This window comes from Methanolacinia paynteri (genome assembly GCF_000784355.1).
In the GTDB taxonomy this organism is placed as follows: Archaea; Halobacteriota; Methanomicrobia; order Methanomicrobiales; family Methanomicrobiaceae; genus Methanolacinia; species Methanolacinia paynteri.
The window spans coordinates 1-56,401 of record NZ_KN360926.1 but is presented as its reverse complement, the minus strand read 5'-3'; the positions used below and the strand labels follow the sequence as shown (position 1 = coordinate 56,401).

61 protein-coding genes and 1 tRNA gene (1 of these 62 cut by a window edge) are annotated in these 56,401 nt (G+C 46.4%); 29 read left to right on the top strand and 33 right to left on the bottom strand.

The annotated features are described in order from the left end of the window. Window positions 1-1,135, top strand: the 3' portion of a protein-coding gene (locus METPAY_RS14025; protein ID WP_157198973.1) for a serine/threonine protein kinase. Its footprint begins 587 nt before the window's first position; the window shows 1,135 of its 1,722 coding nt (coding positions 588-1,722); its start codon lies beyond the left edge, outside the window; the stop codon is at window positions 1,133-1,135. Between the two features lie 788 nt (window positions 1,136-1,923). Here the strand turns inward: METPAY_RS14025 and METPAY_RS02700 are convergent. Genes METPAY_RS02700 through METPAY_RS02690 form a run of 3 tightly spaced genes read right to left on the bottom strand, consistent with a single transcriptional unit; the run spans window position 1,924 to window position 5,400 of the window. Then, entirely contained in the window at window positions 1,924-3,369 is a 1,446-nt protein-coding gene (locus tag METPAY_RS02700) for an NEW3 domain-containing protein (protein ID WP_048148902.1), read from the bottom strand. A gap of 2 nt (window positions 3,370-3,371) precedes the next feature. Then, complete coding sequence (locus METPAY_RS02695) at window positions 3,372-4,478, bottom strand: ABC transporter permease (protein ID WP_048148900.1); 1,107 nt, start codon at window positions 4,476-4,478, stop codon at window positions 3,372-3,374. 1 nt (window position 4,479) lies between these two features. After that, entirely contained in the window at window positions 4,480-5,400 is a 921-nt protein-coding gene (locus METPAY_RS02690) for an ABC transporter ATP-binding protein (RefSeq protein ID WP_048148898.1), read from the bottom strand. A 490-nt stretch (window positions 5,401-5,890) separates the two neighbouring features. Between METPAY_RS02690 and METPAY_RS02685 the strand changes: the two genes are divergently transcribed. The 3 genes from METPAY_RS02685 to METPAY_RS02675 all read left to right on the top strand — a co-directional run bounded on the left by METPAY_RS02685 (window position 5,891) and on the right by METPAY_RS02675 (window position 8,403). Further along, window positions 5,891-7,381, top strand: a complete 1,491-nt coding sequence (locus METPAY_RS02685; protein ID WP_048148896.1) for a methanogenesis marker 14 protein — start codon at window positions 5,891-5,893, stop codon at window positions 7,379-7,381. A gap of 13 nt (window positions 7,382-7,394) precedes the next feature. After that, a complete protein-coding gene (locus METPAY_RS02680; RefSeq protein ID WP_048148894.1) occupies window positions 7,395-7,649 on the top strand; it encodes a hypothetical protein in 255 nt (84 codons plus the stop codon). A gap of 475 nt (window positions 7,650-8,124) precedes the next feature. Beyond that, window positions 8,125-8,403 (top strand): hypothetical protein, encoded by a 279-nt coding sequence (locus METPAY_RS02675; protein ID WP_048148892.1) that lies wholly within the window; start codon window positions 8,125-8,127, stop codon window positions 8,401-8,403. Here METPAY_RS02675 and argF read toward each other — a convergent pair. From argF to METPAY_RS02655, 4 genes are read right to left on the bottom strand one after another with little or no spacing between them, the layout of a single operon-like run. After that, window positions 8,384-9,319, bottom strand: coding sequence for an ornithine carbamoyltransferase (gene argF, locus METPAY_RS02670; protein ID WP_048148890.1), 936 nt, complete (start codon window positions 9,317-9,319; stop codon window positions 8,384-8,386). The genes METPAY_RS02675 and argF overlap by 20 nt on opposite strands. Further along, window positions 9,316-10,608, bottom strand: a complete 1,293-nt coding sequence (gene purD, locus METPAY_RS02665; protein WP_048148888.1) for a phosphoribosylamine--glycine ligase — start codon at window positions 10,606-10,608, stop codon at window positions 9,316-9,318. Before purD ends, argF begins: the two co-directional genes overlap by 4 nt. A gap of 25 nt (window positions 10,609-10,633) precedes the next feature. After that, window positions 10,634-11,152, bottom strand: a complete 519-nt coding sequence (gene pyrE, locus METPAY_RS02660) for an orotate phosphoribosyltransferase (protein WP_048148885.1) — start codon at window positions 11,150-11,152, stop codon at window positions 10,634-10,636. Beyond that, on the bottom strand, window positions 11,146-11,637 hold the full coding sequence (locus tag METPAY_RS02655; RefSeq protein ID WP_048149057.1) for a CDP-2,3-bis-(O-geranylgeranyl)-sn-glycerol synthase: 492 nt from the start codon (window positions 11,635-11,637) through the stop codon (window positions 11,146-11,148). Before METPAY_RS02655 ends, pyrE begins: the two co-directional genes overlap by 7 nt. Window positions 11,638-11,827: 190 nt before the next feature. Here METPAY_RS02655 and tes point away from each other — a divergent pair, with 190 nt between their 5' ends. Both tes and METPAY_RS02645 read left to right on the top strand, forming a co-directional pair. Then, window positions 11,828-13,318, top strand: a complete 1,491-nt coding sequence (tes, locus tag METPAY_RS02650) for a tetraether lipid synthase Tes (RefSeq protein ID WP_048148883.1) — start codon at window positions 11,828-11,830, stop codon at window positions 13,316-13,318. A 9-nt stretch (window positions 13,319-13,327) separates the two neighbouring features. Next, window positions 13,328-14,125 (top strand): ATP-grasp domain-containing protein, encoded by a 798-nt coding sequence (locus tag METPAY_RS02645; protein ID WP_048148880.1) that lies wholly within the window; start codon window positions 13,328-13,330, stop codon window positions 14,123-14,125. A gap of 1 nt (window position 14,126) precedes the next feature. Here METPAY_RS02645 and METPAY_RS02640 read toward each other — a convergent pair whose 3' ends face one another. From METPAY_RS02640 to METPAY_RS02600, 9 genes are all read right to left on the bottom strand, one after another. Beyond that, entirely contained in the window at window positions 14,127-14,423 is a 297-nt protein-coding gene (locus METPAY_RS02640) for a UPF0058 family protein (protein WP_048148878.1), read from the bottom strand. Between the two features lie 58 nt (window positions 14,424-14,481). Continuing rightward, entirely contained in the window at window positions 14,482-15,675 is a 1,194-nt protein-coding gene (gene dnaG, locus METPAY_RS02635) for a DNA primase DnaG (RefSeq protein WP_048148877.1), read from the bottom strand. Window positions 15,676-16,265: 590 nt separating this feature from the next. Then, on the bottom strand, window positions 16,266-16,583 hold the full coding sequence (locus METPAY_RS02630) for a DUF167 domain-containing protein (RefSeq protein ID WP_048148875.1): 318 nt from the start codon (window positions 16,581-16,583) through the stop codon (window positions 16,266-16,268). A gap of 207 nt (window positions 16,584-16,790) precedes the next feature. Then, window positions 16,791-18,056 carry a dihydroorotase gene (gene pyrC / locus METPAY_RS02625; RefSeq protein WP_048148873.1) on the bottom strand — a complete coding sequence of 422 codons (1,266 nt, stop codon included), beginning with the start codon at window positions 18,054-18,056 and terminating at the stop codon, window positions 16,791-16,793. Between the two features lie 55 nt (window positions 18,057-18,111). Next, window positions 18,112-19,113: a hydrogenase expression/formation protein HypE gene (gene hypE / locus METPAY_RS02620; RefSeq protein WP_048148871.1), complete on the bottom strand. Its 1,002-nt coding sequence runs from the start codon at window positions 19,111-19,113 to the stop codon at window positions 18,112-18,114. Beyond that, window positions 19,100-19,447, bottom strand: a complete 348-nt coding sequence (locus METPAY_RS02615; protein WP_048148869.1) for a hydrogenase maturation nickel metallochaperone HypA/HybF — start codon at window positions 19,445-19,447, stop codon at window positions 19,100-19,102. The genes hypE and METPAY_RS02615 overlap by 14 nt, the downstream gene beginning before the upstream one ends. Continuing rightward, on the bottom strand, window positions 19,447-19,671 hold the full coding sequence (locus METPAY_RS02610; RefSeq protein ID WP_013329239.1) for a HypC/HybG/HupF family hydrogenase formation chaperone: 225 nt from the start codon (window positions 19,669-19,671) through the stop codon (window positions 19,447-19,449). Before METPAY_RS02610 ends, METPAY_RS02615 begins: the two co-directional genes overlap by 1 nt. A 48-nt stretch (window positions 19,672-19,719) precedes the next feature. Then, window positions 19,720-19,803 (bottom strand) — tRNA-Ser (locus METPAY_RS02605). A gap of 39 nt (window positions 19,804-19,842) precedes the next feature. Then, window positions 19,843-20,949 (bottom strand): hypothetical protein, encoded by a 1,107-nt coding sequence (locus tag METPAY_RS02600; protein WP_048148867.1) that lies wholly within the window; start codon window positions 20,947-20,949, stop codon window positions 19,843-19,845. A 28-nt stretch (window positions 20,950-20,977) separates the two neighbouring features. On the opposite strand from METPAY_RS02600, the gene METPAY_RS02595 reads away from it, so the two are divergent. Then, window positions 20,978-21,970, top strand: coding sequence for an archaeosine biosynthesis radical SAM protein RaSEA (locus METPAY_RS02595; RefSeq protein ID WP_048148865.1), 993 nt, complete (start codon window positions 20,978-20,980; stop codon window positions 21,968-21,970). Between the two features lie 393 nt (window positions 21,971-22,363). Here METPAY_RS02595 and METPAY_RS02590 read toward each other — a convergent pair whose 3' ends face one another. From METPAY_RS02590 to METPAY_RS02580, 3 genes are read right to left on the bottom strand one after another with little or no spacing between them, the layout of a single operon-like run. Beyond that, entirely contained in the window at window positions 22,364-23,590 is a 1,227-nt protein-coding gene (locus METPAY_RS02590) for an ornithine cyclodeaminase (RefSeq protein WP_048148863.1), read from the bottom strand. A gap of 40 nt (window positions 23,591-23,630) precedes the next feature. After that, entirely contained in the window at window positions 23,631-24,191 is a 561-nt protein-coding gene (locus METPAY_RS02585; RefSeq protein ID WP_169743629.1) for an NTP transferase domain-containing protein, read from the bottom strand. A gap of 32 nt (window positions 24,192-24,223) precedes the next feature. Then, a complete protein-coding gene (locus tag METPAY_RS02580; protein ID WP_048148857.1) occupies window positions 24,224-25,180 on the bottom strand; it encodes a pyridoxal phosphate-dependent aminotransferase in 957 nt (318 codons plus the stop codon). A gap of 239 nt (window positions 25,181-25,419) precedes the next feature. Between METPAY_RS02580 and METPAY_RS02575 the strand changes: the two genes are divergently transcribed. The 4 genes from METPAY_RS02575 to METPAY_RS02560 all read left to right on the top strand — a co-directional run bounded on the left by METPAY_RS02575 (window position 25,420) and on the right by METPAY_RS02560 (window position 29,268). Beyond that, window positions 25,420-25,599: a ribbon-helix-helix domain-containing protein gene (locus tag METPAY_RS02575; RefSeq protein ID WP_048131031.1), complete on the top strand. Its 180-nt coding sequence runs from the start codon at window positions 25,420-25,422 to the stop codon at window positions 25,597-25,599. Window positions 25,600-25,653: 54 nt separating this feature from the next. Next, complete coding sequence (gene ftsZ / locus METPAY_RS02570; RefSeq protein ID WP_048148855.1) at window positions 25,654-26,823, top strand: cell division protein FtsZ; 1,170 nt, start codon at window positions 25,654-25,656, stop codon at window positions 26,821-26,823. Between the two features lie 366 nt (window positions 26,824-27,189). Then, window positions 27,190-28,053: a coiled-coil protein gene (locus METPAY_RS02565; RefSeq protein WP_048148853.1), complete on the top strand. Its 864-nt coding sequence runs from the start codon at window positions 27,190-27,192 to the stop codon at window positions 28,051-28,053. A 63-nt stretch (window positions 28,054-28,116) separates the two neighbouring features. After that, entirely contained in the window at window positions 28,117-29,268 is a 1,152-nt protein-coding gene (locus METPAY_RS02560) for a DUF373 family protein (protein ID WP_048148849.1), read from the top strand. Between the two features lie 423 nt (window positions 29,269-29,691). On the opposite strand, the gene METPAY_RS02555 is transcribed toward METPAY_RS02560, so the two are convergent. From METPAY_RS02555 to METPAY_RS02525, 8 genes are all read right to left on the bottom strand, one after another. Continuing rightward, a complete protein-coding gene (locus METPAY_RS02555) occupies window positions 29,692-30,147 on the bottom strand; it encodes a hypothetical protein (RefSeq protein WP_052418624.1) in 456 nt (151 codons plus the stop codon). 57 nt (window positions 30,148-30,204) lie between these two features. Then, entirely contained in the window at window positions 30,205-30,483 is a 279-nt protein-coding gene (albA, locus tag METPAY_RS02550) for a DNA-binding protein Alba (RefSeq protein ID WP_048131029.1), read from the bottom strand. A gap of 7 nt (window positions 30,484-30,490) precedes the next feature. Further along, entirely contained in the window at window positions 30,491-31,510 is a 1,020-nt protein-coding gene (gene asd, locus METPAY_RS02545) for an aspartate-semialdehyde dehydrogenase (protein ID WP_048148847.1), read from the bottom strand. A 51-nt stretch (window positions 31,511-31,561) separates the two neighbouring features. Continuing rightward, entirely contained in the window at window positions 31,562-31,735 is a 174-nt protein-coding gene (locus METPAY_RS14565) for an indolepyruvate ferredoxin oxidoreductase subunit alpha (RefSeq protein ID WP_084600658.1), read from the bottom strand. 81 nt (window positions 31,736-31,816) lie between these two features. After that, window positions 31,817-32,578, bottom strand: a complete 762-nt coding sequence (dapB, locus tag METPAY_RS02540) for a 4-hydroxy-tetrahydrodipicolinate reductase (protein WP_048148845.1) — start codon at window positions 32,576-32,578, stop codon at window positions 31,817-31,819. Next, the gene (gene dapA, locus METPAY_RS02535) at window positions 32,571-33,446 is read right to left on the bottom strand and encodes a 4-hydroxy-tetrahydrodipicolinate synthase (protein WP_048148843.1); all 876 of its coding nucleotides are present in this window, start codon (window positions 33,444-33,446) and stop codon (window positions 32,571-32,573) included. Before dapA ends, dapB begins: the two co-directional genes overlap by 8 nt. Window positions 33,447-33,452: 6 nt before the next feature. Further along, window positions 33,453-33,644, bottom strand: a complete 192-nt coding sequence (locus METPAY_RS02530) for a 30S ribosomal protein S17e (RefSeq protein WP_013329223.1) — start codon at window positions 33,642-33,644, stop codon at window positions 33,453-33,455. A 9-nt stretch (window positions 33,645-33,653) separates the two neighbouring features. Then, the gene (locus METPAY_RS02525; protein ID WP_048148842.1) at window positions 33,654-34,208 is read right to left on the bottom strand and encodes a thiamine-phosphate synthase family protein; all 555 of its coding nucleotides are present in this window, start codon (window positions 34,206-34,208) and stop codon (window positions 33,654-33,656) included. Between the two features lie 105 nt (window positions 34,209-34,313). On the opposite strand from METPAY_RS02525, the gene METPAY_RS14560 reads away from it, so the two are divergent. Beyond that, a complete protein-coding gene (locus METPAY_RS14560; RefSeq protein ID WP_013329221.1) occupies window positions 34,314-34,496 on the top strand; it encodes a hypothetical protein in 183 nt (60 codons plus the stop codon). Between the two features lie 4 nt (window positions 34,497-34,500). Here METPAY_RS14560 and METPAY_RS02515 read toward each other — a convergent pair whose 3' ends face one another. Continuing rightward, a complete protein-coding gene (locus METPAY_RS02515; protein ID WP_048148838.1) occupies window positions 34,501-35,544 on the bottom strand; it encodes a DNA primase large subunit PriL in 1,044 nt (347 codons plus the stop codon). A gap of 2 nt (window positions 35,545-35,546) precedes the next feature. Then, window positions 35,547-36,290 (bottom strand): DNA polymerase sliding clamp, encoded by a 744-nt coding sequence (locus METPAY_RS02510; RefSeq protein WP_013329219.1) that lies wholly within the window; start codon window positions 36,288-36,290, stop codon window positions 35,547-35,549. A 248-nt stretch (window positions 36,291-36,538) separates the two neighbouring features. Between METPAY_RS02510 and METPAY_RS02505 the strand changes: the two genes are divergently transcribed. From METPAY_RS02505 to METPAY_RS02445, 13 genes are all read left to right on the top strand, one after another. Further along, complete coding sequence (locus METPAY_RS02505) at window positions 36,539-37,138, top strand: RlmE family RNA methyltransferase (protein WP_048148836.1); 600 nt, start codon at window positions 36,539-36,541, stop codon at window positions 37,136-37,138. Next, window positions 37,122-38,006, top strand: coding sequence for a GTP 3',8-cyclase MoaA (moaA, locus tag METPAY_RS02500; RefSeq protein WP_048148834.1), 885 nt, complete (start codon window positions 37,122-37,124; stop codon window positions 38,004-38,006). The genes METPAY_RS02505 and moaA overlap by 17 nt, the downstream gene beginning before the upstream one ends. 48 nt (window positions 38,007-38,054) lie before the next feature. Next, a complete protein-coding gene (locus METPAY_RS02495) occupies window positions 38,055-38,564 on the top strand; it encodes a hypothetical protein (RefSeq protein ID WP_048148832.1) in 510 nt (169 codons plus the stop codon). Further along, window positions 38,561-39,745, top strand: a complete 1,185-nt coding sequence (locus METPAY_RS02490) for an ArgE/DapE family deacylase (protein WP_048148830.1) — start codon at window positions 38,561-38,563, stop codon at window positions 39,743-39,745. Before METPAY_RS02495 ends, METPAY_RS02490 begins: the two co-directional genes overlap by 4 nt. Window positions 39,746-39,850: 105 nt before the next feature. Further along, window positions 39,851-40,120, top strand: coding sequence for a MarR family transcriptional regulator (locus METPAY_RS02485; RefSeq protein ID WP_048148828.1), 270 nt, complete (start codon window positions 39,851-39,853; stop codon window positions 40,118-40,120). Beyond that, window positions 40,117-40,446, top strand: a complete 330-nt coding sequence (locus METPAY_RS02480; RefSeq protein WP_048148827.1) for a transcriptional regulator — start codon at window positions 40,117-40,119, stop codon at window positions 40,444-40,446. Before METPAY_RS02485 ends, METPAY_RS02480 begins: the two co-directional genes overlap by 4 nt. Before the next feature lie 239 nt (window positions 40,447-40,685). Beyond that, the gene (locus METPAY_RS02475) at window positions 40,686-41,579 is read left to right on the top strand and encodes an Mrp/NBP35 family ATP-binding protein (RefSeq protein WP_048148825.1); all 894 of its coding nucleotides are present in this window, start codon (window positions 40,686-40,688) and stop codon (window positions 41,577-41,579) included. A 117-nt stretch (window positions 41,580-41,696) separates the two neighbouring features. Beyond that, the gene (gene npdG, locus METPAY_RS02470) at window positions 41,697-42,347 is read left to right on the top strand and encodes an NADPH-dependent F420 reductase (protein WP_048148823.1); all 651 of its coding nucleotides are present in this window, start codon (window positions 41,697-41,699) and stop codon (window positions 42,345-42,347) included. A gap of 254 nt (window positions 42,348-42,601) precedes the next feature. Continuing rightward, the gene (locus METPAY_RS02465; RefSeq protein ID WP_048148822.1) at window positions 42,602-44,194 is read left to right on the top strand and encodes an FMN-binding glutamate synthase family protein; all 1,593 of its coding nucleotides are present in this window, start codon (window positions 42,602-42,604) and stop codon (window positions 44,192-44,194) included. A 76-nt stretch (window positions 44,195-44,270) separates the two neighbouring features. Then, window positions 44,271-45,965, top strand: a complete 1,695-nt coding sequence (locus tag METPAY_RS02460; protein ID WP_048148820.1) for a YgiQ family radical SAM protein — start codon at window positions 44,271-44,273, stop codon at window positions 45,963-45,965. Window positions 45,966-45,995: 30 nt separating this feature from the next. Next, a complete protein-coding gene (gene budA, locus METPAY_RS02455; RefSeq protein WP_048148819.1) occupies window positions 45,996-46,745 on the top strand; it encodes an acetolactate decarboxylase in 750 nt (249 codons plus the stop codon). A gap of 3 nt (window positions 46,746-46,748) precedes the next feature. Continuing rightward, window positions 46,749-47,429 carry a diphthine--ammonia ligase gene (locus METPAY_RS02450; RefSeq protein WP_048148817.1) on the top strand — a complete coding sequence of 227 codons (681 nt, stop codon included), beginning with the start codon at window positions 46,749-46,751 and terminating at the stop codon, window positions 47,427-47,429. Continuing rightward, window positions 47,426-47,986, top strand: coding sequence for a glutamine amidotransferase-related protein (locus METPAY_RS02445; protein ID WP_048148815.1), 561 nt, complete (start codon window positions 47,426-47,428; stop codon window positions 47,984-47,986). The genes METPAY_RS02450 and METPAY_RS02445 overlap by 4 nt, the downstream gene beginning before the upstream one ends. Here the strand turns inward: METPAY_RS02445 and METPAY_RS02440 are convergent. From METPAY_RS02440 to METPAY_RS02425, 4 genes are all read right to left on the bottom strand, one after another. Beyond that, window positions 47,967-48,749 (bottom strand): TIGR01458 family HAD-type hydrolase, encoded by a 783-nt coding sequence (locus tag METPAY_RS02440; protein WP_048148814.1) that lies wholly within the window; start codon window positions 48,747-48,749, stop codon window positions 47,967-47,969. The genes METPAY_RS02445 and METPAY_RS02440 overlap by 20 nt on opposite strands. Before the next feature lie 43 nt (window positions 48,750-48,792). Next, window positions 48,793-49,995 (bottom strand): ammonium transporter, encoded by a 1,203-nt coding sequence (locus METPAY_RS02435; RefSeq protein ID WP_084600666.1) that lies wholly within the window; start codon window positions 49,993-49,995, stop codon window positions 48,793-48,795. 141 nt (window positions 49,996-50,136) lie between these two features. Further along, entirely contained in the window at window positions 50,137-50,454 is a 318-nt protein-coding gene (locus METPAY_RS02430) for a P-II family nitrogen regulator (protein ID WP_048148813.1), read from the bottom strand. 14 nt (window positions 50,455-50,468) lie between these two features. Next, window positions 50,469-51,659 carry an ammonium transporter gene (locus METPAY_RS02425; protein WP_048148811.1) on the bottom strand — a complete coding sequence of 397 codons (1,191 nt, stop codon included), beginning with the start codon at window positions 51,657-51,659 and terminating at the stop codon, window positions 50,469-50,471. A gap of 555 nt (window positions 51,660-52,214) precedes the next feature. On the opposite strand from METPAY_RS02425, the gene METPAY_RS02420 reads away from it, so the two are divergent. From METPAY_RS02420 to METPAY_RS02405, 4 genes are all read left to right on the top strand, one after another. Further along, window positions 52,215-53,267, top strand: a complete 1,053-nt coding sequence (locus METPAY_RS02420) for a class II glutamine amidotransferase (RefSeq protein WP_048148810.1) — start codon at window positions 52,215-52,217, stop codon at window positions 53,265-53,267. Next, on the top strand, window positions 53,264-54,775 hold the full coding sequence (locus METPAY_RS02415; RefSeq protein ID WP_048148808.1) for a glutamate synthase-related protein: 1,512 nt from the start codon (window positions 53,264-53,266) through the stop codon (window positions 54,773-54,775). The genes METPAY_RS02420 and METPAY_RS02415 overlap by 4 nt, the downstream gene beginning before the upstream one ends. Window positions 54,776-54,777: 2 nt before the next feature. After that, complete coding sequence (locus tag METPAY_RS02410) at window positions 54,778-55,521, top strand: GltB/FmdC/FwdC-like GXGXG domain-containing protein (protein ID WP_048148807.1); 744 nt, start codon at window positions 54,778-54,780, stop codon at window positions 55,519-55,521. Window positions 55,522-55,527: 6 nt separating this feature from the next. After that, window positions 55,528-56,401, top strand: an 874-nt coding sequence (locus METPAY_RS02405; RefSeq protein ID WP_048148806.1) for a Coenzyme F420 hydrogenase/dehydrogenase, beta subunit C-terminal domain, incomplete at its 3' end; no start/stop codon positions are given.

Genomic DNA, 56,401 nt, shown 5'->3' with positions numbered 1-56,401 from the left:
GCTTATTGCATCGCTCGTCTATACCGGTGCATCGTCTCTCATGCTTTCGATTATAATCATAAAAAACGGGCGCAGGGGGTATACCGGTCAAGTGCACTGCATCGTGCTGTTAATCTCATTTTTATTTTATTTCGAGTGTATAATCTCCGGCAACCCGGGATTGTTCGGGATGAACGTCATATTCATACCGACGCTGCTGCTGCTGTCACTGGTGCTTATGGCAGTCTCCAGGCTATGGTCGTCCGGGACTCCGCCGGCTGAAAATAAAACTCCTGAAAATGAAAAGACCTTCTATTATAACGGGGAAGACCGGGACAGGCAGTATATTTCATTATTCCCACGTGAACTTTACGAGAAGTACGGAAATATTTCCATAGCAGGGACCGGCGGTGCAGCGATCGTTTTCAGGGCCAAAAGAGAAAGCGACGGGGAAATCGTTGCACTAAAAATCCCGATATCCAGGGATGAGGTTGCCGGAAAATCGTTCATCAGGGAGATCTCGGTATGGAAAACGCTGAAGCATGAAAATATCGTCGAGATCTATTCGGCAAATATCTTCCCTTCGCCGTACATCGAGATGGAATATCTCGACAGAAATCTCATGTCTCTCGCATTCCCTCTTCCGGTGGAAAAGACCATCTCCATCATCACAGGCATTGCCGAAGGCCTTGAGTATGCACATGCGATGGGAATCGTCCATCACGATATAAAACCCAACAACATACTTCTCGACGACAGGGATACCCCGAAGATCACGGACTGGGGCCTCAGCAAAACGATCGCGGACAACTTCGAGTCTTCGAATATAGGATTCTCACTCGTCTATGCAGCACCGGAACAGCTGTTCCCTTCAAGATTTGGAAAACCCGGAACCAGGACCGATATTTACCAGACCGGAGTGCTCTTTTACGAACTCCTTACCGGTGAAAAGCCCTTTAAGGGAGATTTAATCGAGGAGATGCTCTCGGGCGGGGATAAAGGCAGCATCGTTCCGGTCTCGGAGATCCTGGGCGATCCCTCTTATACCGATCTCGACAGGATTATTATGAGATGCCTTAGGAGAGACCCGGAACAAAGATATCCGGATATCGAAAGTTTCCTTAAGGATTTGAAAGAGATTTCTGGAAATCTTTGAAGAGGGATATACAGTTCCTCCATATTTTTCCCTGCGGCCGGTTCTTTTAATGATGGCCGGATTGTAAAGTAAAACTTAAATAAACCCTAAATCCTGCGAAAAACCTGATTTTCAAAATCCACACAGAAGCCCTGTGTTCCACGATCTCCTGCCTGCCGGGTATAAATATCGTCTGAAAAAAACAGGACAAATACGTGCCGCTATATCGATACGATCCGGCCTTTAAACAGCTAAATATCCACAAATTGGCGAGATTTATTTTAGACCCAGGAAACACGCATAAAAAAGAGCGGAATAAGCCCGGATTACGGGTTTTCAGGCATACATTCTGTTACAAAAAGTGATCATGATATACTGGGGGATCATATTCAAAAAACCTGTAATCCGGCTTTCATTAAAAAAATGAAAAAAAGATCAGCTCTTCGTTAATCTATGTGGGTATAAATGCAGGTCTCACTTCATTGCCAACCCCTCGCCGCGAGCCGCACAGCAGGCTCACGGATCGGCCCCGACCCCGGGGCCTCTCAATTGTGACAGGCCGCTCAGGGGATAGACAAGTATCCCCTGTGCGGCGAGATGCGGTAAATTCAAGGTGTTTACGGCACTTAATATGTTTAAAAAAACAAATTCAACAGCTTAGGGGACCCTTGCCGGTCCCCTAAGCGTGCCGTGAGAGAAATATCTTAAGGCAAGGCCCCTGGGCAGGGGCCGTCCGGCGGACCTGGCCGCCGGTGCCGGGGTTGCCCAGCTAATATTTGAAAAAAATACAGCAGTGCCATAGATCAATTCTATCTTCTCTCGTGTTTTCTGAAGTAATAATATACCCCGAAACATGCTCCCGCTAGAAGCAGCACGCCTAATATTCCGACGAGCGAACTCTCGCTCACTATAATCTTAATATCCTCGGTATCTTCTTCCTGGTCGGAGATGACCTTAACGGAGATCTTGTAATCCGAGGCGGCGATGTTTGCAGGCGGAGTGACCTTGAGATTGACGACCGCTTTTTGACCCGGCTGTATGGACGGGATCGTAGAAGGTGTCGTCCGGACATTCCATCCGTCAGGTGCCGAGACTTCGACTCTTACATTGGTCAGCGCTTCGCCGCTTCCCTTGTTCGATATCGACATCGAAATTTCCGCCGTGTCACCCTTTGTGATCTCATAACGGTATTTCTCGGAGAATACAACCATGTTGCTGCTGCCTGTAATCTTTGCCTCGAGCTTTTCTGTATAACTGTTATCCGACGAATTTACCGAGATATTGAAAGAGTAATCTCCCTTCTCCACGGAATACGGGGGAATGATCTCGAGGAAGACGGTTTTTTCAGAACCTGCGTCAATATAGAGACTCGATGCGCTTTCGTTCGAACTCGATGCAAGTTTAAATCTCCCGTACCATCCTGCAGGAAGACCCTCGACACCGAGATCGAATATATCGTCGCTTTTTCCGACATTAGACAACAGTATTTCATATACCGGCTTGTTTCCGATGGTTGCCGTCACAAGCGGGGATTTAACGTCTATGGTCAGCCCGTAGTTTTTCTTCTCGAGCATTATTGTTCCGGCGTCGGTGGTGTAGCCGCTTTTTATCGCTATATCGTCCTTTTGAGAACCGATATAACCGCTGCTTTCGATATTAAGAATATAATCCCCCTGATCGACTTCGGTCCGGATCTGCCCGTCTGCGGTTGTAAGGACCTCTTTTACGATGTTATGCATTCTGTCATCGACAACCTTCACCACTGCGCCTTTTATCTTTTCTCCCTGTTCGTCGACAACCGTAACCTTAAGGACGCCGGACTCTCCGGCATGTGTTTTTTCGATTTTGATATAAATCCACAGCCGTGCGTCGTCGATCCGGATTCTTACCGGATATGTATCTACAGGAGTGTCGCCTGCCGTATCTACTTCAAGGGTAACTGCTAACTCCTCGCCTTTTCCCATTAAAACACGGTCGATTTTATTTTCGCCGGAGTAAAAAGCAAACTTCCAGTCGTTCTCTCCTTTAAACGTATCCACATCGAGCATCTTTGGATATGTGCCGTAGTTGTTCTTTATTTTCAGGTCGAACTTTACCGTTTCACCGGCTTCAACGATCCTCCCGGGAAAACTGCATATAATCTCTACATTGGGGGTTGCATTGTCTGATGCAAAAACTCCCTGCGGTAAGAGAAGCAGGATTAAAAATGCCGATGCCAATAAACAGTTCAGCAATTTTTGATTAATTCCCGTCATTTTCACCTCACGTCAATCCTCATGAAACGGACATATGCCGCACCGAAGAATACTGCCGGAATTGCGATCAGGGCAACGAAGTTCCACAAGAGTTTCCCGAGAACATCCATAACACCGGCACTCTCTTTATCCGCAGGAGAATAAGAAGACCTCAGGAGGTCGTCAAAGCCGCTGCTCGAATATGTCAGCGTATTCATGATATCCTGGAAATTGTTGGTCGGCGAAAGAAGGCTGATGAAGCCCGACAACATCTCTCTTTTACCCCAATATTCTTCCATTTCATCCATGTATTTCTCCCAGGCCTCATCCTCCTCTTTTACATACGCATTTTCGGTTTTCGTCACTTCTCCGGTATCACTTACGGTCATCGTAACCGCTGCCCCGTTGAAACCGTAGTCAATATCGAAGTATCCTTCCGGGTATTCGGGTGCAGGTCCGATAATGAGGTCGGTCGTCGAACTCCAGACAAAAACCGGCAGGAGACTCGAAAGGAAGACGAAGAGGATAAGAGTATAAACAAGAGAATTGCCGCTGTCTTCTGCAACCGTTGACATGAACATGGAGATGGCGAAGTATGAAAAGATCATCAAAAACGCTGCAAGCCCGAAGAAGGCTATGTATATGAAATCTTCGCCCGAAGGAACTATCCCGAAGATCAGCATGATGCCTGCTGCAATAATAAAAGTTACGAATAAAGCTAGCAGCAATGCAAGAATTCCGCCCGCGGCTTTTCCGTTTATGACTTCATCGCGGTATATCGGGTGAGACAACAGGATTTTGAGCGATTTACTCTCTTTTTCCTTCGTAATCAGGTCGAATCCCATGGCGATTCCGAGTATGGCTCCCAGGGATGCAAGAAGAGCTCCCACACTATTGAAGATCGTCATTATCGACGGCTTGTACCAATACGAATCCGTCTCAGAATTCTCATCGACCACGCTGACCTGTTCGTTATAATCGTCGATCTGCTTGTTATAGTCCACAGATCCGGAAGCCATCCCTATGATCGTTACGACAAGGATGATCGAAAGGAACATCAGGAATTTTCTGCTGTGGGTATGATCCTGGAATTCCTTTTCTGTTATTGCAAAAAGTCCAACGGATTTCATATCAGCTGTTCACCTCGTTGTAGTACGAAAGAACGGCGTCTTCCATTGTTATGGCATCAAGTGCGATCTCCCTCGGAACGATCCTGTTCTCGATCAGGATTCTGCCTATGTCGGTCCTGATATCGCATGAAGCGATAATCTTCGCCTTGGTCATTCCCCCGGAATAATCAACCCTGATGATATCGTCATGAACAAGTTCGGGCATCCCGGACGCGGTCTCGACATTGATAATTATCTCGGGCAGACCTAAAAGATCCAGGTTTCTCGCAAGTTCGTCCCAGGACCCGTCTTTTATTATCCTTCCCTTCTGCATGATCCCGACCCTCGAACAGACTTTGCTGACCTCCGAGAGAATATGCGAAGATACGAGAACCGTCTTATCCGAGCCTGAAATATTCCTGATGATCTTGCGGTAATCGGAAACTCCCTGCGGATCGAGATTGGCCGTCGGTTCGTCAAGAATGACCACATCGGGATCATTGATCAGCGCCTTGGCAATCCCCAGCCGCTGGCGCATTCCCTTCGAGTACCCGCCGACCTTCTTCTCAACACCGGATAATCCTACGAGTTCAAGGAGTTCGTCTGTCCTTGTCCTTCTCTCCTTTTCGGGAATATTGTATAGCTTGGAGAAAAATTCCAGGTTCTGTTCGGCCGAAAGGTTGGGATAAAACCCGACATCTTCAGGCATATAGCCGATTCTTCTCTTTACTTCGATGGGATTTCTCGAGACTTCCGTCCCGTCGATATAGCATTCTCCCGAAGTCGGCTGAATAAGCCCGCACAGCATCAGGATAGTAGTACTTTTTCCCGCACCGTTCGGGCCAAGGAGACCAAATACCTCCCCTTTATCTATTTTTATGGAGAGATTGTCTACAGCGTTAATTTTACCGTAGGTTTTGACCAGATTTTTAAATTCTATCATTTTACATACCTTTGATTCTTAAGAATCCTGAAAATTGAATGAAGAATCTTCCAGGAAATATTATTGCGGTACTGCTGCCTGAAGCATTTTCCAATGGTGAAACGATGGTGTCTGTTTATTGGGGGATTGGGTCTGTTTTGATTGTGAGTCGTAAATTGAGACGATCACAGGCAGCAATACTCAGATAGTATTTCATGAATGTGGCATTTATATGAAATAATTAAAAAAAATCAGTCATTTAACCGGGAAGTTAATTCATATATATTGGTGTAAATAAAAAGAACAACATAAAAACATTAATTCAGGATTATTTTTGGTAAACAGGATTCGCACCTGTTCTTTTTTTTTAACCTGAAGTATCCTGCAGGAATATATCCATTACAGAGATCAGTATCTGCGAATTAACAAAACGTAGAATTTTTGAGAGGATAAATCTGAACAATTTAGAGAAAACAAAAGATTTAATCCTGAAAAAAATAATCGATTAGATATGTGTGCACTCTTTTCTTTCAAAAGGAAAACTCCCAATATCGTTGAAAGCCCCCCTCCCCCCGTGGTAGGGCAGGGGGCAGGGATGAGGGTTCCCGAATATCTCACGAAACCCTACTTTATTGTCGCATCCGTCGAAATGGGAAATACCACCACGAAATGCATACTGACCGGGACCAACCTCGAGACGGGCAGGACATATATTATCAATAAAACCGTCAGCATGAGCCGCGATGTCAGGCCCCCAAAACCCGGCGAAGAGGTATTCGGGGAGACACTCGTCGGAACTCCGATATCAAGGGAATCCGTAACCGAACTGGTCCGGGACACTCTTCTTCAGTGCCACAAGGAAGCAAAACTGTCCGTGAAGGAGGATCTCGACTTTGTCGTGAGAAGTACGGGTGTCGTTGCGGCGATGGACAAACCCGAACAGGTCGGCGATTTCGTCATCGCACTCGCAAACGGCTGCCTGGAGGCGGGCGTTCCCCCGAAGAAGATGACCCCCCCCATGAGCAAGGAGAACCTTCCGCCGAAACTCAGGGAGTTCAGTTTTGCGGACAAACTCACGTTCTGCGGAACTGTCGCCGGTGTTTCGCCCCCTATAGGCTCTTCGGGTGTAGAGATGGTCGCAAACGAGATGGAGGGCGAACTTGCAATGGCGGGCATCAAAGAAGGAGCCAAGTGGACGCCTGTCGATTTCAGGAATCCCTGTGTATCCATCGACTTCGGAACTACACTTGACGGAAGGATAACAAGCGACGTATCCCCTGACGATCCTTATCCATTTGCAAAGACAATCGGAAATTTCTGCGGCCTTGCAGGAGCAATTCCCGATGCGATCATAAGAGGTACAGGCAAGGTAAAGGAAGGAACAGGAACGGCTCTGGATCTCTTCGGGGACAAGAGCATCAAATCCTCATTATCGCTGAAGAAGACAAAGACGGTATCCGAATACGAAGAGAGGATCCACGATCTTATAGACATCAGGATCGTTCCTCCCGACAGGACGAGATTCGGTAAAGTCCCTGTATGCGCAGACCTTGCCATGGAATCGGGAATAGCGATGATCGGGTGCGACTGCGGTAAAGATTTTAGCGGAGAAGAGGATTTAAAGACAATCGGCGCAGAAATATATAAGAAACACGGCATCGGCATAATGACCCAGGTCATCGATCACGTATGTGCCGGCATGGCCCTTCGTCTTGTCGATGTCGCAAATGAAAAAGGCCTGATCCTCCCCAATACATCCATAGGTTTTACGGGAAGGGCGGCAATTTCCGGCTTCAAGCCGACATATATCATGAACGGCATCGAAGAGAGGGGATTTTTCGAAGATCCCTACAAGCACGTGATCTTTGTAGATGACGGTCTTGCAAGAGGCGCCGCTCTTATGGGCCGCTGCATGTGCTCTCTCGGAAAACCGAACGATCCGATCGGCGGTGTCAGGGGCGGGCCGTGCATCATGAGTCGCCGGATGAAGATAGGAAAGTAATGGAGTTATATTAATGAGCGAATCCGAAGCAAGTGAGAAATTATATGATGTAATCGTACCCCCGGGAGTCCCGAGATCAATTATTGTCGATATCTCGAATAAATTCGATGTCGAAGTCGTATCCCGCCAGCGTCCGTTAAAATATGCAAACATGGACGGGGATGTCCGTAATCTTCTTGCCTTCAGGTGCAAAAAGGATGTGGCGATTCAGGTCCAGGACTACATGATGGCCGAACTGAATAAATTTATCGGTGAAGACGAAAACTAAAAGATCAGAATAAAAAAATGTGTTCGGAGTCCGGAAATGCAAAGCATTTCCTCATCTTCACATAAGTTCGGATATTACATTCATAGCACTGCCATATTGCTTACATACCTTACTATACCTTACACGGGCGACCCCGGCACCGGCGGCTAAGCCGCCGGACGGCCCCTACCCAGGGGCCTTGCCTTAAGATAGCCATCTCACGGCACGCTCAGGGGACCGACGAGGGTCCCCTAAGCTGTTTTTGACATATTCAGTTCACACTATGGAGTTTACCGCATCTCGCCGCTCATGGGATACTTGTCTATCCCCTGTGCGGCCTGTCACAATTGAGAGGCCCCGAGGTCGGGGCCGATCCGCGAACCTGCTGTGCGGTTCGCGGCGAGGGGTTGCCAAAAGTAGTGAAACTTGCTTTTATACCCACGCAGATTAACGAAGAGCCAAAAAAAACATAATCCGAATTTACATAATATTAATCATGGTCTGGATAAAGTCTCTCGAAGGAAGCTACATCAACGTGGATAACATCCTCTCGATTACATTCGATAAAAAATGCAACTCCTTCGTTGCTGTTGTTGGATATAAAGATTCAAGACTGCAGCACAAGATATTCCAGATGCGTGCCCTTGAAAGCATACTCGCAGGGGACAAACCGAAATCAAATAATGAAATTATCGAGGAGATGATCCTTCATATTGAAGGATCAAGATCCGGAGACGGAGAAAAGATAATCGATTTTATGAAACTTCTTGACTGATATCGTCGCCCAACAATTTTGCGAGAAGAGCCTTTTGTGCATGAAGCCTGTTTTCCGCCTGGTCCCATACCCTGCTCATCGGGCCGTCGATAACATCGTCGGAGATCTCCTCCCCCCTGTGGGCAGGAAGGCAGTGGAGGACGATCGAATCCTTATCACATTCAGCCAGGAGAGATCCGTCCACCTTGTATCCTTTAAATGCATTAATGCGGGCCTCTTTTTCATTCTCACGACCCATCGAGATCCAGGTGTCGGTATAGATCACGTCCGCTCCGCTTACGGCGTCCCGCGGATTATCGAAAAATTTCACGTGTGCACCCACTTTTTCAGCGAGTCCGATGTACTTCTCCTTCGGCCCGTAAGCAGGCGGACTTGCTACATTTACCCTGTATCCTGTCAGGGCAGACGAGAGCATCAGGGAGTTGCAGACGTTATTTCCGTCCCCGATCCATGCGATCGTAAGATCCTCCAGGTTATTCCCGAAATTCTCCCGCATCGTCATTATGTCTGCGAGGATCTGGCAGGGGTGCTCCTCGTCCGAGAGGCCGTTGATGACAGGTATCGTCGAATGAAGGGCAAGTTCTTCAACAGTCCTGTGGCTGTACGATCTCATCATTATCGCCGAAAGATATCTTGACAGGACTTTTGCAGTATCGGAGATCGTCTCGCCTCTTCCGAGCTGCATGTCGTTCGGATTCAAAAACAGCGGGTGGCCGCCGAGTTCGAATATTCCGGTTTCAAATGAGATTCTCGTCCGGGTCGATGCCTTCTCGAATATCAGCCCGACGGATTTTTTGTACAGATACTCCGGGAAGATCCCGTTCTTTCTCTCGCCCTTAAGTTTATCCGCAAGGGCAAGTACTCCGGTAAGTTCTTCGCTGTTTAAATCCAGGATCGACAGGATGTCCTTTTTCATCTGATCTCCTTCATATGTGCGATTCTCTTTTGGAGGACTTCATCGGTCCCGATATCCTTCCTGTATCTTACGGCGCCCTTAACCGATCCGGCGGCCTTCTCTGCAATTGCTTCCGCCTCCTGCAGGGTTTCGGCCATCCCGACGAAGGCGAGAGTCCTTGAAGTCTGGGTGTACAGGCGTTCGTCCTCTTCAAGCACATTTGCATAATACAGGTAGGCGTCTCCCTGATCTTTAATGAAGAAAGGGTCCCCGGCAGTCGGGTTTTCGGGGTATCCTTCGGGAACGAGGTACTTGCATACCGTAGCCATCTTCCTGAATGTGACGTCGCATTCATCCAGCGTTCCGTTCACCACAGCTTCCACGATCTCCGTGAAATCGGATGACAGCAGTGTCAGGACGTTCATCGCTTCAGGGTCGCCGAATCTCGCATTGAATTCAATAACCTTGGGGCCTTCGGATGTATTCATGAACTGGCCGTATAAAATTCCCTTATATACATGCCCCTCTTCGGCCATCATCGCCACAGTGTCCTTCATTATCTCAAGAGCACGTTGATAGTCATCACCGGTTACGAACGGCAGCATATGATCGGGCATCGAATATGAGCCCATGCCGCCGGTATTGGGTCCGACATCACCATTGAATGCTCTCTTGTGATCCTGGACCAGGGGCATCGGAACAAGATTTATGCCGTCGACAAAGGCCATAAGGGTAAATTCTTCCCCTATAAGGCGCTCTTCAAGAACAACGCCCCCGGAAAGAGTTTTTATATATTCTACGGCTCCTTCCTTATCGAAATGCTCCCCCATTATCTTTACGCCCTTGCCTCCGGTCAGGCCGACGGGTTTAATGGCGAGATCGCCGTCATAATCCATGACGAAATCGCACGCATCATCCGTATTATTAAATATCCTGTAGTGGGGACAGCCGGCAACACCGTGCTTCTCCATCATCTCCCTGCAGAAGCCCTTGTCGGTTTCAAGACGTGCCGCCGCTCTTCCCGGCCCGAAACACCCGATCCCCTTCTCTTCAAGGGAATCCGCAATGCCTGCCTCAAGCGGCGCCTCGGGTCCGATTACCGCATACCGGGCCCCTACGGATTCGGCAAACCGGACTACGGACGAAACGTCCGTCTCTTTTGCGATCAAAATTCTTTCCGAAAGACTTTCGATACCCGGATTCCTCTTTGACATCACCGAATATATCTCTGCGTCGCTGTTGCGGGATAATGCCGATACTATTGCATGTTCTCTTCCGCCGCCACCCACGACAAGTATTTTCATAACCATCTGTATCACCGCAAAAACAAAAAACCTAAGATTCTATATCAACAATTTCGGATGCCCTTACAAGTGCCGACAAAATGACGCCGGCGGAATTAAGCCGCTCGAACGCACCCTGCTCACGATCAACCACAGTTACAACCTCACTTATATCCGCATCATTCTCCCGGAGGACATCGACTCCGAAGAGAACGCTGCCCCCCGAAGTCGTCACGTCTTCGACGAGAAGTACCTTTTTATTTATGACATCACCGATAAGTTTACCGGATTTTCCATGAGCCTTCTCCTCCTTCCTGATGATACAGTAGGGTTTCCCCGACGCAAGGGATACTGCAACGGCGATCGGAACTGCGCCGACCGCAACTCCGGCGACCACATCGAACTCATAATTCTCCGCAATCTCCTTACCGATAATCGCGAGAAGTTCCGGGTTTGTAGATGCAGTCTTCATATCGATATAGTAACTGCTTTTGGCACCGGAGGCCAGGGTGAAATCACCGAACTCTATCGCACCGTATTTAATGAGAATATCCGCAATTCTGTTTACCATGGAACATCCTTTACTCCAATCATATAACCGATTATGTTTACACCCCTGTGAAGTAGAGGAGTGATTATCAGAATACATATTAAAACTGCAATTGTTATATGCTGAACGGCCCAGCCGTAGTCGAAGACGAAAACGAGAAGCATGGAGCCTGCCACAAGATCATACTGATCGGCGATAAGCCATTCCTCACCGCGTTTTTTATCCAGCCTTCTTTTAAAGAAACTCTTGACGAGATCCCCCAGAAGTGCACCGAGCGAGAGGAGAATAACCGAAAGAAGAGTCTGGATCGACCAGCCGAAGGCATTTTCGATAACTATAAGCAGTATACCGAATATGATTCCCGACAAAACACCACCTATGAAGCCTCTCCATGTCTTTCCCTCCCCGAATATGCGTCTCCCGTCGCTCCAGTTTTCCCCTCCGTCGATAGGTCTTCCTCCTCCGAAGACTGCAGCAGCTGAGTTGGGTACATATGCAGGTATCATTATCCAGAATGCAAGAAGAAACGGATAAATTACACTCCATAAATCTAAATTGTCCGGCAACAATATGTCTAATAATTAAAGTATTAATAAAATATATAATGTATCAAAACAGTTGAAAAAATAACTTTAATGCATTATCAGTTCTCATAAATGAATTAAATAAGGATCAAGAAAAAATAAGTGAGTTACCATGGTGATCAAAAATACCAAAAGTCTCTGCCCGGAATGTGGTGCGGTTCTGCCGGCAGAAATTATTGAGGAAGACAATAAAATCTGGATCGTCAGGACATGTCCGGAACATGGGACTTATAAGGCATTATACTGGTCTGATGCCGAGATGTTCAGGCGATACGATCAGTACGACAGCCCGGGATCGGGCCTGGAAAATCCACAGGTAACGGCTTCCATAGAAGAATGCCCTACAGCCTGCGGAATTTGCAACAACCATAAATCCACAACCCTGCTGGCGAATATCGATCTTACAAACAGGTGCAACCTCAACTGCGAGTTCTGTTTTGCAAACGCAAGGGCATGCGGTTTTGTCTACGAACCTGACTTCGACCAGATTGTCGGGATGCTTAAGGTGCTCAGGGATGAAAGGCCATGCCCTGCACCGGCAGTACAGTTCTCCGGCGGAGAACCGACAATGCGCGACGATCTTATTGAAATCATAAAAAAAGCACGTGAAATGGGTTTCAATCAGGTCCAGATGGCGACGAACGGAATTAAACTTGCGCGTGATCCCGAATATGTAAAACAGCTCAAAGATGCGGGTCTTTCTACAGTATACCTGCATTTTGACGGCGTAACGAAGGAAACCAATCCATTCATAAAATTAAGCAAAAAAGCTATAGATAACTGCGCTGCGTGCGGCCAGGGAGTTGTTCTGGTTCCTACGGTAATAAACGGAAAGAACGATCACGAAGTCGGGGATATAATAAAATTCGCAGCCGAGCATAACGACGTCGTAAGGGGAATTAACTTCCAGCCGGTAGCATTTACAGGCGCTGCATCGGAAGACGATATCGAGAAGGAACGCGTCACAATTCCGGATCTCCTGGACAGAATAGAAGAACAGACCGACGGCGTGATGAAAAAGGAATATTTTTACCCGGTTCCGTCGGTTGTCCCGATCTCAGAGCTCATAGAAAAATATACAGGAAAACCGCAAATCACCTTCACGGCACACCAACACTGCGGTGCGGCGACATATGCCTTTGTAACGGATGAAGGCCTGGTTCCGATCAATAAGATGATCGACGTGGACACCTTCTTTGAAGTCATGAATAATATGTCGCAGAAGATCGATGATCCTTCGGTAATCAACAAGTACATGACACTGGCCGAGGGCCTTAAGGGAGTTCACTCCTCACTGAAGAAAGGGGAATATTCAAATTCCACGCAGTTCTGGAAGATGCTCTATCATGCACTTATAAAACATGATTTCGAGGCATTGAAGGAATTCCACTGGAACGCCCTGTTCATCGGCACAATGCACTTCATGGACAATTATAATTATGATGTGAGCCGCGTCCAGAGATGCTGCATCCATTATGCAACACCTGAAGGACGCCTGATTCCTTTCTGCACATATAACTCCGGCCCCGTATTCAGGGAAAAGGTCTGGAGAAAATACGGGAAAGACATAAAAGAACTTGATCCATTAGATAATTTAGAATAAACTTTTTTTATGATACATATAATTAAGAAACCGACGGATACGCCTGATGACAATTCTACGGGGATGGTCGTTTCCGCACTTGATAAGCGGAATGCTCCCTGGGAATACCTGGATCTTGATAAAATCAATCCTTTCAATCCGGGAATCGAAGGTGAGTTGATCTGGGCCTGCGGCATCCGCCAGGACGGTGTTCAGTTTGAAGCGTTGTCGGTCCTCGGACTATCGAACACTGTCGTCAACAGTCCTGAATCCATAGCGACTTGCGCAAGCAAGGTCCAGACAACCGCGAGACTTATCAAAGCGGGTGTTCCTACGCCCGAAACCATCTTCACCAATTCGCAGGAGCATGTAGAGACTTTTCTTGAGAAGCACGGAAAAGTGGTCTATAAACCGGTATACGGGTTCGACGGAAACGGAATATATCCGATGACAAATATCAGCGAACTTGGTGAGAGTCCGTATTACATCCAGGAATTCATTAAGAACAACTGCGATTACCGCGTGTTTGTCATCGACGGTGAAGCTGTCGGGGCCATAAGGAGAAGTTCGGATACATTTGCGCACAACATACACCAGGGAGGACTCGGAGAAGCGGTTGCCGAGATCCCCGATAACATGGCGGAGATCTCATCAAAAGCGGCAAATGCAGTGAATATAGATTACTGCGGAGTGGATCTCTTACCGTGGGAGGATTCGTATCTCGTGCTCGAGGTGAACGGAACGCCTAACTGGCACTGCATGAGTGCCCCGATTCCGGAATATATTGCAGAATATTTGGTTGAAAAAGAAAAATCACTTAAAGCCTGACTCAGTATTTTTCATCAGGCATTTCATCTATCTCTTTCTCTGTTCTCCGGGCAAGTTCACTCATACGTGCCGCGATTCTCTTTGAAGCGGAAGGTTCGACGTCCTTCATTGCATCCGCGATCTCCTCCCCGAGGACAAATATCGCATGTTTGTGCTCCATCTTGCTTTTGTGTACCTGGTTGGGATTTATCTTCAGGGAATTGTAGTGTTCAAAAGATAAATTCGGGTTCTCGCTTTCAAGGTTTTCCTTGATAGTAAACATAAACTGATGGAGGGCAATTAACTCTTCCTTATGCATAAAGACCACACTCTGACAACTGTTTAAAAAGTTATAGTATTATTGTCCCTCAAACCATTTAAGGTATCTTCAGCAGCCTGATATTCACCGGCTTTTTGATTATTCCCCGGAAATCGGGAGCAGCGATGAAGTTTATCTTTTTTGCGGAAGCCATGTCGATTATCACCTGGTTTACGGTCTGGTCCGTGATTAATCCGTATGTGGATGAATTTACTTTCTTCAGGCCGGCTTCGATATCCGAAAAAGGAACTTCTCCGGTTGTTTCATAATCATCCGAAAGGAACCTCACAAGATTTTCCCCGTGCAGCTCTTCCATATGCCTGAGGAGAGTTTTGTCAACAGCGACAGCTTCTGATTCCACATCTGACGCTTCGGGTTTTAAAGCCCCTTCTTCAACGGAATGTACGTAAGATTCGATATTGACAGTCCCTCCTGCATCGGTTATAAGTTCGGCAGGGACCTTGTTTCTCATGGATTTTATGATCTCTTTTCGGGACATATCTTCTACGCTTCTGCCCCTCGGGCAGATGGCGACGTAGTCGATCTCTGCGACCTGCAACAGTTCTTTTAAGATCATATCTCCGCCGCGATCGCCGTCGGGAAACGCAGTCGCGGTTTTCTGCTCGCATAAGCGGCTGATGATTCCCGGGACCTTCGTCCCCTCTACTGCGATGGCGTTCTTTATGCCATAACGGAGGAGATTGATGACGTCGGCCCTTCCTTCTACGATAATTATCGCATCGGAACTCTCGACATTCGGGCCGGCAGGAAGTTTTTCTTCCCCTATCTCGACGATTTTTTCTATACGTGCATATTCCCTGACCTGATCGAGTATCTCATTCGTGTCGATAATTCCTTCTTCAAAGGATTCGATCAATATCTCCTTGGCCCTTCCGACGATGTGTTTCCGTTTTGAGATCCTGATATCCTCTATCTTCTTTACATTAAAGCGCCCGCTGCACGGACCTACTCTTTCTATTGTCTCAAGAGAAGCGGCGAGCACTGCTGTTTCCGCCTTATCAAGCGAGGACGAGATAAGAATCTCACCCTTCGTTTCGCCCTTTTTACTCTCACTTGCTACATCGATTCTTCCGATTCTTCCTGATCTCTGGAGATCACGCAGGTCCAGGTCTTCGCCGAGAAGTCCTTCGGTTTGCCCGAATATGGCTCCGATTATATCGGACTTCTCGACCACCCCCTCGATAGCGAATCCAAGGTGAACCTGATATTTTGTTGTTTCAGGTATGTACAATAATAATTCCTCCTGTAATGCTGTAATGCTGTGAATATTCCAAATACGTGAAATGTTAAATTCATGAAGCAATTCACAAATATTACTTAAAATTATTTAAATTATCTTATGATCTGAAGGACAGTCCCCCTTTCGAAACCCAAGGGGCGACCTTTGGTCACCAGATTAAAAATAAGTTAGAATATTGAATGGTCGATGGATGGAAAGAAGGAGATTATCTCTTGTTCCCATCCAACGGAGCAAGAGTTTTGTCACCCGGCCGAGGCTACCCGGAGGGTAGCGTCCAGGCCGGGTTATCACGATTGCGAAAGTTCGCGAAGCGGACTGAGCATAGGGCTGCCCCGTCAGGGGCTTATGCCCTAATCAAATCAGTATTCAGAGAGGGGGATGTTTTCCCCCTCCCTGTGACCCTCCCCCTCGTTGCGATAGGTCGCCTCGGGATGGACGAGCATCCCTCCGGTTCCAAAAAATTGCAATTAATTACCCAAAATAGCAACTCTCCCTCCAGATAAAAAAGTAATGTAACCAAAATTATTAGATTATTGTGGTAATTTTAAAAAGATATCAGAATCAAAAAATCCAAAAACAAGTTATTCCCCAAGATCCACTGAAAGCTTCCCCAAAGCATCTTCCAAAGAGATCCCCGAGATCTTTATTTTCTTCTGGCCGGAAGTTGAACCGGAGACAATCGCCACATCGCTTTTTTTAACCGAAAAATAGTCTGCTATCGTCTTTATAATCTCGGCGTTCGCCTTTCCTTCGGTCGCCGGTGATTTAATTCTGCACTCGATCGCGTTTCGCCATTCATTGTACCCTGCTGGGAAGACGGTTTTTTTACTACCGGGAGAGACATCAAGACTGATCAGGACAGCATCGCCTGACTGTAAAAGAGCGTCCCTGTAATTCATATATCTATTTAAGAATGAGTATCGCCCGGCATTTAACAAAATCGGATCACAAGTGGCATCTCGCCGTTCTTCACCATTTAAACCCTAACGCCGGGCTTTGATGTCTGTAGCGATTCCGGGTTGTCCCATGGCTCACATTAGGGCTTTAGTCCTGTAATCACCCGGGGACCTATATGAATCGCAATTTTCGACAGTATATATTGAAGTTTATTCTATATATCCGTCTCCAGGAATCCACTTGGGATTACCCCTGAAGAATTCCCCATCCGAATAAACGACATCTCCGCCAAGAATTGTTTTCTCCGGGAACACACCTTCCATACCCTCGTAAGGAGTCCATCCTGCAAGACTGTGAAGTCTTTCCGGATCGATCAACTCCGGGGTCTTCGGGTATATGGCAAAGTCTCCACGCATTCCCGGTTCGAACCCGGCGCAATTCATATGAAGAATCCGTGCAGGATTGACGGTTGTTTTATCGATGAGCGACCGGAGAGAGATCTTCTTCCTGTATACAAGCGCAAGGAAGAGAGGGATCATCGTCTCGACACCCGGGATGCCGGACGGAGCACAGGAGAACTCAGCCGACTTTTCGGCGATTGTATGGGGGGCGTGATCAGATGCAAGGACATCTATCCGGTCCCAGTACTTCCAAAGTTCCTGTCTTGTCTCTTCATCCCTTACCGGGGGATTTACTTTTGCAAAGGTATCGTGATTATCAAACATCTCCGTCGAAAGCAGGAGGTGATGAGGCATTACCTCAAATGTATTCTTCCCCGATACAAGATTCACGGACTCAGGGCAGGAAAGATGACAGAAATGAAGTCTCAGGTTTTTGGGAGCCATTTCGATTACTTTTGAGACCGCAAGCGCCTCACCTTCAGGCGACCTCAGTCTGGTATGTGCGAAGAGCGAATCATCCAAACCTTCCGTAACTGTCTCGGCATGGACCGTCGCAAGGCCACCGATCTTCTCAAGCTCCAGAAACGCCTGCCCAAGGAATTCTTCAGGAATTCCCTCGCCGTAGCTTGACGGTGCTGCAAAGATCTCCCCGAAGGCCGCCGCACCGGCACGATGCATTCCGGGAAGGTCCGCACCCTCCATTACACCGCCATTGATGGAAAAATTACAGAATGCCTGTTCCTTCGCTTCGGCAAGTCTGGATTCAAATGACGGAACATCCTTTACCGGGGGAATGCAGTTCGGCTGGTCCACGACATGCGTAACGCCACCGGCAAGAGCGCTCTTCGTACCCGTCTCCCATGTCTCCTTCGAACTTTGCGCCATTCCCCCTCTCATATGGACATGCATATCTATTGCGCCCGGAAGTACACGCAGTCCTGTGCAATCAATGATCTCTTCAGCCCGTCCTGAGGACCCGGAATGGACTACAACACCATCTTTTATTGAAATATCGACTACAATACCCGACGGGGTAGAGACATTTTTCAGGATTAGATCGCAATAACCGGACATAAAACGAACTCAGAAGATAATATCCATTAATAAAAATAAAACTGGCGATCGGTCTTCAGCAGACCCTCGGGACCGGATCGCCTATAGGGGGTTCGATAAACCTCTCGCCGCCTATTGAAGTCTCCATAATGACCGAACTCCCTTCGACTACATAACCGATAATTGCGGCATCCTGTCCATACTTTGACATGCGGATCGCCGCAAGAATCTCTTCGGCATCATCCGCTGCAACGCCCATGATCACCTTTCCCTCGTTGGCGACATCAAGCGGATTTATGCCAAGGAGTTCGGATGCGCTTGCAACCGACCTTCTCACCGGGAGATCTTCTTCCCTGATTCTTACCTGGACACCCGATTTTTCAGCCATCTCATTGATCGCATTTGAAAAACCACCGCGTGTAGGATCCTTCATCGCATGCACATCGCCTGCAGCCATCGCATTCTCGACGATATTCCAAACAGGCGCAACATCGGAGTGTATCTGTTCGCCGAGATCGAAGCCTTCTCTTGCTGTAAGAATCGCAAGTCCGTGATCCCCCAGGGTTCCGCTCGATAGAATCACATCACCGGGTTTAAGGCCGCAATCCCTTACAGGTTTTTCCGCGACCCCGATTCCGGCGGTATTAATTGCAATGCCGTCAAGTGCTCCCTTTTCAAGAACCTTCGTATCCCCTGTAACGATGGACGCACCGCACTCCCCAAGGGCCTCATCCATCGATTTCACGATCCTTTCAAGCTGCGGGATCTCGAAGCCCTCTTCGATTATCATTGCGCATGTCAAAGCTATGGGCTTCGCACCCATCATTGCAAGATCATTGGCCGTTCCGCATACTGCGATCCTCCCGATGTCCCCTCCCGGGAAGAAAAGAGGCCTTACAACATGGGAATCTGTAGTAAGAACGATATTAGAACCGTTGATTGGGATAACCGCTCCGTCATCAAGAGCTTCGAGGCCAATACCTCCGGCATTATTGTGAGTATATGCAGTCAAAGTCTTTCCAAGGAGTTCGGCAAAGATCGCGCCGCCGGCTCCGTGCATCAGGTCAATCGTCTTCATCTTCAACCTCTATCTCGATATTTGTAACCAGAATCTCCATACCCTCTTTAACAACAGGAAGCTTCCCGCAATCAGGACATACAAATCTCTCGTTTCCGGAATACCCGCATTCGCATTCGCTTTTGACAGGAATACTCGTACATTCAATCTTACAGTCCTTAAAAAGAGATTCTTCCTCGCACATAGTCTCGAACAGGAAGATAACCTGTTCGGGATTTATCATCGTCAGTTCGCCCACACCGACGTGAACCTTCTTTACTTTAGTTGCAAAATTGTCTTCCGCTGCCCTTTTCGCGGTTGCATATATATCATATGCAATGGAGTACTCGTGCATTATTCCTCCATTGCAGCGTATACTTCCTTAAAGACCTGTCTTGTCTGTAAAGCCTCTTCACGGCTTAATTTTTGGATCGCGAAGCCCACGTGAACAAGGACGAATTCTCCAACCTCAACATCGACAAGATCAATGCGAACCTCCTGTTGAAGATCACCATAATCAACTAAAGCCACATTGCCATCCTTTATCTCCAGCACTTCTGCAGGTATAGCAATACACATAATAGAAATCCTCCTCTATGAGGAATAATTATTCTTATTCTGGCAAAACGCCGAGAGAGAGATTTGAACTCCCGAGGTGCAAACACCAGTGGCTTTCAAGGCCACCGCCTTCCCGGACTAGACTATCTCGGCCCTCATATTAATTAAATCTACGAATTAAAAAATGTGGCGTTATTGCCTTTTAATGGCAAAGCCCGCGACCGCAAATGCAATACATGCTGAAATTAAAGCTATCCACATTTCAGGGCCGCTCTGCGGGTTTTTCTCATTTTCCAGGTTGCTGAAAATTTCTTCTGCATCGCTTGACACCTTAATCGATGATGCTCCATCCGCATACAAGGTTACATACCCGCTTTCCGATTCGTCTGCAGGATAGACCTTTACATAAACCTTGCCGCCTTCAACAGGGATAGTGACTTTTTCAGCCGAATTATCATTATGCTGATCAACGGTAAATTCAGCGAGATCTTCTCCTACATAACATACAACCCAGTTCTTTCCCGCTGACGTGTATATTTCAAGAATTCCCGGTTCCGTTTCTACTGTAAAATATGCAGGAGAACTGAACGATGAAAATGCCTGCGCCTGCATTATTGATCCGGTTCCTGTCGAAGACGTATTTGATGAAGTCGTAGGCTGCGGCGTCATAACACCCGGGGTCACTTCAAAGGTTACCATCGCTATGAGGCCGTTGTTGTCATAGAATGATGCTTCAAAGGTTCCTTCGGTCTCGATAGGGACGGATTCACTAAAATATCCCGATGAATCAGTACTTATCCACTGTTTCGGGTATACTATTCCATACGGGCCCTCGACAAGCAGCTGGACACCTGCAGAGCCGCGTGTTGCGCATTTCCCTGATATTTTAAGATATCCGTTATACTGCTGTTCGGAAGATGAAGTTATCACGATCTCCGAAGAACGATCAACGATCTCAAACATCTGGTTATTAGTAGAACTGGAGCCGAGATCCCCTGAATATTCGGTAGGAACTCCTATCTTATACGTTCCTGCACTAAGATCCGATGTCTCAAAATATGTACTCCAGTATCCTCCGTCCTGGATTGTTAATGAATTCCTTTCTAATTCTTTAATTGTTCCTTTCTGCTGGTACAGAGCCAGCTGCATCGTAGTTCCGGCAGGTAAATTACTTGAACCTTCAATATAGATATCTTCACCTTTATATATTGTTGAAGGAACTTCAAATACGAAGCTGTAAGCCGACGCCGATGCTGTTAGTGCTGCAACGATTAGCAGAACAAAGGCGATCCTTTTCATATCTAAAAATCAATCACTATAGCATTAAATGATATTGGATCACCAGGAAAAACCACTTGCAAGCTGGACGGGAAAAGACCGGATCGACGGCAAAATTATCGATTGTCTGACAATTATCTTCAAAACGGGAGGATGTTCCTGGAACCGCTGCCTGATGTGCGGATATAAATTTGAAAGGCACGACCATAAAGATCCCCTGTTTCTGAAGAACAGCATTATAAGTCAGCTTAACTGGATCAGCAATAATTATGAGACAGGTAAATTCGGGCTGATCAAAATATTCACTTCAGGTAGTTTTCTCGATCCTGTTGAAGTCCCTGAAGACGCCAGGAATGAGATACTAGTCAGGTTCAGAGATAAGATCGTTATCTTCGAAACACGTCCGGAATATGTAAATGATGAAGTTCTTGACGAAGTCGCAAATTCAATGAAACAGGATGAATCCGGCAGAAATTTCTATATCTCGATGGGGCTTGAAACCACTAACGATAAAATAAGAGAGAAATGCATAGACAAAGGCAACACTTTTAATGATTTCAGAAATGCTGCAGAAATCACAAAAAAGTATGGGGCAGGAGTGAAGACATATCTCATGATGAAACCTCTTTTCCTGTCGGAAAGAGAGTCCATAGAGGATATGAAAAAGTCGATACATGAATCTGCATCGTATTCCGATTTGATCTCGATGAATGTGTGCACTGTCCAGAGCAAAACCGAAGTAGAATATTACTGGAAGAGAGGTGCATACAGGCCGGCATATTTATGGAGTGTCATTGATGTCCTTGTCAATACCGATTGCGGAATTCATATAACATGCGATCCTGTGGGCGGCGGAAAGAAACGCGGCCCTCATAACTGCGGAATATGCGATTATGACCTGGTGGATGCAATCAATAACTATTCATTAAATGCAGACAGGGAATACCTGAAGGCCCATTTCGAAACCGATTGCAAGTGCAAAAATGAATGGGAATTTATTCTTGAAAACGAGAGACCTTACGGGATGCCCCTTACCAGTTAATTTTTAAATTTTTGTTGATCAGCAAATATGCCAGTCATTAAAAATATTGATATAAAACGCCCATGATGTGCGATTTCATCATACAAAAACCGATGAAAATCTACAAAACTTGTTGGAATCAAAACGAGAGATCTAAAAGTCTCCGGATTTCCAAACAAAGCTAAATTAAACAGTTCAGAGGACCCTTGCCGGTCCCCTGAGCGTGCAATGAGATGGTTATCTTAAGGCAAGGCCCCCAGGTAGGGGCCGTCCACCGGCCTTTGGCCGTGGGTGCCCGGGGTCGCCGGAGAAAGATATGAGACAGCAAAAAGCCAAAAAGTTAGGGGTTAGGGCAAGGAAATCTAAAGGATCAGGATCCAGATTTTTATAGTAAATATTAACAAATTCATAAAATTATTTTTTAAGTTCTCTAAGTTTTTCCGCAAGCAGCGGGAGGAATGTTCCCGCGTCGCTTACTACGCCTATGGCCTGCGAAGATCCCCTGTCATTAAGTTTTGTAACTGATGCAGGATTGATATCCACGCATATTGTCTTTACATATGACGGCAGACAGTTGCCGACAGCGACCGAGTGAAGGAGTGTTCCTATCATCAGCACCATATCCAGATTCCGGATGTACTTCCTCATCTCCTCCTGAGCTTCGATCACGTCTGTAATTACATCAGGAAGCGGGCCGTCATCGCGTATCGACCCTGCGAGAACAAACGGGACATTATTCTTAATGCATTCATACATGATTCCTTTTTTGATTATGCCTTTATCTACTGCCTGCTTTATCGATCCTGCCCTGATAACCTCGCTTATTGCGTAGATATGGTTTTTATGTCCACCTGTTGTAAGTTTTCCCGAATCAAGCTCCATACCCAGCGATGTCCCGAAGAGATTGTATTCGATATCGTGCGTGGCAAGAGCGTTGCCCGCGAACAAAACATCGATATAGCCCTCCCTGATGATCTCCGCCAGAGCAGGTGCTGCTCTGGTGTGGATGATCGCCGGACCTCCGACAAGTCCGATCTTTGAGCCTTTCTCTTTCATGTCGATCATCTGGGCAGCTATTTTGGAGATAATTGTTTCACTAGGCCGCTCTGAAGACACCGTATTCTGCATAAATTCGAATATATTGACCTTACGGGGCCTTTCAGGCGGTACAATACGTACCCCCTTTTCTCCAATGACCACGTAGTCGCCTTTCTTAAGATTTGAAAGAGGCGTACAAAAAGCCCTGCGGCTATCTCTATCAAGGACTATAAGGCAGTCCATCTCTATGTTTTCGACTTCAATCCATTTGCCGTTGTAATTCACAAATGTCGGATGATTCGTCGTCGAGTAAAATCCCTTCGGGACGATCTTATCTCCTTCGGCAGGTTCGCATACAAGCGATTCAACCTCCGGCATCTTCGCACCCAGGCGATGGAGTGCACTAAGAATCTCATCAAGCTGAATCTGGTCAGGGGCGGAGATCAACAGTCTTGCATAACTTACATCCTGCTTTTTCTTGCCGATTTCGAAGTTCATCACTTCAAAATTTCCGCCCATGTCGAGAACTTTATCAAAAACCCGGGTCATTATTCCGGAATCGATAATATGACCTTCAAGTTCTATTTCCCTGGACGTCTCCATATCGTTATTTGTTGGGCTTCCAATGACATTATATTTTGCATTACAGCCCTAATTTATCTCTTTCAATAAATTTGAGGAAAGATTCAAAATCTTTTTTGCAATTTACATTATAAGCAAGTTCAGGTTTTCTAAAAAGAAAACGGTACTCATCCTGGGCATCGTCCGCCATCGAAGCATCGATGATATTCAGACCGACAGGGCATGCAGGACAACTCTCAACATCTTCAACATAAGATGGAGTGCACCCGGCTTCAATAAAATATTCTTCCGGAACCCAAACGGAAAATGCCGGTTTTCCTTTTGACCGGTATGTTTCAAAAACCTCGCTGATTATATCGGCAGTTATTCCCGGAAGATCGGATACGCAGGAAAATACAGGACCTTTCAGAGAGGTTTCTCTTATACATTCAAAGAGATCTTCGACATATCCCGTGCCGGAAGCATTATAGGTATCATAACCCATCGCCCTGCACCAGTTCTTTGTCATAGGTACGAGATGCGAAGTAATTATAAGGATATCACAGCCTGCACCTATGAAAGCTTCTGCGACATACTGCAGCATAGGTTTTCCTGAAACTTTAACCAAAGGCTTTTCGCCCATATCAAGCCTTGACCCCGCACCGCCGGCCATGATTAAAGCAAGCAGGACTCAATCGCCTCCACAAGCTGTTGATTTTCGTCTCTTTTTCTGACTGCTACCCGGATACAGTCCGGAAGGCCGAACGAAGTGCAGTCCCTGACAAAGATATCATGATTCAATAGTGCCGCAGTAAAATCAGATGCAGGAACCGGGCATTTCAGGAGAATATAATTTGTACCTGAAAGAAGATATTCGAGACCTAGATCTTCAAATTTACCATAAAGCCACTTCTTTTCAGAAATTATCTTAATCCTGGAATCTTCAAGTTCGCCGTAATGCTTCATTGCCTCGATACAATAGGCAGCCGCAAATGAATTCACGGTCCATGGAGTTCTTACGATCTCAATATTTTCTATAAGTTCAGGTTCTCCCACCCCGAATCCGAACCGGATACCGGGAACCGCGAATGATTTTGTAATAGACCGGCTGATGAATGTCCCCGGTTTCCTGTAGCCAATAAGTGTTTCATCTGTATCCGAGAGATCCATAAATGCCTCGTCGATGAACAGTAGCCGCCCTTTTTCATATTCTTCCCCGGCGATCTCAAGCATCTCATCTTTCCGGATTAAAGAGCCTGTAGGGTTGTTAGGGTTGCAGATTACCCTTGCCGAATAAGGAGAATTTAAATCTACGCATGAACCGCCTGCAAGAGTCACAGAGAGCTGATATTCGCCGAATGTGTGCTTATCGAGGGCAACTTTTTCCCCGGGATTGAGAACTGTATGGAAATATGCTCTAATGATTTCAATCGAACCGTTGCCTACACATATCTCTTCAGTATCGCATCGGAAATTGCGGGCAATTGATTCTTTCAGTTCGTAATAGGAATCGTCCGGATATTCGGCTATCGAAATCGAAGAAGGGTCCCAGTCAATTTCCGGGGGATAAGGATTCAGGCTGGCGCTGAAATCAAGGAGATCCTTAGAGGGGTTTTTATTTTTAATCTGCATGGCCCCCCCGTGCTTTACTTTGGACAAACTTCCTGATTTCAGACTAATATTCCTCCTTTTTAGAAATAATTGGGTTTTCAGGGATAAAATTGTTTGTCGGCAGACGGTGTATTAAACCGATTAGTATTTATATAATGGATGTATATTCTATCAATGTCAGATTAAGTCTGACAAATGAACGACAAATGTCAGACAAAAAGCAGACAATTGTCTGTCAAATGTCAGACATAGTGATTTCAATGATGGAACGAGTAACGATAAGACTGCCTCCGCAACAGGTAGCAATGCTGGAAAAGCTTGTCGATGCCGGGGAATTCCCTACGGTATCAGAAGCTGTCAGATATGCAGTCAGGGACTTAATCGAAAGGCATGCAAATCGTGTGATAAGAGACAGCGAGCAGATCTCGTTTGAAATGTAATTCTGATTTCGGAGGATTCGGAATTAAAATTTGAGGAACAGGAGGAATTTGAAAATGCAGAGCATTATTAACGAAGCACTAAAACACGCTGAATTTGAACAGAATTATAAGAAGCCCGGGGTCATCGGAGATGATGATTTCGTAGGTCAGCCACGCATCGTCATCGTCGGCTGCGGAGGTGCAGGCAACAACACCATCAACAGGCTTTACCACATGAAGGTCAAGGGCGCTGAAACCATCGCGGTCAACACCGACAAACAGCACCTCGAGATGATCCAGGCTGACAAGAGAGTCCTTGTCGGAAAGTCACTGACAAAGGGTCTTGGAGCGGGAGGTTTCCCGGATGTCGGAAAGAGAGCGGCCGAGATGGCACGCACAACACTTGAAGGACTTCTCCAGGACGCAGACCTCGTATTCGTAACTGCAGGAATGGGCGGGGGAACCGGCACAGGTGTCGCACCGGTCGTAGCACAGATTGCAAAGGAGCAGGGAGCAATTGTCATAGGAATGGTGAGCTATCCTTTCCAGGTAGAAAAGGCAAGACTCATTCGTGCAGAAGAGGGACTTGAAGCCCTTTCAAATGCGGCTGACTCAGTTATTGTTCTCGACAACAACAGGCTGATGACATTTGTTCCCAACCTGCCGCTTGGCCAGGCATTCTCTGTAATGGACCAGCTTATCGCAGAGACCGTAAAGGGAATCTCAGAGACAATAACCGAACCGTCACTGATCAATATCGACTATGCAGATGTCAGGGCGATCATGAGCAAAGGCGGAGTCGCAGTAATGCTTGTCGGCGAGAGCAAGCAGCAGAACAAGTCCGAGAGCGTAGTCCACGAATGCCTGAACCACCCGCTCCTGGATATCGATTACAGGGGAGCGACAGGCAGTCTCATCCACATAACAGGCGGCAGCGATCTCACACTCTCCGATGCTGAAGATATTGCAAGCACACTGACATATGAACTCGATCCGCACGCAGATGTCATCTGGGGTGCCCGTATCAACAGTGAATTTGAAGGCAAAGTAAGAGTGATGGCAATTATGACAGGTGTCAAGAGTGCACAGGTTCTCGGACACAGCCAGGGAATGAATGCATCATCCATAGCACAGGGGCCGTTCGAGCGCAATACTGCACGCTCATCACAACCGCATAATATGTCCGGCGGAAGAAGGGCAGCAATGGAACAGACATCCGGCGGACTTATAGACTTCATAAGATAAAGCCATATCAATTCCTGCTGTTGCCAAAACGGGAGTTTCAACCCGGCAATATTTATTTTTGGCAGGCAGACAGATAATTTCTATTCTGAACCAAAGGCACATATTTACATAACATTTATTAATCACTAATTCTCATAATAGAGAGATAACTGTGTAATCCAAACATGGATCACATAGCTGAATAATGCAGAATCTCTTGATGATTCTGATGGACAGGGAGTTGAACAACGAAAAGCTTGATGAACACGGATTATTTTCCGGAAAATGACTTTTGCTTCGTTAATCTTAGACTCACTTTCCAAAGACATCAGCTATGCATAATCGATTTCAGGATTAATGCAGACTGGTTTAAGGATTGAGTTTACCATGTTAAATGAACTGATTGAGAAAAGAAAGAAAGTTCTTGCCGACTCGGAAGAACACAAAGAAAAAAGAAATGAATTAAATGCTCTCGCAAGCACCTTTGCACGGGAGAGAAATCAGCTGAACGGCCAGACACGCGAATTTGTCGATGAAGCCCAGAAGAACAAAGATCTCCGTGATGAAGCCAACAAGGACGTCCACAGGCTTAAGGACGAAAGAAATGTCCTTAACGAAAAGGCAAACGCTCTCTTTGAAGATATCGACAAATACAAAAAAGAGCACGGACCTGTAAGCAAAAACCGCGGTATAAAAGATCTTCACAAGCAGATCGACAAACTTGAAACAGATCAGCAGACCCGTGTCCTCACCAAAGAGAAGGAACGCGAGATAATCGAAAAAATTGAACAGCTCAAATCCCAGATCCGGGAACAGGAAGACGAATTTGAGCAGAACAAAGAGATCCATGTCAAGCTTCAGGAAGCCCGCGACCTCCGCAAGACAGCATCCGACCTCCATGACAAGGTAACCGAAAGTGCAGAACTTGCGCAGAAATACCATGACATCATGGTGGAATGCTACCGGAAGGCCGACAAATCCAGGGAAGCGGCAGACGAGTCCCACAAGAAATTCGTAGAGGCCCAGGAACAGGCGGATGAAGAACACCAGAAGTTCATCGCCTGCCAGAAGGAGATCAGGGACTTCGATAAGGTTATCGGCGGACTCAGAAAGAAAACAAAGAAGACAAAAGTCACGAAAGAGCAGAAGGCAGTACGCAAAGAGGCAGAGCAGGTCTTCCAGCAGTTCAGAAGCGGAGAAAAACTTACGACAGACGATATATTGCTCCTCCAGCGTGCAAAATTACTTTAAATCACTCTTTTTTTCTAAAAATATCAGGCACTTATTTATACCTCCGAATTGATTTCTAAATAGATGGAAAACATCAGGACACTGATACTTTGTGTCGATCGGGACGACGATATAGGGTTTAAAGCAGGAGTGACATCTCCACCCGTAGGAAGGGAGGAATGCCTGAATACTGCCGAAAAACTCGCAATAGCAGATCCCGAAGATTCTGACGTTAATGCGATATTCCAGGGAATAAAAACATATGATGAATTAAAGGGTAAAGGCGAAGACGTTTATATCGCAGTCATCGGCGGAAGCCATACCAATATGCTTGAAGGCGACAGGAGAATCTCTCACGATCTCGGGAAGATCGTATGGGATTTCGAGATCAACGAATGCATTCTGGTCACCGACGGTGCGGAAGACGAATTTATCCTACCTGTAATACAGTCCACGGTTGATGTAAAAAGTGTACAGAGAGTAATAGTAAAACAGATGCCGAACCTCGAAGGCACATATTACATCGTCAAAAAACTGTTCGACGACCCGGAAATTGCCAAAACAATTCTGGTGCCAGTAGGTCTGGCAATGCTTCTTTATGCTGTTTCAGTATTGCTCGGGTACCCCGGTATCGCAGTCGTCATTGTAGTTGGCGTGCTGGGGCTGTATCTTTTATTTAAGGGGTATGGAATCGACGATTACTTTGAAATTACACTTAGATCCCTGCAATCGTCATTTTTCGGCGGGAAATTTACCTTTGTTACATATATTGCAGCAATATTCATTGGTATAATGGGAATAATTATCGGACTTACAACCCTTCTGGAATGGTATTCATCCGACCAGGGAATCCTTCTCTATGCCCTCCTGTTTGTATATGGAGCCATATGGTACTTCACGGCATCTGCACTCATAGCTTCAATCGGAAAAATAATCGATATATTCCTCAATGAGATCAAGTCTCTGGGAAGATTTATAGCAATTCCTTTCTTTGTCCTGGCAATCGGAATTATTGCTTACGGCGCATGTGTCTACACTATTGCAATAAGTATGGATATTGATTTCCCGGTCCTTGGAGGCAATAGCATTAAATTAATCATATATACCACCCTAGGAGGCCTGATCTGTGCAGGATTCGGAATTTATCTCCAGAAATATGTAACAAAATGGACAAAAAAACTTTCATTGAATAATAAAACAACAGAAAAAGCATCTGATAAGAATAAAGCATTCTAATTTTTTTTATTTCATCTGATTATTTTGGGATCAATAGCAGGTTATTTGATTTACCTTCTTCCATGAGGATGTGGGCAAACATGCTACTCAAACAGATTTTGGTTTCTATGCCAGGATTTCAAAATTGATAAACTGTGTTCGCGGATCATTTTTTTTTGTTTAATTCCGGATAACATAGTGTCGAAACTGTAGTTATGCCTGACCCGGAGGTCAAAGTTTACATCAGGACAATAATACAGATAAGAGAAACATATCGCCCATATTTCTTATTCGCTGTATTGTGCAATCTAAAGATATCTGTGAAGAATTAAACAGGAGTTAATGCAGGACTTTTTAGAATACCTGACTGAGCCCTCTGAAGGACTTCCATAGAGATATGGATGTATAAACGCATCTGTTCAAACTATAATATTGAAAAAGAGATTAAGGAACTTCGTAGAAGTACCCGATGCCGGGGAACTCCTGTACCGAATCAAATGTCTTGGAACTATCCTGCGCTTTTATGGTCAGGTTGGGTATCTCCGTTTTGAAGGTCATTTCAGGGAACCAGTACGTTCCTTCCCCGTAATTATATGAATGAATATCTGAAGCAAAACTCGCATGGTTCATCCCGACAGATTCAAAACTGCAACTATCAAGATCGAATATTTCGCATAATTTTTGTTTTAAATCATTTTTTCCGAGTAGCAATACAAGGAAATCCACATTGTCATCCACCTGGTAAGTAACATTGAATGTGGCTTTATCCAGATCTATTACATCAATTGCTACCGATTCCACCTGAATATAACTATAACGGCCCATAGTTTCATTCGCCATTACAGGAGACACGAGAAATACGGCGAATAGTATGACCACAACCGGAAGCAATTTTTTCATCAGTAAATGTAATCAATCAGGCAATATAGTCTTTATGGTCAAAAGTTAAAAAGAGGATTAAATCCTTTTTAAGGTAATTTCAATGCTTGAGACATTGGTCTTACCGCTTTCAGTATCTACAATCTCAGTAGAGGTCAGAATATCAGATTTCTGCACATTTTCAAGAAATCTGTTCAGGGCGATCTCCGCCGTATCCACAGCCCTGGAAATCGCCTTCCCTCTCGCCTTTACCGATACTTCCTCTGCACCCTGATTGAACTGCGTCACTACTGCAAGAACATAGTTCATAACAGGTTTGTTTCCTACGAACACTGTGTTGTCTGACACTGTAACCATCTCCTCTTCAGAGAACTTTTTTGCTGACGGCCAGTTCCGCATTCATTACCGAAGCTCCGGCTGCTCCACGTATGGTATTATGGCCCATAGCTATAAATCTTAATCCCTCGCGCACACGACCTACAGAGACGGTCATACCATCCCCGCGGCGGCGATCGAGCCTGGGCTGCGGGCGATCCTGCTCTTTATCGAAGAAATGAACGGATTCGGCCGGCTGGGTCGGAAGACCTGAGAAAGGCGCCCTGTAATTTCTGAAATCGTCCTTTATCAGATCGGGCTCCTCTTTAACATCCGCCCATATAGCCAGCGTGTGGCCATCTATTACAGGAACCCTGTGGCAGCTGGCGCTGACGGAAAATCCGGCATTTTGTATAACTGACCCGTCCAGGCGCCCCATGATCTTCAGGGGCTCCGTCTCCATCTTTTTTTCCTCTGAACCGATGTAAGGAACGACGTTGTCATAGATCTCCATCGCCGAGACTCCCTGAAAGCCTGCTCCCGAGATTGCCTGCATCGTTGCGACACGGACATCGCTGAAGCTGCGGTTCCTGATCGGATTTAACGCCATTACCATGACAATTGTCGAACAGTTAGGGTTCGTAACGATGAAACCGTCACGGCCCCTGTCACGCTGGACATCAATCAGGCCGAGATGATCGGGATTTACTTCGGGCACGACAAGAGGAACATCCGCGTCCATCCTGTGGGAGGAGGCATTGCTGAAAACGCCAACGCCCGCATCTGCAATGGCGGTCTCCAGCCCTCCGGCAAGGTCGGCGGGAAGCGCGGAAAAGACCAGGTCGAGATCTTTTACACAGTCCACAGTAGTATCTTTAACAATTATTTCTCCTGCACTTTCCGGGAACGGTTCATCAAGCCGCCAGTTGACGGCATCACAGTACCTTTTGCCCGCACTTCTTTCAGAGGCGGTTAGTGTCTGCAGGTTAAACCACGGATGATCGGAAAGAAGCTGAACAAACCTCTGACCTACAGCCCCGGTCGCACCAAGTACTCCTACATTGATCATGGATTAGAAAAGGATAGGTTAACTTAAGTATAAAAGGATTATTTTCCTTTTTTACTCCATGTGGATTGCCTCTGCAGGGCACTCATCCACACAGGATTCACAATCTACACATGCATCAGCGTCAACGACGGCAATGCCATCCTCCATATGAATTGCTTCTGAAGGACAGACATCTACGCAGGTTTCACAGCCTGTGCATTTATCAGCGTCTACAACTGCTACCATTTTTAAAAACCTCGAAGAAAGTATGCCAATTAAAGAAAAATAAAGTTTCGATTGTTATCAATGAAAAAAATGCATTATTATTCAAAGATTAAGCACGTCGTTCATCGAATAAACGGCAGGACTCTTTCCATAGACCCATCTTATTGATCTTAATACGCCGTGCGCAAACACTGCGCGATCAGAGGCCCTGTGAGAGAGTTCGATCACTTCATTGTTGCCCGCGAAAAGAACGGAATGGTCACCTACGATATCGCCGCCGCGGATGACATGAACTCCGATCTCGTTGCCTCTCTCTCCGACCATGCCCTTCCGGCCGTACATTTCCTCCCTGTCGCCGACTTCCTGTTTGATGATATCGATTATCGTGTTCGCGGTTCCGCTGGGTGCATCCTTTTTGAAATGGTGATGGGCCTCGATGACTTCGATATCGTAATCGCCAAGCCTCTTCGCAGCTTCCCTCACAAGTTTCCAGAAGATATTGACCCCAACACTGAAATTGCTGGATATCACGGCGGGAACATTCCCTTCGATCATTGAATTGATCTCACTGCGCTGTTCGGGAGTAAATCCCGTGGTCCCGACTACAAGCGCTACTTTGTGTTTCGAGGCGGCACGGATATTCCCAACTGCAGCGGATGCGATCGTGAAGTCTACAAGGACATCAGGTTTCTTCTCCTCAAGGAACTTTTCAATCTCCGTGGACGGAAAAACTTCAACACCAAAAGTACTGCCTGCTTTTACATCTATCCCGCCTACAAGCTCCAGGTCGTCAGATTCATCGACCATCTTTCCTATAGTCTGCCCCATCCTTCCGAGGGCGCCGCATATTGCAACTTTAATCATAAAGGTTCAGAACCTCCTTCAATGAATTAACCTTCTCTTCCTCAAGATCGTCAAGAGGGAGCCTTAATGGGCCTGCCGCCATCCCCCGGAGTCCGACGGCCTTCTTTACAGGTATCGGGTTCGTCTCTATGAACATCCCCCTGAAGAGAGGGCCCATCTCGAAATGGATCTTTCGGGCGGCCTCAAGGTCTCCTGCCATGAAGTTTTCGTACATGGAAACCATACGGCCTGGCTCGACATTTGCGGCCACGCTTATGACCCCTGTCCCGCCGATGGCAAGAAGGGGAAGTGTCAGCATGTCGTCACCGGAGATCACATCAAAATCCATATCGATGGTTCCCTCGATGATCCTTGACATCTGCGAGAGATCGCCGGATGCCTCTTTGATCCCTACTATGTTCGGGTTTTCCGCCAGCTCGATTATAAGATCGGCAGGAAGATTCTGTCCCGTTCTTCCGGGCACATTATAGACGACTACCGGTATATCCAGATCGGCAAGCGTGTTGTAATGCTTGACAAGCCCGGACCTGTTGGGCTTATTGTAATACGGGCTGAGAACAAGGACACCGTCAGCTCCCTGGTCCTTTGCAGCTTTGGTAAACCTGACCGCTTCCACGGTGTTATTGGAGCCGGTTCCGGCAAGCACAGGCACCCTGCCGTTTGCCGTATCGATAGCCTTTGAGGTTACTTTCTCATGCTCCTCAAAAGTAAGCGTTGCCGATTCGCCGGTGGAGCCGCATGGGACAATTCCATGAACTCCTTCTGAAATCAGGAATTCAATATTGGAAGATAACCCGTCAAGATCGAGATCCCGGTTCAGGTTATCCCTAAAAGGAGTAATTAGTGCCGGATAAACACCCTCAAACATGAGGATTTATATGTTTTTTCTTCTATTAACTTTTCTCGTCACTGCGCCTGCAATTCTGTTGCGGACACGCTTTGAGCTTATGATTGCAACTTCGGATACTGCCAGTTTGTTCTCGTCGAAACTTCCTGTAAATTTGTCTCCGTGCTTCTCAAGAAGTTCAAGACTTGTCGCTTTGATGTATGTCGGTTTAATTGCCATTTACTCTACCTACAATATTTTATCATTTATGCGTTCTGAGAGCATAAGAATATTATTGACGACAGAGGCAGGATCTTCACCGAGAATTCGTATCATAGGCTCTTTTCCGACTGCCCCCATGTCATAGATTACGTCGGGCACGTCGTCCTCACTGCAGCACGAGGCAACACCCCAGTCCATGGTGCTGACACCCGCAGGTTCTCTGCCCCGGTCGAACGACCGGATTTCAAGCGGCATATCTTCCAGTACCTTAAGAATCGCATCGGAATACCGGACGTTTGCTGCGGCCCTCATTTCAGGATCGTATTTCATTGCCGTTATTATTATCCGTGCAACATGATCGCTTGCACCCATCTTAACGTCTCCTACCGGAAATACGGCATCTCCTTTTCTGACGATTCTTCCCTCCACCGCTGCAACATCACTTACTGACGTCGCATCGGGAATCGCGAACCCTATGTTCATTCCGACTTCCGGTATCAGTTTGGAGTTCATATATTCCGAGATCTTTCCGACTGCCTTTTGAACCGCTCCGATTACTTTCTCTTTTCCGTCCGGGCCCATGATAATTATATGGTCATTATACTTTATTTCATGAGAGGTCGCCGGAAATGAGATGACGGGAATTCCTACCTATCATTAATAAAGGGAATTTACCAATATGTATTCATGAATTCGGTCGTACTGGATGTATCTGTTGCTGCAGCAAGCCTTATCGTGTTAATACTTGCAGTATTTGCCCTTCCGATGGTTTTGCCGGCAGGATATGCAACACTTCTCGCCCTCATATTATTCATGGCATGCATGAGCGCAGGCGGATATTTAATCAGCAATACCTATAAGGCTCAATAAAAGATCAGGAATTCTCTTCTTTATTTTGACTGCTCTGAGGTTTTTCCTCATTATCTGCAGGATTATTCTTCTGGGCCTTCTTTCTTGCCCTGTAATATGACAAAGGATGGCTGATATTTTTGCAATAAGAATCCCTGTTTACGCATAATCCGTATGTCTTCATGGTCGGACACGACGGGGGAGTATACTCGGTTCCCCCGCTGCCCGAGATATGCTCGACCTGGTACATCGTCTTTTCCACATCGAAATCAGGGGCGCGTGTATAGACCTCAACGATCTGGGTGCTGTCCATACCGATTACATGCATGAATGCCGTGAGTGAAAACCGGGCGGTGTGAGGAATATTCGTTCCTTCGGTAACCGCGTTTATTATTGCCTTCATGCACGGAGGGAAGGAGTCTTCATCCACTTCCCCGAACTGTTCCAGGAGCATCTCCTGGTAGCCGGCGGAAAGTTCGTCAGTAAGGGATTTGAGCATGCCGCAGATCTCTTCACCCACCTTAAGGGGGAGCTGATCCTCGAGCATCGCCCGGATTCTCTCTTTTATCAGTTCATCATATTCGCTCTTATCGATCTTTACAAAACCTGAGCCGACATCCCTGTTTATCAGCCTCCATTTCGAATCGTGCAGGGTCGTGCAGAGACCGATATATTCGATGACAGGGATCTGGTTCTCGTCAGGATTAAGGCCGACTACAGAGGCTATGTAATTTTTTTTATCCGGCACTTCAGCCTGGAGAAAAAAAGAGGCCCTTTCAGATTCATAGCGGCATAAACGACCGATAAGATTCCTCTCGCTCAGGCATGAGATCAGGATCCTTGCGAATGCATATGACAAGATCTCCCACTCGGCCATATCGAGCCGGACATCATCGAAGTTGTAGTCGAATTTTATTGCTTTCTCAACCCTTTCAGCGCCTTTTTTGACAATGAAGGATTTTTTACCGATAAGAGAATCGATAGAGTAACCACTTTCGCCGACAAGTTTCTGGGCTTCTTTTAAAAAAGGATATTTTGCAAGGTCTTTCTTGTCGAGCTCAACCGGCATCTTCAGTCAGCTTCAATACGCGGTGCAAGAAGATATTCTACATGCCCTTTTCCGTCTGCGATGCTGAATACGAATTTAACAGGGTGATCCACACCGATATGAATCTCGACCTGATCGGATTTGCCCATAACCCTTCCAAGGTCCTTCAGGTAATCCAGTGAGAACAGAGATCTTGCCTCTGCCGGGATAAACGAGACGAGATCCTCTTTCGCAAGCTCATAATAGATGTGATCCATATCCCCGTCTGCCTCCATATAGAAGACTCCCTTGTCGGGATTTATACCGAATGCGATCTTATCCGAGACGAGTGCGGCTGCTTTGATCGAATTATTAAGCGCTGTACCCGATATTACGACCTTTCCCGGAAGGCTTATAGACGGGGGGTTCGGATCCTTGCGTACCGTATTCACATCCAGAAGCGCGATGGAGTATTTATAGCCCGAAAAAGACATCTCCATCTTATGGCCTCCTTCAGGGAGCTCAAGAGAAAGGATCTCATCTCTTTCCATCATTGCGACGATATTCTTCATCTTGTTGATGTCAACCCCGATCTCGTTCTCCGTTGCATTGTAAGAAGTAAATGCATTGGATGAGAGTTCGAGGGATACCATTGCAACGTTGGCCGTATCTACGGCACGCATCTTGAAGCCTTCAGAGCTGACGTGCATGCGGCATTCCGTAACCATTGCGGCCATTACATCTATTAATTCCTTAAAGATACCAGTGTTAATTGCTGCTTTTAACATATTCTACCCCGTAATCCTGAATGTTAAGATTAAACATATAGTGTTTATCCGTACATTTATTATATTATTCTTAAATTAGGCAGAGAAGAGAAATATATTTTGATTGGTTTTCGTGTAAAAGATCGGATTCGATATGAAAAAAGCGTTAAAAAAGTATGGCGATATGCCATGCACTTTCACTATGCACATATTGAATGATTTATATGAAGTGCTGACAAAATTTAAATTATACTTTAATCAGGAGAATTATGGGATCTCAGTGGGGAAAGGACAAATATTACAATAAATCCAGATCCGAAGGCTATCGTTCAAGGGCCGCATACAAGCTTCTCGATATCCAGAAGCGGTTCGCCATAATCAGGGATGACGACAATGTCGTAGATCTCGGTGCTGCACCCGGAAGCTGGATGCAGGTGCTGCGCGATATGACTTCAGGAGCTATTGTAGGCGTCGATCTGAATCCAATCGCCCCAATAGAGAATACAATACAGATAACAGGAGATTTCACAACTGAAAAGATACAGGAAAAGATCATCTCGCATATTCACGAGGTTAATGTAGTGGTATGCGACGCATCTCCCAAACTTTCCGGAAGCAAATCATACGATCAGGCAAGAGCTATAGGACTCAATCAGGAAGCATTTGAGTTCGCCCGCAGAGTCCTTAAACAAGGCGGAAACTTTGTCATAAAATCCTTCCAGGGAGAGATGTTCCCGGAACTGCTGAACGATATCAGGGGATCTTTCTATTCCGTGAAGGTCTACAGGACAACGGCGTCACGCAGGGGAAGCACTGAGACATATATCATTGCAAAAAATTTCAGGGGATACAATGGAGCACCTGATTGATCGCTATAACAGGCCGGTTACCAACCTCAGGATAAGCCTTACTCCTAAGTGCAACCTGAAATGTTCATACTGCCACCGGGAGGGAGAGAAAAAATCTGGCGGGGAGATCCCGATAGAGGATCTTCGCGAGATCTTCAGGGTCGCGGAACTCTTCAATATAAACAGCGTGAAGCTGACCGGCGGAGAGCCTCTTCTCAGGAAGGATATCTGCGAGATCATCTCCATGATCCCGGAAAGCATGCAGTCTTCACTTACTACAAACGGCACTCTTCTTGCGGGTTGCGCACATGACCTAAAAGAGGCCGGCCTGTCAAGGGTCAACATCAGTATAGACAGCCTGAGCCGGGAACGCTATAAAGAGATAAGCGGTGTCGATTCTCTCGACAAAGTTCTCGCCGGTATCGACGCGGCAATTGCTGAAGGTCTTACCCCTGTAAAACTGAATGTAGTCCTGCTAAAAGGGATCAATGACACCGAGATCGATGATTTTATTGAATTTGCAAAAACAAAAGAAAACCTGGTACTGCAGTTTATCGAACTGATGGATTTCAGCAGTGGCGAATGCGGGGGATTTGACATAAATAAGCTGGAGGAGGATCTGGAGACCAGGTCAAGGACCATAATTACAAGAAGGATGCATCACCGGAAGAAATACTGCCTCGAAGGAGCCGAGATAGAGATTGTAAAACCGATGCATAACAACGAATTCTGTGGGCACTGCAACCGGCTCAGGATTACATCGGATGGTTTCCTGAAACCGTGCCTTCTCAGGAACGACAATCACATCGACATAAGGGGAAAACGCGGAAAGGAGATGGAAGACCTCTTCAGGGCTGCAGTCGATGCGAGGGAACCTTTCTTCAAATAGAATGCTCATTTGCAAAAATATTTTTGAATTGTAATCCAACTGGTAGATATGCTTCTTGAAAAGAATGAATACCACCATGTTCTGGATGTTTTATACAGCAAATCTCTTGTCCTGGAATCCGTCGGGGATTTCAACCAGGTTTTATACTTCTACTTTATCGATGCAATAGCACATATCGACTTCTCGGTCTGCATCCTGGCATATAATTACCACAATGTCAGGAACAAGATGAATATGGAATATCTCAGGTGGAGGATCGATGAGGAGAAGAAAGGAGAACGGGCATTTTTCCCCGAATTTATCAACTGGCTGAAAGAGAATCATCCTGAAAAGTTTAGTTCACTCCCTTCGCTGTGGAGAGAGATCTACGACAACTCTACTCCTGCAGGATACAGGAGTTTCAGGATCTCAATCGATCCGGGCAGCAACCAGCCCACAACCACAAACCAGTTCCTTGTCTGGATCGAGGAGTTCTTCTCGAAAGATTTCATCAAGAGTATCTACAAAGGCGCCTCGCTCGATCAACTCTTCAATGAATTCATGGCGACTAAAAAATGAACGAAAGACCCGATGTTGTAGAATTATGCTCGGAGCTTGTAAGGATTGATAGTGAGAACCCTCCGGGCGATACATCGGCAGTTATCGATTATATACAAACCATTTTTGAGAATTTTGATATTCCGTTTTTTAGAACGGATCTTCCCTGTGGGAAGAGCAATATCCAGACAGTTCTTCAAAACCGTCCGCTTCTCCTCCTCGGCCACGTCGATGTGGTTCCTGCCATGCCAGAAGGATGGGAGTATGATCCCTTCTCGGCTAAGATCGTCGACGGGTACATCTTCGGCCGCGGCACTGCGGATATGAAGGGCGGTTGTGCTGCACTAATAACGGCATTTATTGATAAGTGGATAGAAAACCGGGATGTCCCTGCCAATCTCTGTTTCGTCTGCGACGAAGAGTCCGGCGGACCGTCCGGGACCAGACACCTGATCAAGGAAGGTCTTTTACAGCCCTGCGATTGTCTCATTGCAGAATGTACTCCGTCTCTTCACCCGTCTATAGGGCAGAAAGGAATTCTTAGAATGAGGATCGAGTTCACAGGAGAACCGGGACACGGTTCACTTTATCCGGAAGTCGGAGTCAGTTCGATAGAAAAAGCACTTGAATTCGTCTGCCACATAAGAGAAATAAACAGGAGAACCTATCCTGTTTCAGAAGAATTCGACTGCATTATTAAGGAATCCGGAAAAATTATTGGGAAAGCGACAGGCATTACTTCCGTTGAAAACATTTTGAAGAAGGTAACGTACAACCCCGGACTTATCAGGGGCGGGGAGAGGATAAACATCGTTGCACAGAAATGCTGTCTCGAACTTGAAATGAGAATCCCATGGGGATGCAGTCCGGAGGAACTTCTCGAAGAACTGAGTTCTATATGCACTAATGACAGGATAACGGCAAAAGAATTCTCTTGGCCGACGTATACGGATGAAAATTCCGATATTGTCAAAATAGCTCTTCAGAATATCCAAAAGGTGTACAAAGATATCCCGTCTCCTTTTGTACAATGGGCGGCCACGGATGCGAGATTCCTGAGGCGAAACGGATTCAATGTCATAGAATACGGACCGGGGGAGATCAATACGCTGCATGGTGTAAATGAGGCGGTTTCTATTGAAGAGCTGAAAAAATCCGTAGAGGTGTATAAAGGAATTATTCAGTGTTACACAGGCAGATAATAATTATAAAATTGTGTTTATTTTTTTGGATTTGTTAATTTGATTAATTTAATAACCCCTTGGATCTACGAAAATTATATATGTTAACAGCGTTAACTATGTATCATGGTAGTTGTTAACGCTGTGAACAAGACTGGGCTTCCGCCCTCCGCAAGGATCCTAATGAGGGTGCTTGATGACGGAAAGCCGCGAACGTTTAAGGACATGACGAACGAAGCCGACATAGCACCCCGTACTATACGCTATGCATTGAAGCGCTTAAAGGAGAAGGGCCTTATCATCGAGAAGTTCAACTTCCGTGACGCAAGGCAGGTTCTTTACCAGAAGAAAGAAGTGCCAGAACTTGGAGATTCTCCGGATGTGGCTACGGTATGAACCTGCCCCTCTGTGATATAATGACCTGTGACGAGGTGGTTAGAAATTATCTTCCGCAACTCCGTGCAGAACTTGTCTGCCGCCTCGTCGAAGAAAAAGGCATATCCCAGGCAAAGGTGGCAAAATGGATGGGCATATCGAGGGCAGCAGTGTCCCAGTACATGAGCAGAAAGCGCGGGTCCGGAGAGATCTATATTAGCATGGATCTGGATGACATTATCGAGTCGTGGGCCGACGGAGTGATAACCGGCGAAGGTTCAGTTACGATTTGCGATATATGCCGCTGCGTCCAGAAAGTAAACCAGATTACCAGAAAGCCGAAATAGAACCTCTTTAAATTAAAAATTCCTGCAATTCTGAAATTCTGAATTACATCACTATAAAAAGTGCAATTCCTTAATTACGATCCTTTTGAACAACAGGAATTGCATGACATGCGAATGAAAGAATCCAAAATATTATTCTGCCGTAGATTCAAAAACAATTGAAACATCTGGCAAAATTGATAGCTTTATGGATTCTGAATAAAAACATTCATTATTCTGATATATGGAGTGGAATTATAATGACAGAGAAGACAGAACAATCATCATGCGACGGGCAGTGTTCATCATGTCCTTCAGCTACAAACTGCAATGATCCCCAGAAAGCGGCTTCAGGAATTCAGCCCAAAGTCCAGATGAACGTAAAGAACGTTATCCTTGTCCTGAGCGGGAAGGGAGGAGTCGGAAAGAGTACTGTAGCAACAAATCTTGCAATGGCGCTTTCGAACAAGGGATACAACACGGGCCTTGCCGATTTGGATATTCATGGCCCCAACATCCCGAAAATGCTCGGAATCGAGGACCAGAAGCTCGGATCGTATGACGGAAAGACCATAGAACCGGTAAAGGTCTCAGGAAAGCTGGGTGTAGTTTCGATGGCATTCCTCCTGCCCGATACATCAAGCCCTGTTGTCTGGAGGGGCGCTATGAAGAATACTGCCATAAAGCAGTTCCTTGAAGATGTCAACTGGGGAGAACTTGATTATCTGGTAGTTGATCTTCCGCCGGGAACCGGGGATGAAGCACTTTCGGTCGCCCAGCTGGCCCCGAATATTGCAGGTGCCGTAATCGTGACAACACCACAGGATGTTGCAATTCTCGACTCTTCAAAGTCCGTTAAGTTTATTGAAAAACTTGGACTGAAGGTTCTTGGAATTATCGAGAATATGAGCGGACTGGTCTGCCCGCACTGCGGCGATGTAATCGATCTCTTCGGAAGAGGCGGCGGAGAAAAAGCTGCAAAAGAGCTCAACGTTCCATACCTCGGGAGCATTCCGATCGATCCTGATATGAGAATCGCAGGCGACGAAGGAAAGCCGTTCATCCTGAAAAGAGACGGGAGCGAACAGAACAAAGTCACATGGAAGCATGTCGACGAAGTAATGGAAAATATTCTTAAACAAATCGACAATTAATTTTTTTCTCAAAATATCACAGGGATTTTTTCGCCAAACTTCGATAACAATCAGTGTTCTCAGTTAAATAGAGAAATATTATCATATTCTCAAATACAACCATATTCAGGAATTATCATGAAGATTGGCATTATCGGAGGTACGGGCGACATTGGTGAGGGGCTTGCACATCGCCTTTCACAGAATCACGAGATCTACATCGGTTCACGCGACAAGGACAAGGCATGCGAGACAAGTGAATGCATGATCAAAGCCCTTTCGGAAAAGGGCATAAATGCCCACTGCCAGGGAGTAACCAACCAGGATGCTGTCGACATGGGCGATATCGTCGTCATATCCGTCAATTACAGGCACCTTGAATCAACGATAAAATCCCTGACAGGTTTTGAAGACAAGATAGTAGTAACTCCGGTTAACCCGATTGGAAAAACAGATCATTTCTACTATGACCCTCCGGAGGAAGGCTCGGCAGCGCTTGCAATTAAAAAAATGCTTCCGGAGAGTGCAAAGATCGTAGGAGCTTTCAACAACATCTCAGCGCAAAAATGGAAGAAACTCGATGAAGTTCTGGATTATTCGGTCGCAGTATGTGGCGATGACCTTCAATCAAAGCAGATCGTTATGGGCCTTGTAGAAGAGGTATCGGAACTTACCGCATATGATGCAGGCCCGCTCGAGTCTTCTTCTATCATCGAGAGCATCACCCCCCTGATACTCAATATCGCGAAATACAACAATATGAAAGATGTAGGGATTAAATTCTACTAATTTTTTTTGTTTCCCCACAAACTATAGAATGATATTTTGCAATTTCCCCATTACAATAATCTATATAGAAAAATTTATAAGCGTCAGAAAGAAGATGTTTGTATGCACTCGTGAAAAGCATGAGTGATGGTGCATGCTAAAACATGCTTTTTTCAGGGAAAACTAGAAATCCTGAAAGTTTAAGGTATACTTATCGCAGGTTTAGTTGTATTCAGAGGTTATATTCCTGCTATACGAAAATCCAGAGGTAAACTATGGCGAATCTAAAGACACCAAATGCAAATGAAGCTGTACACACATCGAACCGTTCAAGAAATGTCGTACCTATGTCAGGCATGTGCTCGAGATGTGTTGACGGATGCAAAGGCAACTGTGACATCTGGCTGTCCTCTTTCAGGGGACGTGAAGTACTGTACCCGGGACCCTTCGGCGAAGTAACCGCAGGAGCGGATAAAGACTACCCGATCGATTATTCGCATCTTAACATACACGGATATGCAGTAGGCGCCAACGGGCTGCCGGAAGGAGTCAGTGCAGATCCCGACACTGCGGTTTTTGAAGATGTCAACACTGAAACCGAATACGGATGGGATATCAAAGTACCGATGAGGGTTCCGATCTTTACCGGTGCACTCGGATCGACCGATATCGCCCGCATAAACTGGGAGCACTTTGCAGTAGGCGCCGCAATATCGGGAATTACACTTGTATGCGGTGAAAACGTGTGCGGTGTAGACCCCGATCTTAAACGCGACAACAAGGGCAAGGTCATAGAATCACCCGAGATGGACAGGAGAATCGAGACCTACAAGAAGTTCCACGAAGGTTACGGAGAGATCCTCGTCCAGATGAACGTCGAGGACACCAGGCTCGGAACAGCCGAATATGTCTCGAGCAAGCACAATCTTGAAACTCTCGAACTCAAGTGGGGACAGGGAGCAAAATGTATCGGCGGTGAGATCAAAGTTCGCTCACTCTCAAGAGCGACTGAACTCAAAGAGCGTGGATATATAGTTCTTCCAGACCCGACACGCCACGACATCCAGAAGGCCTTTGAAGACGGGGCAATCAAAGAGTTTGAGCGCCATTCCCGTCTTGGATTCGTAACAAAGGAAGGATTCCTCGAAGAAGTCGACCGTCTCCGTGATATCGGTTTCAAGAGGGTCACTCTTAAGACAGGCGCATATTCGATGAAGGAGCTTGCAATGGCGATCCGCTATTCATCGGAAGCAAAGATCGACCTTCTTACGATCGACGGCGCACCCGGCGGAACCGGAATGAGCCCGTGGCCGATGATGAACGAATGGGGTATTCCGACATTCTATCTACAGTCACTTGCATACGAATTCGCAACAAAACTCGAGAAGAAGGGGTACCGCGTACCCGATCTCGCCATCGCCGGCGGATTCGCAGACGAAGCAAACGCCTTCAAGGCACTCTGTATGGGTGCACCGTACTTCAAGGCAGTCTGTATGGGCCGTGCACTCATGATCCCCGGAATGGTCGGAAAGAATATCGGGAAATGGCTCGAGAAAGACGAACTCCCGAAGACAGTTTCCAAGTACGGCACAAAGATTGAGGAGATCTTCGTATCTTACCAGGAGCTCAAAGAAAAATACGACGGAAGAATCGACGAGATCCCGCTCGGAGCAGTCGGCATATACACATATGCTCAGCGCTTCAGAACCGGCATGCAGCAGATCATGGCAGGAAGCCGCAATTTCAGCCTGAATTCAATTTCCAGAAACGATCTTATGGCATTGACACCCGAAGCCTCGGAAGTATCGGGAATACCGTACGTTATGGAATCATACAAGGACGAAGCTCTGGACATTCTCCTTGAATAATCCCCCATACTTAACCTTTCTTAACATTTTTCTTCTTTTAATACAATCTTCTAACAGCAGTTCAGGCAATTTCATTATGTTTCTTCCGACCTCCAGACTTGAGATGCAGAAACAGGGGATCGAGCAGTGCGACATCGTCATTGTAACTCCTGACGCATACGTTGATCATCCCTCTTTTGCAATGGCTATTCTCGGCAGATTTTTAGAGAGACAAGGCTACAAAGTAGGAATTCTCTCGCAGCCAGACTGGAAGAACCCTGAAAGTTTTCTTGAACTGGGCGTTCCGAGGATAGCATTCGCCGTCTCTGGAGGTCAGGCCGACTCCATGGTCATAAACTATACCGCAAAAAAGATCCCACGAAAGGAAGACCGGTTCTGTGAAGACGGAAATCCATATTTTTCCAAAAAAGGGGAAGGAAAGAAATACAGGATCAGACCCGACAGGACAGTGGCGGTATACTGCAACCAGATTAAGACCGCATGCAGGGATGTCCCGATAATCATCGGGGGAATCGAGGCGTCTCTCAGGAGAATTGCACATTATGATTTCTGGTCAGATAAGATCCGGAGAAGCATACTTTTCGATTCAAAGGCAGACATCCTTGTCTACGGAATGGGAGAATACCCTCTTCTTGAAACTGTACAAAATCTCGAAAACGGGATCCCCCCGGAAAAGATCCGGGTTCCGAATACGGCTGTTATATGCAGGGAATTCGACGATTATCAGAATGATGAAAACACCGTTATACTTCCTTCATTCAAAGAGGTTGAAGATTCGAAAGATAAATTCGCAGAGGCATGGAGACTCTTTGAAAAGAACGACGACCGGAATGTTCTGGTCCAGAAATATGATACAAGATACTATGTCCAGCAGCCTAAACAACAGGTAGCGCCGGAAGAGCTCGATTATATCTATGATCTCAGGTTTGAACGAAGGCCGCATCCGAAATATAAACGAATCCCTGCCTTCGATATGATCGAAACTTCTGTTACATCGCACAGGGGCTGCTTCGGGGACTGCTCGTTCTGTGCAATATCCGCACACCAGGGAAAAGAGATCGTATCGAGAAGCAGGGACTCGATATTGAAAGAGGTTAAAGCGATATCAGGGATGAATAATTTCAGGGGAACAATAACCGATATCGGCGGACCCACGGCCAACATGTACGGATCGAAGTGTGCCTCCGGCGGATGCATATCTCATGACTGTCTCAAATCAGGTGAAGGCTGTAAAAATCTTGTTCCCGGAACGAAGGAATACCTGTCGATACTCGACGAAGCCCTGAGAATACAGAGTGTCAAACGAATACAGATAAATTCAGGGATCAGGTATGAACAATGCATTCTCAATGATTCAGCCATCGAATCGATACTCGGAAAATATATCTCGGGAAGGATGAAGATCGCACCCGAGTCAGGAAGCGATAAAGTCCTTGAACTTATGAATAAACCGTCTGTGAAAATATTTGAAGATTTTTACAAAAGATTTGCAGGCATACGTAAAAAATCCGGCCTGAAATGTATACTCACTCCTTATCTCATTACAGGCCACCCGGGAGAAGGAGAAAAGGAAATACTTGAAACCTCGGAGTTCCTTAAAAGATTCGGGCTCTCAGGTGCGCAGTCCCAGATCTTCACACCCACCCCGATGACAAGATCGACGGCCATGTATTATCTCGGGTACGATCCTATGACAGGTCAAAAGACCGAATCGGAAAAAGACAGAAAGAAACTAGAGAAACGAAAGACATATCTCCTGAACAGGAGCTGACATTAACAGTTACTTCTTCACGGGTGAGAAATGAGAAAAGAACATCTTCTGGGTTTTGGAGCCGCAATCGCGATAGTATTTTTCATATATGCGGCACTTGCATCAGTAATGCCCGCTGAAACGGAGATCACCGACACCGTATACCAGTCAGCTCCTTTTGAATGGCTTTCCGAAGGAAATTACAACGGAACGATATCATATGCAGAGGTCTTGGAACACGGAGATGCGGGACTAGGGACCTTCGACAAGCTTGACGGCGAGATGATACTTATCGACGGTTTCGCATATCGCGTTGCAGACGACGGAACAGTACACACCGTTACCGGCGAAATGACAACTCCTTTCGCAGAGATAACATATTTCAATCCCGATTTGGTCGTGAAGATAGATCATCCAATGAATTATTCGGAGATCAGGGACTACATCAGTGAAATATTGCCCTCGAATGCTACGATCAGCACCATAAGGCTCGACGGTCTGTTCAGCGAGACCCTGACACGAAGTGTTCCCGCACAGGATTATCCCTACCGGCCGCTTGAAGAGGTAATCTCGGATGAACAGGCGACATTTCCAGATACAAATGTCAAAGGAACTGCAATAGGCTTTTATCATCCAGAATACATGAGCGGAGTTAATGCGGAAGGATTTCACCTGCATTTCATAAGTGAAGACAGGAATTACGGGGGCCACCTCCTTGATCTCACGATGGAATCGGGAACAATAGCAATTGATTCGGAAGATTCCTACACGATGATGAACCCGTGGACGAAAGATGAATAAACCATGAAACTTGGCGTTCTGTTCTCCGGTGGAAAAGATTCGGCGTTTGCATGCCATATGGCGATGCAGCACGAGGAGGTCGCATGCCTGATCTCGATCATCTCTGAAAACGATCACAGCTATATGTTCCACACGCCGAATGTGAATCTTTCATCCCTTCAGGCAGAGGCCGCCGGCATCCCGCAGATCCTGGTCGACACCCCCGGAGAAGAAGAGATTGAACTGGAGGACCTGAAGAGAGGGATCGAGGAAGCTGTTGACAGATTCGGCATCGGAGGAATTGTCACAGGTGCAGTCATGTCCGTATACCAGGCTGCAAGGATACAGCGAATCTGCCATGATCTCGATATCTGCTGTTTTTCACCCCTTTGGTATACAAACCAGGAAGACTACATGCAGAAGATCATCTCCTCCGGTTTTAAGGTCATTATCGCCGGAGTCTTCTCATATCCTTTCGATGAAAGATGGCTGGGAAGAGAGATCAACAGGGAAATGATAGACGAATTAAAGATCCTCTCTGAGAAATATTCAATTACCCTCTCGGGTGAAGGCGGGGAATATGAATCGTTCGTCCTCGATGCCCCGTTCTTTTCCAAGCGAATAGTTATTGACGAATCAGAATCATTCTGCAGAAATTACAACGGGCGGTTCATCATAAAGAAAGCCCACCTGGAGGATAAATGATACTGGTAATCGATCTATGCTGGAAGGAGGATTCATTATCGAAACCTGAATTCGTCGGCCCGATTGCAGATATTGTAAAGTCATCGGGAGAGCAGTTCAGGATCGTTCACCATCTCTCAAAAGATCTTAAAGTTGGAGATGAATTCAACGGGATAATACTTTGCGGGACGGCTTTAAAGGATAATGAATTCAGGAAAAATAAACATTTATTTAGCATAATTAAAGAGATCAAACTGCCAGTCATGGGAATTTGTGCAGGAATGCAGGCCGTTGCACTCGCATACGGAGCAAAACTTGCGGAGTCATATGAAACCGGCATGAACGGGATAAGAATAATTAAAGAAGATGAAGTACTGGGAGAAAAAAGGACGATTCAGGCCTATAAACTTCACGGGATGAGAATTGTTCCCGGTGAAGAATTCATAGTACTAGCAGAATCGGACAAAGGCCTGGAGGCCGTGCGTCATTCTGTCATGCCAGTGTGGGGAGTTCTCTTCCATCCCGAGGTCAGAAACGAATGGGTCGTCAGGAATTTCATCAATTACTGTTCCCGATAATCTCCGGGAGATCACCAATTGAATCGATAATCCTGTAAGGGATAATTTCTGATTTTTTCAGCTTTTCCTCGCTGAATTTTCCGGTTCTGACCAGTATCCCCCTGACACCGATATTTTGAGCCCCTCCAACATCACTGTTGATATCGTCACCTATCATGATCGCATCAGGGGCTTTGACATTCATGGACTCAAGAGCCTTTGTGAAGAACGAGGGGGAGGGTTTTCCCACAAGAATGGCGGATCTGCCGGTGGCATATTCAAGACCGAGTACAAACGGGCCTGCGGATAATGACAGCCCGTCGCTGTCCATCCAGTACCTGTCTTTTTCCAGGGCATAAAATTCAGCACCTTCGTTAATAAGTCTGAATGCCTGATTCATGGATGAATAATCAAAATTATCACCTGCATCTCCGACAATAACCACACCGGCATCAGATATATTCTCAGTTATGCCGTCTTTCAGGATATCCTGCCGTACATCTCCCCATGTAAGCAGAAAACAGTTCTTCACGTTGTTCTCCTTCAATATCGAAACGACGACAGAAGCCGGAGTAAATATATGCCCGGCCGGAATATCAAAGCCGTAACTTTCCAGTTTTTCAGAGATAGATTTCTTTGATTTTCTCGTGGTGTTCGAGATGCACCTGAAAGGGATTTTGCTATCTTCCAAAAATCCGATTGCATCGGAAGCCCCGGGGACTGGCTTGTCCCCGGTATAAAGGACCCCGTCTATGTCAAGAAGAACTCCTTTTATCTTATCCATAAGGCATCAGTCCATTCAGAATTAATTAAGATAAGAGTGGATTTTATGGATATATAGTCTCACCGTGCTGGGCAATATCAAGACCGACATATTCTTCGTCTTCAGATACCCTGAGACCGATAAACGAATCCACAATTTTTGCAAGGACAAATGTACCGGCAAATGCATATACGACTGCAGCAACTGCAGCAATGATCTGTACCTGAATAAGGCCGAAATTTCCTGAGAATATCCCTGCCACACCGCCAATCGCCGGAATTGCAAATATACCCAGCGCAATCGTGCCCCATAGACCTCCAACTCCGTGTATAGCCCAGGCATCGAGTGACTCATCCCAGTCTTTCTTAAGCCTTAACAGCATCGCACCGTAACACACAAGACCTGCTACGATTCCTATGCATACCGCAGCCATCGGCCCTACGAAACCCGCCGCAGGCGTGATTGCCCCGAGGCCCGCAATTGCTCCGGAGATCATACCCATGGAACTGGGTTTGCCTTTTATCCAGGCAGCTGCGAGCCATGACAGTGCGCCACATGCTGCAGAGACATTGGTTACTATGAATGCGTTAATTGCAACTTCATTGACCGCGAGAGCGCTTCCGGCATTAAACCCGAACCATCCGAACCAGAGAAGTGCACCGCCGAGAAGCGTCAAAGGAATATTGTGGGGCTCCATGTTGTGATCGCCATATCCGAACCTTGATCCGACTGCAAGTGCAAGAGCCAGTGCCCCGAAACCTGCACCGATATGAACGACAATTCCTCCGGCAAAATCAAGGGCTCCGATCTGTGACGCCCAGCCTCCGCCCCACATCCAGTGGGCAAGCGGATCATATATCAGGGTAGTCCACAAAAGTCCGAATATAATAAAGGCACTCAGTTTTACTCTTTCAGCTACAGCAGAAGTGATAATTGCAAGTGTTATGGCGGCAAAAACCAGCTGAAATACCATAAACAACAGATCGGGAATAGGCTCTCCGTCCATACCAACACCGTTGAGGAATGCATAATCCAGTCCGCCTATAAAACCGGCGATATCCGGACCAAATGCCAGGGAATAACCGAAGAATATCCATTGTACCGTGACAAGTGCAAAGGATATGAAAGAAAGCATCAACATAGAGATCAGGTTTTTCTTCCTGACCAGACCACCGTAAAAAATTCCCACAGCAGGGGTCATCAGCATGACCATTGCAGTGCATATGAGAATAAAAGAAGAATTTATCATTATTTCATTAATTTCCATACTCATCTCCATACAAATAAATGTGAGAAGGAAGTACGCTTCCGATAAATTATAAAATTATCTAAAATATCCGGGGAATCAGTTAAAATGGAAAAGTTGTAAAAGAGGAAGTAAATTTGGTTTTTCTAAAGGAGAAGGACTTTATTCAGCCCTTACTCCGATAGACTTCTCGATATCATAAACGAAGACCTTGCCGTCCCCGTTCTTTCCCGTCTGGGCATTTGTACGAATGATATCTATAACCTTGTCCACCAGTTCATCCTCAAGAACGATCTCTATCTTGACCTTGGGGATCATGTCGACCATGATCTCCTTTCCCCTGAACTGGAGAGCAATTCCCTTCTGCTTGCCACGCCCTCTAACTTCAGTTACAGTCATTGCATGGAATCCATTTCCAAGAAGTGCTTCTGATACCTTGTCAAGTCTTTCCGGACGAATTATTGCTTCAACCTTCTTCATTTAAACACACTCCCTTACAGTAGTGATTCTCCAAACTGGGCAATGTCAGTGCCCACGTATTCTTCATCTTCAGGTACGCGAAGACCAATTGTCTTCTCGACAACCAGGGCGATTACATATGTTACTACAAACGCGTAGACCATTGCAACCACTGCGTCCAACAGCTGTATTCCGAACTGTTCCGGATTTCCGTAGAGCAGTCCGTCTACTCCTCCGATCGTTGCAACACAGAAGATACCTGTTGCAATTGCACCCCAGAAACCGCCTACGCCATGGATTGCCCATGCATCAAGCGATTCGTCGAGCCCCTTCTTGACACGGAACAGAAGTGCGCCGTAACAAAGAAGTCCTGCAACAAGACCTATTGCAATTGCTCCCATAACATTAACAAATCCTGCGGCAGGCGTAATTGCTACAAGACCTGCAATTGCTCCCGAGATCATTCCCAGTGAGCTGGGCTTTCCATGATACCATGATGCAAACATCCATGTCAATGCACCGGTCGCCGCTGCAATGTTTGTTACGACAAACGCATTTGCTGCAATTCCATCAGCTGCAAGTTCACTACCTGCGTTAAATCCGAACCAGCCGAACCATAGCAGGGCACCGCCAAGAAGCGTCAGCGGAATGTTTGCCGGCTTCATAGTTTCCTGGCCGAATCCGAGACGCTTACCGATTATAAGTGCTGCAGCAAGGGCACCGAAACCTGAACTGATGTGAACTACGGTTCCGCCTGCGAAGTCGAGTGCACCAAGCTGTGAGGCCCAGCCTCCACCCCATGCCCAGTGTGCAAGGGGATCGTACACCAGTGTAGTCCATAGGAGTCCAAAGACAATAAATGCACTGAGTTTCACCCTTTCAGCCATTCCGGATGTAAGGATCGCAAGTGTCAGGCCTGCAAACACCAGTTGGAAAACCATAAACAGGATGTCAGGTATTCCATCACCATCAAGGCCAACACCGTTAAGTGCAAAGTGATCAAGACCACCGATGAATCCACCGATATCAGGTCCGAATGCAAGAGAGTATCCGAAGATTACCCACTGAATACTAACAACGGCAAAGGCAACAAATGCCAGTGCGATCATTGATATAACACTCTTGTTGCGAACCATTCCACCATAGAACAGCCCGACACCAGGGGTCATCAACATGACCATTGCCGTACAGATAATTATAAACGCCGTATCTCCACTGTCAATCATTTTAACTACTCCATCATTTTCCGGTAACAAATGGATACTTCCACTACCGGCGCTTACCCAAAAAAACTTTTGGGCAGCTTTTATCATGATTTGACAGAAGGAAGTGGTGTTCTACCATATATAAATATTTCTTTTTTAGGGAAAATAGATTATATAATCTATATACAGAGGTCTGGCAAAGCTTCCACCAGCATTCTGCCGATTAAATAAAGTTTTAATTAATCTTCTTCAAATTTTTATTTTGAAACCGGAATTCCCACAATGATTTCTTTGAGAAAAAACGGGCCACACCATAAATACATTTCAGCCAGGTCCCACAGAATTAAAATACCGGCCCGGAAATCTTACATCAAATTTCCAGACAGATCGGGGAAGTGCAGGCCGAACATGATCACATATAGATACAATAAAGTTTTTGCACTCCATACTCTTAGTAGTGAGATCATGTAGGATGGAATTTTCCTTCTACATATTACTATATATATTTAGTCAATCTTAGTTAATACGGGATATTGGATATTACCCATATAATCCGATTTGGTTTTAGTGGTCATCATGTGTGGAATAATCAGTGTCATCGATCGTCTCGGAAACAGCATGGACGGAGAGGCGATAAAAAAGGCATTATCATTAATGGATGAAAGGGGGAGCGGAGAAGGAGCAGGCTATGCTGTGTACGGAGCGTATCCTGACTATGCAGACTACTATGCACTTCACGTGTTCTATGACAACCTTCTCGAACCCAAAGCTGCAGTAGAGGAACTCCTGGAAAAATGGGGAAAAATTGAACATTCAGAAGAGATTCCGACATACAGCAGCGGCAGAATGGTGAAGAAACATATTCCCTGGAGATACTTTTTCAAACCGGACACTTCACTCTTTGCCAACAGAGAATCAAAGGAAGAAGACGCCATAATCAGTCTCATAATAAAGATAAATACGGAAATAAACGGGGCTCTTGTTTACTCTTCAGGAAAAAACATCGGAGTGTTCAAGGCATCGGGATGGCCGGAAGAAGTCGCGGACTTCTACAGGATCCAGGATTATGAGGGTTATCTCTGGCTCGCACATAACCGCTACCCGACCAACACATCAGGATGGTGGGGCGGGGCACATCCGTTCAACCTCCTTGACTGGAGCGTCATCCACAACGGAGAGATCACATCTTACGGGACGAACAGGAGATATCTTGAGAGCTTCGGTTACAAATGCACGATGCTTACGGATACCGAAGTAGTCGCATATCTTGCAGATCTTCTGGGACGAAGGCATGAACTCCCTCCCGAGATGATGGTTAAAGCTCTTGCACCTCCTTTCTGGGACGAAATCGACGAAATGCCTGAAAAAGACAGGAACCTCTACACTGCAATGAGAATGGCATACGGCCCCGCGATGATGAACGGCCCGTTTGCAATTGTAGTCGCCAGGCCTGATTACATCGCGGGATTCACCGATCGGATTAAACTCAGGCCCATGGTGGCCGCAGAAGCTGGTGATCGCCTGTATATATCTAGTGAAGAGGCTGCCATCAGGGTCATGGAGCCAAATCTTGAAAATATCTGGATGCCGGATGCAGGAGAACCGGTTATAGGGAGGCTTCGCAGATGACCACAGGAGCAACACCACCAAAATACAAGATTAAAATAGACGACGATGAGTGTATGCTATGTGAACGATGCATAGACAACTGTTCATACGGTGTTTTCAGGCGCGAAGGACAAAAGATCGTCGCTGATTCCCGCAAATGTACGGCCTGCCACAGGTGCATCGCCATGTGCCCGAGGGATGCAATCACACTTATCGAAAAACCGAATGATTACAGGAGCCATCCTCTGTGGACACGGGATGCAAGAGAGGCCATATACAAGCAGGCGAACTCCGGCCAGATTATACTCTCGGGAATGGGCAATGCACGCGACTACCCTATTATCTTTGACCGTATCGTTCTCGATGCCTGCCAGGTTACAAACCCGAGTATAGACCCGCTAAGAGAGCCGATGGAACTCAGGACCTACATAGGAAAGAAGCCGCGGCAGATCACCCTGGAAAAAACAAAGTCGGGAGACTGTGATCTAAAAACAAAACTTTCCCCCAATCTCAAACTCGAGACTCCCGTCATGATAGGCCACATGAGCTACGGTGCAATATCACTAAATGCACAGCTTTCAATGGCAAAGGCCGTATCGGAGATGGGCACTTTCATGGGAACGGGAGAGGGAGGACTTCACAAGAAACTCTACCCTTACCAGGATCACATGATCGTGCAGGTCGCATCGGGAAGGTTCGGTGTCGATATCAATTATCTCGAAAGAGGAGCGGCAATAGAGATTAAAATAGGGCAGGGAGCAAAACCAGGTATCGGAGGACACCTTCCCGGCGAGAAAGTAGAAGAGGAAGTATCGAAAACCAGGATGGTTCCGCTCCACAGTGACGCCATAAGTCCCGCACCTCACCATGACATCTACAGTATAGAAGACCTTGCACAACTCGTAAGGAGCCTGAAAGAGGCAACCGAGTGGAAGAAACCGGTCTTCGTTAAGATTGCAGCAGTCCACAATGTTGCCGCAATCGCGGCAGGAATTGCCCGGTCTTCTGCAGATGTAGTAGTAGTCGACGGATTCAGGGGAGGAACTGGTGCCGCACCAAGAGTATTCCGCGACCACGTGGGAATACCAATTGAGGCCGCCATTGCCGCAGTAGATGACAAACTCAGGCAGCAGGGCATACGAAACGAAGTATCGCTTGTGGCAAGCGGAGGGATCAGGGATAGTGCAGACCTCACTAAAGCCATCGCACTCGGTGCCGATGCGGTTTACATAGGAACTGCAGCACTCATCGCAATGGGCTGCAGGGTCTGCGGATCATGCTACAGGGGACTATGTCCGTGGGGAATCGCCACGCAGAAGCCCGAACTCGTCAGCCGGATAAACCCGGACGAAGCGTCAAAGAATGTCGCGAACCTCATCAAAGGATGGACTCTCGAACTTGCAGAACTTATGGGTGCCGCAGGAATCAACTCGCTTGAAAGCCTGAGAGGAAACCGCGACAGACTCAGGGGCTACATGCTTGACGAAGAGATGCTGAAGGTCCTTGATATTAAGCCAATAGGAGCATGAACATGGAACCAGTAACGATCGATGCAAAGAATCTACATTATACTCCGCTGAATATCAGGATCAGGGAACTCATCGCAGAGGGAAAAAAGAAGATCATCCTGAACAATATCTGCGGCCAGAGATTTATCGGAAACGGGATCAGGGGTGATGATGTCGAGATAACAGTCAACGGCGTTCCCGGAGGCGATCTCGGCATGTTCATGTGCGGCCCGACAATTATTGTTCGCGGGAACTGCGACCATGCTCCGGGAAACACCATGGATTCGGGCAAAATCGTCATTTACGGAAGTGCAGGAGATGCTACCGCTCACAGCATGCGTGGAGGAGAGGTATTCGTAAAATGCGATATCGGGTACAGGGGCGGGATCCACATGAAGGAGTACAGCGAAAAGCGCCCTGTCCTTGTTGTAGGAGGAAAAGCAGGATCTTTTTCCGGTGAATACATGGCCGGAGGACTACTGATAATCCTCGGCATTGACAGAGAAGCACCCGTGAAAGGAAAAGGGATCGGAAGCGGTATACATGGCGGAAAGATAATCATCCGTGGAGACATCGATGAAAAACTGCTCGGTATCGGTGCAAAAAAAGAGCAGCTTACCGAAGACGACCGTAAAGATCTTGAAAAGTATCTTAAAGAATACTGCAGGCTGTTCGATTACGATTACAAGGAGCTTTCCGAATCCGTTTACACTAAGATTGTGCCGGCAAGTGCAAGACCGTTTGCAGGAAAATACTGCTGGGAGTGATTCATTATGGGAATAAATTACGAAGATTTGAAGAGAGAGGTCTGGGACAAGGGGATCTGCTCCGGCTGCGGCGCATGCGTAGCCGTCTGTCCTGCAAACGCAATCATATTTAAAAAAGGAGATAACTCAGAAGCACCTGTGAACACCGGCTACTGTAAGGACCTGACAGATCATGTAAAATGCGGCGCATGCTATGCGGTATGCCCCCGTACAGGAGATGCGGCATCGGGCAAAAAGATGCTCGGTGAATACATCAGCATCGGTTCCGCAAAATCGGCATTTGAAGTCCCGGGAAGACAGAGCGGAGGTGCAGTAACTGCATTGCTCTCAAACGCCTTTGAAAGCGGACTTATCGACGGAGTGATAACAGTCTCTGAAGACCGGTGGACTCACGAACCGTTCTCGGTTTTGATCACCTCAGATGAAGCCATAACCGCATCCGCCGGGAGCCGCTACAACTGGTGGGTTCCGACGCTTGCATCTCTCAAAGAAGCGGTTATAAAGAAAAAATTAAGCAGAATCGCTGTAGTCGGCACTCCATGTGCCGTACAGGCGCTCAGAAAGATGAAGGAGAGCGACAACGATCTAGTAAGACCCTTCGGCAATGCAATCAGGCTGATAATAGGACTCTTCTGCACCGAGACCTTTGATTACGGAAAACTGATCGACGGAAAACTGAAATCGGAACATAATATCGAACCGTGGAATATCAAAAGCTTCGATGTAAAAGGAAAACTTGAGATCAGGATGAACGACGGTTCCGTTCAGGTTATTTCATTAAAAGATCTCGAAGAATGTATAAGGCCGGGATGCTTCCATTGTACAGATTTCACAGCAATCGATTCCGATATCTCGGCAGGTTCTGTCGGCAGCGAAGACG

Excerpts from the sequence above, each read along its gene's own strand:
- dapB (WP_048148845.1), bottom strand. The coding sequence starts at position 32,578 with ATGATTAAAGTTGCAATATGCGGCGCCCTCGGAAGGATGGGGCAGACT.
- METPAY_RS02600 (WP_048148867.1), bottom strand. The coding sequence starts at position 20,949 with ATGAAAAGGATCGCCTTTGTTCTGCTAATCGTTGCAGCACTAACAGCA.
- METPAY_RS14565 (WP_084600658.1), bottom strand. The coding sequence starts at position 31,735 with ATGGTAGCAGTTGTAGACGCTGATAAATGCACAGGCTGTGAAACCTGC.
- METPAY_RS02505 (WP_048148836.1), top strand. The coding sequence starts at position 36,539 with ATGGGATCTCAGTGGGGAAAGGACAAATATTACAATAAATCCAGATCC.
- pyrC (WP_048148873.1), bottom strand. The coding sequence starts at position 18,056 with ATGTCCGGTTATTGCGATCTAATCCTGAAAAATGTCTCTACCCCGTCG.
- METPAY_RS02575 (WP_048131031.1), top strand. The coding sequence starts at position 25,420 with ATGATGGAACGAGTAACGATAAGACTGCCTCCGCAACAGGTAGCAATG.
- purD (WP_048148888.1), bottom strand. The coding sequence starts at position 10,608 with ATGGTTATGAAAATACTTGTCGTGGGTGGCGGCGGAAGAGAACATGCA.
- METPAY_RS02475 (WP_048148825.1), top strand. The coding sequence starts at position 40,686 with ATGACAGAGAAGACAGAACAATCATCATGCGACGGGCAGTGTTCATCA.
- npdG (WP_048148823.1), top strand. The coding sequence starts at position 41,697 with ATGAAGATTGGCATTATCGGAGGTACGGGCGACATTGGTGAGGGGCTT.
- METPAY_RS02430 (WP_048148813.1), bottom strand. The coding sequence starts at position 50,454 with ATGAAGAAGGTTGAAGCAATAATTCGTCCGGAAAGACTTGACAAGGTA.
- METPAY_RS02460 (WP_048148820.1), top strand. The coding sequence starts at position 44,271 with ATGTTTCTTCCGACCTCCAGACTTGAGATGCAGAAACAGGGGATCGAG.
- pyrE (WP_048148885.1), bottom strand. The coding sequence starts at position 11,152 with ATGGTAAACAGAATTGCGGATATTCTCATTAAATACGGTGCGATAGAG.
- METPAY_RS02420 (WP_048148810.1), top strand. The coding sequence starts at position 52,215 with ATGTGTGGAATAATCAGTGTCATCGATCGTCTCGGAAACAGCATGGAC.
- METPAY_RS02415 (WP_048148808.1), top strand. The coding sequence starts at position 53,264 with ATGACCACAGGAGCAACACCACCAAAATACAAGATTAAAATAGACGAC.
- METPAY_RS02585 (WP_169743629.1), bottom strand. The coding sequence starts at position 24,191 with ATGGGCGAAAAGCCTTTGGTTAAAGTTTCAGGAAAACCTATGCTGCAG.
- METPAY_RS02530 (WP_013329223.1), bottom strand. The coding sequence starts at position 33,644 with ATGGCAATTAAACCGACATACATCAAAGCGACAAGTCTTGAACTTCTT.
- budA (WP_048148819.1), top strand. The coding sequence starts at position 45,996 with ATGAGAAAAGAACATCTTCTGGGTTTTGGAGCCGCAATCGCGATAGTA.
- METPAY_RS02590 (WP_048148863.1), bottom strand. The coding sequence starts at position 23,590 with ATGGAGACGTCCAGGGAAATAGAACTTGAAGGTCATATTATCGATTCC.
- METPAY_RS02435 (WP_084600666.1), bottom strand. The coding sequence starts at position 49,995 with ATGGAAATTAATGAAATAATGATAAATTCTTCTTTTATTCTCATATGC.
- METPAY_RS02610 (WP_013329239.1), bottom strand. The coding sequence starts at position 19,671 with ATGTGTATTGCTATACCTGCAGAAGTGCTGGAGATAAAGGATGGCAAT.
- METPAY_RS02615 (WP_048148869.1), bottom strand. The coding sequence starts at position 19,447 with ATGCACGAGTACTCCATTGCATATGATATATATGCAACCGCGAAAAGG.
- METPAY_RS02700 (WP_048148902.1), bottom strand. The coding sequence starts at position 3,369 with ATGACGGGAATTAATCAAAAATTGCTGAACTGTTTATTGGCATCGGCA.
- METPAY_RS02630 (WP_048148875.1), bottom strand. The coding sequence starts at position 16,583 with ATGAATTACAGGGACGCTCTTTTACAGTCAGGCGATGCTGTCCTGATC.
- tes (WP_048148883.1), top strand. The coding sequence starts at position 11,828 with ATGGTGATCAAAAATACCAAAAGTCTCTGCCCGGAATGTGGTGCGGTT.
- METPAY_RS02485 (WP_048148828.1), top strand. The coding sequence starts at position 39,851 with ATGGTAGTTGTTAACGCTGTGAACAAGACTGGGCTTCCGCCCTCCGCA.
- METPAY_RS02675 (WP_048148892.1), top strand. The coding sequence starts at position 8,125 with ATGGTCTGGATAAAGTCTCTCGAAGGAAGCTACATCAACGTGGATAAC.
- METPAY_RS02560 (WP_048148849.1), top strand. The coding sequence starts at position 28,117 with ATGGAAAACATCAGGACACTGATACTTTGTGTCGATCGGGACGACGAT.
- METPAY_RS02640 (WP_048148878.1), bottom strand. The coding sequence starts at position 14,423 with ATGCATAAGGAAGAGTTAATTGCCCTCCATCAGTTTATGTTTACTATC.
- METPAY_RS02450 (WP_048148817.1), top strand. The coding sequence starts at position 46,749 with ATGAAACTTGGCGTTCTGTTCTCCGGTGGAAAAGATTCGGCGTTTGCA.
- METPAY_RS02525 (WP_048148842.1), bottom strand. The coding sequence starts at position 34,208 with ATGGGCCCGGACGGAAAAGAGAAAGTAATCGGAGCGGTTCAAAAGGCA.
- dapA (WP_048148843.1), bottom strand. The coding sequence starts at position 33,446 with ATGTTTGAGGGTGTTTATCCGGCACTAATTACTCCTTTTAGGGATAAC.
- METPAY_RS02510 (WP_013329219.1), bottom strand. The coding sequence starts at position 36,290 with ATGTTAAAAGCAGCAATTAACACTGGTATCTTTAAGGAATTAATAGAT.
- moaA (WP_048148834.1), top strand. The coding sequence starts at position 37,122 with ATGGAGCACCTGATTGATCGCTATAACAGGCCGGTTACCAACCTCAGG.
- METPAY_RS02565 (WP_048148853.1), top strand. The coding sequence starts at position 27,190 with ATGTTAAATGAACTGATTGAGAAAAGAAAGAAAGTTCTTGCCGACTCG.
- METPAY_RS02515 (WP_048148838.1), bottom strand. The coding sequence starts at position 35,544 with ATGCCGGTTGAGCTCGACAAGAAAGACCTTGCAAAATATCCTTTTTTA.
- ftsZ (WP_048148855.1), top strand. The coding sequence starts at position 25,654 with ATGCAGAGCATTATTAACGAAGCACTAAAACACGCTGAATTTGAACAG.
- hypE (WP_048148871.1), bottom strand. The coding sequence starts at position 19,113 with ATGAAGACGATTGACCTGATGCACGGAGCCGGCGGCGCGATCTTTGCC.
- METPAY_RS02695 (WP_048148900.1), bottom strand. The coding sequence starts at position 4,478 with ATGAAATCCGTTGGACTTTTTGCAATAACAGAAAAGGAATTCCAGGAT.
- METPAY_RS02425 (WP_048148811.1), bottom strand. The coding sequence starts at position 51,659 with ATGATTGACAGTGGAGATACGGCGTTTATAATTATCTGTACGGCAATG.
- METPAY_RS02680 (WP_048148894.1), top strand. The coding sequence starts at position 7,395 with ATGAGCGAATCCGAAGCAAGTGAGAAATTATATGATGTAATCGTACCC.
- argF (WP_048148890.1), bottom strand. The coding sequence starts at position 9,319 with ATGAAAAAGGACATCCTGTCGATCCTGGATTTAAACAGCGAAGAACTT.
- albA (WP_048131029.1), bottom strand. The coding sequence starts at position 30,483 with ATGGTTACAGTGTCAGACAACACAGTGTTCGTAGGAAACAAACCTGTT.
- METPAY_RS02655 (WP_048149057.1), bottom strand. The coding sequence starts at position 11,637 with ATGATACCTGCATATGTACCCAACTCAGCTGCTGCAGTCTTCGGAGGA.
- METPAY_RS02690 (WP_048148898.1), bottom strand. The coding sequence starts at position 5,400 with ATGATAGAATTTAAAAATCTGGTCAAAACCTACGGTAAAATTAACGCT.
- METPAY_RS14560 (WP_013329221.1), top strand. The coding sequence starts at position 34,314 with ATGAATTCGGTCGTACTGGATGTATCTGTTGCTGCAGCAAGCCTTATC.
- METPAY_RS02685 (WP_048148896.1), top strand. The coding sequence starts at position 5,891 with ATGTGTGCACTCTTTTCTTTCAAAAGGAAAACTCCCAATATCGTTGAA.
- METPAY_RS02495 (WP_048148832.1), top strand. The coding sequence starts at position 38,055 with ATGCTTCTTGAAAAGAATGAATACCACCATGTTCTGGATGTTTTATAC.
- METPAY_RS02595 (WP_048148865.1), top strand. The coding sequence starts at position 20,978 with ATGATATTGGATCACCAGGAAAAACCACTTGCAAGCTGGACGGGAAAA.
- asd (WP_048148847.1), bottom strand. The coding sequence starts at position 31,510 with ATGATCAATGTAGGAGTACTTGGTGCGACCGGGGCTGTAGGTCAGAGG.
- METPAY_RS02645 (WP_048148880.1), top strand. The coding sequence starts at position 13,328 with ATGATACATATAATTAAGAAACCGACGGATACGCCTGATGACAATTCT.
- METPAY_RS02445 (WP_048148815.1), top strand. The coding sequence starts at position 47,426 with ATGATACTGGTAATCGATCTATGCTGGAAGGAGGATTCATTATCGAAA.
- METPAY_RS02480 (WP_048148827.1), top strand. The coding sequence starts at position 40,117 with ATGAACCTGCCCCTCTGTGATATAATGACCTGTGACGAGGTGGTTAGA.
- METPAY_RS02440 (WP_048148814.1), bottom strand. The coding sequence starts at position 48,749 with ATGGATAAGATAAAAGGAGTTCTTCTTGACATAGACGGGGTCCTTTAT.
- METPAY_RS02555 (WP_052418624.1), bottom strand. The coding sequence starts at position 30,147 with ATGAAAAAATTGCTTCCGGTTGTGGTCATACTATTCGCCGTATTTCTC.
- METPAY_RS02410 (WP_048148807.1), top strand. The coding sequence starts at position 54,778 with ATGGAACCAGTAACGATCGATGCAAAGAATCTACATTATACTCCGCTG.
- METPAY_RS02580 (WP_048148857.1), bottom strand. The coding sequence starts at position 25,180 with ATGCAGATTAAAAATAAAAACCCCTCTAAGGATCTCCTTGATTTCAGC.
- METPAY_RS02490 (WP_048148830.1), top strand. The coding sequence starts at position 38,561 with ATGAACGAAAGACCCGATGTTGTAGAATTATGCTCGGAGCTTGTAAGG.
- METPAY_RS02465 (WP_048148822.1), top strand. The coding sequence starts at position 42,602 with ATGGCGAATCTAAAGACACCAAATGCAAATGAAGCTGTACACACATCG.